The sequence below is a fragment of the Aquipuribacter aurantiacus genome (genome assembly GCF_051216895.1).
GTDB lineage: Bacteria > Actinomycetota > Actinomycetes > Actinomycetales > JBBAYJ01 > Aquipuribacter.
Genome location: NZ_JBPKAO010000012.1, coordinates 56854 through 114524 on the forward strand (window position 1 = coordinate 56854; position 57671 = coordinate 114524).

53 protein-coding genes (2 of these 53 only partly in view) are annotated in these 57671 nt (G+C 75.1%); 24 read left to right on the top strand and 29 right to left on the bottom strand.

Going from position 1 to position 57671, the window contains the following annotated elements; all coding sequences use genetic code 11:
• On the top strand, nt 1–42 hold the end of the coding sequence (locus tag ACR80Q_RS15030; protein ID WP_435378452.1) for a carbonic anhydrase. 618 nt of this gene lie to the left of the window's left edge; 42 of the gene's 660 nt are visible here — the last part of the coding sequence; the start codon falls outside the window, past its left edge; the stop codon is at nt 40–42.
• Between the two features lie 2 nt (nt 43–44).
• Here the strand turns inward: ACR80Q_RS15030 and ACR80Q_RS15035 are convergent, their stop codons facing one another.
• Complete coding sequence (locus tag ACR80Q_RS15035) at nt 45–608, bottom strand: methyltransferase family protein (protein ID WP_435378453.1); 564 nt, start codon at nt 606–608, stop codon at nt 45–47.
• A gap of 71 nt (nt 609–679) precedes the next feature.
• Here ACR80Q_RS15035 and ACR80Q_RS15040 point away from each other — a divergent pair, with 71 nt between their 5' ends.
• A complete protein-coding gene (locus ACR80Q_RS15040; protein ID WP_435378454.1) occupies nt 680–2107 on the top strand; it encodes a class II fumarate hydratase in 1428 nt (475 codons plus the stop codon).
• Nucleotides 2108–2170: 63 nt separating this feature from the next.
• On the opposite strand, the gene ACR80Q_RS15045 is transcribed toward ACR80Q_RS15040, so the two are convergent.
• Nucleotides 2171–3052 (bottom strand): aggregation-promoting factor C-terminal-like domain-containing protein, encoded by an 882-nt coding sequence (locus tag ACR80Q_RS15045; RefSeq protein ID WP_435378455.1) that lies wholly within the window; start codon nt 3050–3052, stop codon nt 2171–2173.
• 443 nt (nt 3053–3495) lie between these two features.
• Here ACR80Q_RS15045 and ACR80Q_RS15050 point away from each other — a divergent pair, with 443 nt between their 5' ends.
• The 4 genes from ACR80Q_RS15050 (at nt 3496) to ACR80Q_RS15065 (ending at nt 8104) form a co-directional block, all read left to right on the top strand.
• Nucleotides 3496–4524 (top strand): ABC transporter ATP-binding protein, encoded by a 1029-nt coding sequence (locus ACR80Q_RS15050; RefSeq protein WP_435378456.1) that lies wholly within the window; start codon nt 3496–3498, stop codon nt 4522–4524.
• Nucleotides 4525–4617: 93 nt separating this feature from the next.
• Nucleotides 4618–5694: an extracellular solute-binding protein gene (locus tag ACR80Q_RS15055; RefSeq protein WP_435378457.1), complete on the top strand. Its 1077-nt coding sequence runs from the start codon at nt 4618–4620 to the stop codon at nt 5692–5694.
• Between the two features lie 100 nt (nt 5695–5794).
• The gene (locus ACR80Q_RS15060; protein ID WP_435378458.1) at nt 5795–7333 is read left to right on the top strand and encodes an ABC transporter permease; all 1539 of its coding nucleotides are present in this window, start codon (nt 5795–5797) and stop codon (nt 7331–7333) included.
• An 18-nt stretch (nt 7334–7351) separates the two neighbouring features.
• Nucleotides 7352–8104, top strand: coding sequence for a class I SAM-dependent DNA methyltransferase (locus ACR80Q_RS15065; RefSeq protein WP_435378459.1), 753 nt, complete (start codon nt 7352–7354; stop codon nt 8102–8104).
• Between the two features lie 7 nt (nt 8105–8111).
• Here ACR80Q_RS15065 and ACR80Q_RS15070 read toward each other — a convergent pair whose 3' ends face one another.
• From ACR80Q_RS15070 to ACR80Q_RS15125, 12 genes are all read right to left on the bottom strand, one after another.
• Nucleotides 8112–8567, bottom strand: a complete 456-nt coding sequence (locus tag ACR80Q_RS15070) for an NUDIX hydrolase (protein WP_435378460.1) — start codon at nt 8565–8567, stop codon at nt 8112–8114.
• 42 nt (nt 8568–8609) lie between these two features.
• Nucleotides 8610–9425 carry an ATP-grasp domain-containing protein gene (locus ACR80Q_RS15075; RefSeq protein WP_435378461.1) on the bottom strand — a complete coding sequence of 272 codons (816 nt, stop codon included), beginning with the start codon at nt 9423–9425 and terminating at the stop codon, nt 8610–8612.
• Between the two features lie 70 nt (nt 9426–9495).
• Entirely contained in the window at nt 9496–10491 is a 996-nt protein-coding gene (locus tag ACR80Q_RS15080; RefSeq protein WP_435378462.1) for an aminotransferase class I/II-fold pyridoxal phosphate-dependent enzyme, read from the bottom strand.
• Between the two features lie 58 nt (nt 10492–10549).
• Nucleotides 10550–11185 (bottom strand): cob(I)yrinic acid a,c-diamide adenosyltransferase, encoded by a 636-nt coding sequence (gene cobO / locus ACR80Q_RS15085; protein WP_435378463.1) that lies wholly within the window; start codon nt 11183–11185, stop codon nt 10550–10552.
• A complete protein-coding gene (locus ACR80Q_RS15090) occupies nt 11182–12642 on the bottom strand; it encodes a cobyric acid synthase (RefSeq protein WP_435378464.1) in 1461 nt (486 codons plus the stop codon). Before ACR80Q_RS15090 ends, cobO begins: the two co-directional genes overlap by 4 nt.
• Entirely contained in the window at nt 12639–13670 is a 1032-nt protein-coding gene (cbiB, locus tag ACR80Q_RS15095) for an adenosylcobinamide-phosphate synthase CbiB (protein WP_435378465.1), read from the bottom strand. Before cbiB ends, ACR80Q_RS15090 begins: the two co-directional genes overlap by 4 nt.
• Nucleotides 13671–13680: 10 nt before the next feature.
• The gene (locus tag ACR80Q_RS15100) at nt 13681–14520 is read right to left on the bottom strand and encodes an ABC transporter ATP-binding protein (RefSeq protein ID WP_435378466.1); all 840 of its coding nucleotides are present in this window, start codon (nt 14518–14520) and stop codon (nt 13681–13683) included.
• Nucleotides 14517–15593: a FecCD family ABC transporter permease gene (locus ACR80Q_RS15105; protein WP_435378467.1), complete on the bottom strand. Its 1077-nt coding sequence runs from the start codon at nt 15591–15593 to the stop codon at nt 14517–14519. The genes ACR80Q_RS15100 and ACR80Q_RS15105 overlap by 4 nt, the downstream gene beginning before the upstream one ends.
• A 13-nt stretch (nt 15594–15606) precedes the next feature.
• On the bottom strand, nt 15607–16617 hold the full coding sequence (locus ACR80Q_RS15110) for an ABC transporter substrate-binding protein (protein ID WP_435378468.1): 1011 nt from the start codon (nt 16615–16617) through the stop codon (nt 15607–15609).
• Between the two features lie 260 nt (nt 16618–16877).
• Nucleotides 16878–17393, bottom strand: coding sequence for an ATP-binding transcription factor AbmR (abmR, locus tag ACR80Q_RS15115; protein WP_435378469.1), 516 nt, complete (start codon nt 17391–17393; stop codon nt 16878–16880).
• Nucleotides 17394–17477: 84 nt separating this feature from the next.
• Nucleotides 17478–18710, bottom strand: a complete 1233-nt coding sequence (gene phoH2 / locus ACR80Q_RS15120) for an RNA 5'-3' helicase PhoH2 (protein ID WP_435378530.1) — start codon at nt 18708–18710, stop codon at nt 17478–17480.
• Between the two features lie 377 nt (nt 18711–19087).
• Nucleotides 19088–19849 carry an isoprenyl transferase gene (locus tag ACR80Q_RS15125; RefSeq protein ID WP_435378470.1) on the bottom strand — a complete coding sequence of 254 codons (762 nt, stop codon included), beginning with the start codon at nt 19847–19849 and terminating at the stop codon, nt 19088–19090.
• 151 nt (nt 19850–20000) lie between these two features.
• Here ACR80Q_RS15125 and trhA point away from each other — a divergent pair, with 151 nt between their 5' ends.
• Entirely contained in the window at nt 20001–20723 is a 723-nt protein-coding gene (gene trhA, locus ACR80Q_RS15130; protein ID WP_435378471.1) for a PAQR family membrane homeostasis protein TrhA, read from the top strand.
• A gap of 28 nt (nt 20724–20751) precedes the next feature.
• Here the strand turns inward: trhA and ACR80Q_RS15135 are convergent, their stop codons facing one another.
• The gene (locus ACR80Q_RS15135; RefSeq protein WP_435378472.1) at nt 20752–22884 is read right to left on the bottom strand and encodes a thioredoxin domain-containing protein; all 2133 of its coding nucleotides are present in this window, start codon (nt 22882–22884) and stop codon (nt 20752–20754) included.
• 181 nt (nt 22885–23065) lie between these two features.
• Between ACR80Q_RS15135 and ACR80Q_RS15140 the strand changes: the two genes are divergently transcribed.
• Nucleotides 23066–24019 carry a GGDEF domain-containing protein gene (locus tag ACR80Q_RS15140; RefSeq protein ID WP_435378473.1) on the top strand — a complete coding sequence of 318 codons (954 nt, stop codon included), beginning with the start codon at nt 23066–23068 and terminating at the stop codon, nt 24017–24019.
• A gap of 18 nt (nt 24020–24037) precedes the next feature.
• Here the strand turns inward: ACR80Q_RS15140 and ACR80Q_RS15145 are convergent, their stop codons facing one another.
• From ACR80Q_RS15145 to mca, 10 genes are all read right to left on the bottom strand, one after another.
• A complete protein-coding gene (locus ACR80Q_RS15145) occupies nt 24038–26056 on the bottom strand; it encodes an alpha/beta hydrolase (RefSeq protein WP_435378474.1) in 2019 nt (672 codons plus the stop codon).
• A 273-nt stretch (nt 26057–26329) separates the two neighbouring features.
• On the bottom strand, nt 26330–28174 hold the full coding sequence (locus ACR80Q_RS15150) for an alkaline phosphatase D family protein (protein WP_435378475.1): 1845 nt from the start codon (nt 28172–28174) through the stop codon (nt 26330–26332).
• On the bottom strand, nt 28171–28359 hold the full coding sequence (locus ACR80Q_RS15155) for a hypothetical protein (protein WP_435378476.1): 189 nt from the start codon (nt 28357–28359) through the stop codon (nt 28171–28173). The genes ACR80Q_RS15150 and ACR80Q_RS15155 overlap by 4 nt, the downstream gene beginning before the upstream one ends.
• A 19-nt stretch (nt 28360–28378) precedes the next feature.
• Nucleotides 28379–28681: a DUF1330 domain-containing protein gene (locus ACR80Q_RS15160; protein ID WP_435378477.1), complete on the bottom strand. Its 303-nt coding sequence runs from the start codon at nt 28679–28681 to the stop codon at nt 28379–28381.
• Between the two features lie 81 nt (nt 28682–28762).
• On the bottom strand, nt 28763–29458 hold the full coding sequence (locus tag ACR80Q_RS15165) for a hypothetical protein (protein WP_435378478.1): 696 nt from the start codon (nt 29456–29458) through the stop codon (nt 28763–28765).
• Nucleotides 29459–29531: 73 nt separating this feature from the next.
• The gene (locus tag ACR80Q_RS15170; protein WP_435378479.1) at nt 29532–30365 is read right to left on the bottom strand and encodes a PhzF family phenazine biosynthesis protein; all 834 of its coding nucleotides are present in this window, start codon (nt 30363–30365) and stop codon (nt 29532–29534) included.
• A 77-nt stretch (nt 30366–30442) separates the two neighbouring features.
• Nucleotides 30443–33709: an AAA family ATPase gene (locus ACR80Q_RS15175; protein WP_435378480.1), complete on the bottom strand. Its 3267-nt coding sequence runs from the start codon at nt 33707–33709 to the stop codon at nt 30443–30445.
• Entirely contained in the window at nt 33706–35067 is a 1362-nt protein-coding gene (locus tag ACR80Q_RS15180) for an exonuclease SbcCD subunit D (RefSeq protein WP_435378481.1), read from the bottom strand. The genes ACR80Q_RS15175 and ACR80Q_RS15180 overlap by 4 nt, the downstream gene beginning before the upstream one ends.
• Nucleotides 35068–35166: 99 nt before the next feature.
• A complete protein-coding gene (locus ACR80Q_RS15185) occupies nt 35167–35544 on the bottom strand; it encodes a hypothetical protein (RefSeq protein WP_435378482.1) in 378 nt (125 codons plus the stop codon).
• Nucleotides 35541–36452 (bottom strand): mycothiol conjugate amidase Mca, encoded by a 912-nt coding sequence (gene mca, locus ACR80Q_RS15190; RefSeq protein WP_435378483.1) that lies wholly within the window; start codon nt 36450–36452, stop codon nt 35541–35543. Before mca ends, ACR80Q_RS15185 begins: the two co-directional genes overlap by 4 nt.
• A gap of 201 nt (nt 36453–36653) precedes the next feature.
• Here mca and ACR80Q_RS15195 point away from each other — a divergent pair, with 201 nt between their 5' ends.
• The gene (locus tag ACR80Q_RS15195) at nt 36654–37088 is read left to right on the top strand and encodes a DUF4307 domain-containing protein (protein ID WP_435378484.1); all 435 of its coding nucleotides are present in this window, start codon (nt 36654–36656) and stop codon (nt 37086–37088) included.
• Nucleotides 37089–37212: 124 nt separating this feature from the next.
• Complete coding sequence (greA, locus tag ACR80Q_RS15200) at nt 37213–37710, top strand: transcription elongation factor GreA (protein ID WP_435378485.1); 498 nt, start codon at nt 37213–37215, stop codon at nt 37708–37710.
• A 60-nt stretch (nt 37711–37770) separates the two neighbouring features.
• On the opposite strand, the gene ACR80Q_RS15205 is transcribed toward greA, so the two are convergent.
• From ACR80Q_RS15205 to ACR80Q_RS15220, 4 genes are all read right to left on the bottom strand, one after another.
• Nucleotides 37771–38664, bottom strand: a complete 894-nt coding sequence (locus tag ACR80Q_RS15205; RefSeq protein WP_435378486.1) for an ABC transporter permease — start codon at nt 38662–38664, stop codon at nt 37771–37773.
• On the bottom strand, nt 38661–39632 hold the full coding sequence (locus ACR80Q_RS15210; protein WP_435378487.1) for an ATP-binding cassette domain-containing protein: 972 nt from the start codon (nt 39630–39632) through the stop codon (nt 38661–38663). Before ACR80Q_RS15210 ends, ACR80Q_RS15205 begins: the two co-directional genes overlap by 4 nt.
• 83 nt (nt 39633–39715) lie before the next feature.
• Nucleotides 39716–40936, bottom strand: a complete 1221-nt coding sequence (gene ilvA / locus ACR80Q_RS15215) for a threonine ammonia-lyase (protein WP_435378488.1) — start codon at nt 40934–40936, stop codon at nt 39716–39718.
• Nucleotides 40933–42201, bottom strand: a complete 1269-nt coding sequence (locus ACR80Q_RS15220) for an AI-2E family transporter (RefSeq protein WP_435378489.1) — start codon at nt 42199–42201, stop codon at nt 40933–40935. Before ACR80Q_RS15220 ends, ilvA begins: the two co-directional genes overlap by 4 nt.
• A gap of 56 nt (nt 42202–42257) precedes the next feature.
• Between ACR80Q_RS15220 and ACR80Q_RS15225 the strand changes: the two genes are divergently transcribed.
• From ACR80Q_RS15225 to ACR80Q_RS15290, 14 genes are all read left to right on the top strand, one after another.
• On the top strand, nt 42258–43721 hold the full coding sequence (locus ACR80Q_RS15225) for a magnesium chelatase ATPase subunit I (protein WP_435378490.1): 1464 nt from the start codon (nt 42258–42260) through the stop codon (nt 43719–43721).
• 2 nt (nt 43722–43723) lie between these two features.
• Entirely contained in the window at nt 43724–45757 is a 2034-nt protein-coding gene (locus tag ACR80Q_RS15230) for a vWA domain-containing protein (protein WP_435378491.1), read from the top strand.
• Nucleotides 45758–45907: 150 nt separating this feature from the next.
• The gene (locus tag ACR80Q_RS15235) at nt 45908–46501 is read left to right on the top strand and encodes an acyltransferase (RefSeq protein ID WP_435378492.1); all 594 of its coding nucleotides are present in this window, start codon (nt 45908–45910) and stop codon (nt 46499–46501) included.
• Nucleotides 46498–47589, top strand: coding sequence for a DegT/DnrJ/EryC1/StrS family aminotransferase (locus tag ACR80Q_RS15240; protein ID WP_435378493.1), 1092 nt, complete (start codon nt 46498–46500; stop codon nt 47587–47589). Before ACR80Q_RS15235 ends, ACR80Q_RS15240 begins: the two co-directional genes overlap by 4 nt.
• The gene (locus tag ACR80Q_RS15245) at nt 47589–48578 is read left to right on the top strand and encodes a Gfo/Idh/MocA family oxidoreductase (protein WP_435378494.1); all 990 of its coding nucleotides are present in this window, start codon (nt 47589–47591) and stop codon (nt 48576–48578) included. Before ACR80Q_RS15240 ends, ACR80Q_RS15245 begins: the two co-directional genes overlap by 1 nt.
• 59 nt (nt 48579–48637) lie before the next feature.
• Nucleotides 48638–49903, top strand: a complete 1266-nt coding sequence (locus ACR80Q_RS15250; RefSeq protein WP_435378495.1) for a glycosyltransferase — start codon at nt 48638–48640, stop codon at nt 49901–49903.
• Nucleotides 49900–51168, top strand: a complete 1269-nt coding sequence (locus ACR80Q_RS15255; RefSeq protein WP_435378496.1) for a glycosyltransferase family 4 protein — start codon at nt 49900–49902, stop codon at nt 51166–51168. Before ACR80Q_RS15250 ends, ACR80Q_RS15255 begins: the two co-directional genes overlap by 4 nt.
• Nucleotides 51169–51221: 53 nt before the next feature.
• Entirely contained in the window at nt 51222–52547 is a 1326-nt protein-coding gene (locus tag ACR80Q_RS15260; RefSeq protein WP_435378497.1) for a glycosyltransferase, read from the top strand.
• Between the two features lie 27 nt (nt 52548–52574).
• Nucleotides 52575–53870, top strand: a complete 1296-nt coding sequence (locus tag ACR80Q_RS15265; protein ID WP_435378531.1) for a glycosyltransferase — start codon at nt 52575–52577, stop codon at nt 53868–53870.
• Nucleotides 53867–54481: a hypothetical protein gene (locus ACR80Q_RS15270; protein ID WP_435378498.1), complete on the top strand. Its 615-nt coding sequence runs from the start codon at nt 53867–53869 to the stop codon at nt 54479–54481. Before ACR80Q_RS15265 ends, ACR80Q_RS15270 begins: the two co-directional genes overlap by 4 nt.
• A 101-nt stretch (nt 54482–54582) precedes the next feature.
• Nucleotides 54583–55443 carry an ABC transporter permease gene (locus ACR80Q_RS15275; RefSeq protein WP_435378499.1) on the top strand — a complete coding sequence of 287 codons (861 nt, stop codon included), beginning with the start codon at nt 54583–54585 and terminating at the stop codon, nt 55441–55443.
• Nucleotides 55421–56242 (top strand): ABC transporter ATP-binding protein, encoded by an 822-nt coding sequence (locus tag ACR80Q_RS15280; RefSeq protein WP_435378500.1) that lies wholly within the window; start codon nt 55421–55423, stop codon nt 56240–56242. Before ACR80Q_RS15275 ends, ACR80Q_RS15280 begins: the two co-directional genes overlap by 23 nt.
• Before the next feature lie 59 nt (nt 56243–56301).
• Nucleotides 56302–57417, top strand: a complete 1116-nt coding sequence (locus tag ACR80Q_RS15285) for a glycosyltransferase family protein (RefSeq protein WP_435378501.1) — start codon at nt 56302–56304, stop codon at nt 57415–57417.
• Between the two features lie 42 nt (nt 57418–57459).
• Nucleotides 57460–57671, top strand: partial view of a nucleotide sugar dehydrogenase gene (locus ACR80Q_RS15290; RefSeq protein WP_435378502.1) — the start only. 1075 nt of this gene lie beyond the right edge of the window; 212 of the gene's 1287 nt are visible here — the first part of the coding sequence; the start codon lies at nt 57460–57462; the stop codon falls past the right edge of the window.

The window sequence follows — 57671 nt, forward strand, 5'->3', positions numbered from 1 at the left end:
GACCTCATGGGCGACGGCAGCGCCCCGGCCCGCAGCGACTGACGTCAGGGCGACGGCCGGGCCGGGCGGCCCCGGGCCGGCCGCCGGCGGCGCCCCACCAGCCGAGGGACCTCCTCGGACCACTCCTGCCACTGCTCCCCGAACCGCTCCGCCAGCACCCGGTCCTCCGCTCCGGCCTTGACGTGCAGCACACCGGCCAGCACCACGGCCGCGAGCAGCGTGCTCGCCCGCCCCCGCAGCAGGACCGTCCCGGCCGAGGCGCCCAGCAGCCCCGCGTAGAGCGGGTGCCGGCTGAGGGCGTAGACGCCCTCCGTGCGCAGCGGCGCCCCGGGGCGCGGCGCCACGGCCGGTGTCAGGTCGGGCCCCAGGGCCCGGGCGGACGCCCCGGCGACACCGAGACCGGTCACCACCGAGACGGCACCGGCCACCCGCAGCAGGACGGGTACCTGCACCCCCGGGCCGCCGGGCAGCAAGTGGGACCCCAACGCGACCACCTGGACCGCGACCAACCAGCCGTGACCGCCCCCGCCCGCGCCGGCCGCGTCCACCGCGTCCACCGCGTCCGCCGCGTCCGCCGACCCGCTGCCGTCCTGGCCTGTTCCGCCCACCTCCCCCACCCTGGCACCACGGTCGGGCGAGGGCCACGGCAGCGGTCGGCATCGCGGGCAGAATGGCGGGCATGACTGACTCCGCCGCCGAACCGGCCTACCGCATCGAGCACGACACGATGGGCGAGGTGAGGGTCCCGACCCGCGCTCTCTACCGGGCGCAGACCCAGCGCGCCGTCGAGAACTTCCCCATCAGCGGGGTCGGTCTCGAACGGGCCCACGTCGTCGCCCTGGCCCGCGTCAAGAAGGCCGCCGCCCTGGTGAACGCCGACCTCGGGGTCCTCGAGCAGCCCGTGGCCGACGCCATCGCCGCCGCGGCGGACGAGGTCGTCGCCGGCGCCCCGACGGGCGCGTTCGACGCCGAGTTCCCCGTCGACGTGTTCCAGACCGGGTCCGGCACCAGCAGCAACATGAACATGAACGAGGTGCTGGCCACCCTGGCCACCCGGCACCTGGGGGCCGACGTGCACCCCAACGACCACGTCAACGCGTCGCAGTCCAGCAACGACGTCTTCCCGACGTCGGTCCACGTCGCCGCCACGTCCGCCCTGGCCCAGGACCTGGTGCCGGCGCTGGAGCACCTCGCGCAGGCGCTGGAGGCCAAGGCGACCGAGCTGGCCGACGTGGTCACCTCCGGGCGGACCCACCTGATGGACGCCACCCCGGTGACCCTGGGCCAGGAGTTCGCCGGCTGGGCGGCCCAGGTCCGCCGCGGCGTCGAGCGGGTCCAGGCCGCGCTGCCCCGCGTCGCCGAGGTGCCGCTGGGCGGGACCGCCGTCGGCACGGGCATCAACACGCCGGACGGCTTCGCCGCGGCCGTCGTGGCCCGTCTGGCCCAGGAGACGGGACTGCCCGTCACCGAGGCCCGGGACCACTTCGAGGCCCAGGGGGCCCGAGACGGGCTCGTCGAGGCCTCCGGCGCGGTCCGGACGGTCGCGGTGAGCCTCACCAAGGTCTGCAACGACCTGCGGTGGAAGTCCTCCGGACCGACCACCGGCCTGGCGGAGATCCGACTGCCGGACCTGCAGCCCGGCAGCTCGATCATGCCCGGCAAGGTCAACCCGGTCCTGCCCGAGGCCACCCTGATGGTCTGCTCGCAAGTGGTCGGCAACGACGCCGCGGTCGCCTGGGCGGGCGCCTCGGGCACGTTCGAGCTCAACGTCCAGATCCCCGTCATGGCCCGCAACGTGCTGGAGTCCGCGCGCCTGCTCGCCAACGCCTCGCGCCTGCTGGCCGACCGCTGCGTCGCCGGGATCGAGGCCGACGTCGAGCGGTGCCGTGCGTTCGCGGAGTCCTCCCCGTCGATCGTGACCCCGCTCAACCGGGTCATCGGCTACGAGGCGGCCGCCAAGGTCGCCAAGCACGCCCTCGCGGAGCGGATCACCATCAAGCAGGCCGTGATCGCCCTCGGTCACGTCGACGGCGAGCGCCTCACCGAGGAGCAGCTGGACGCCTACCTGGACGTCACCACGATGACCGGGTCCGCCGGTCGCGGCTGAGCCCCGAGCGCAGGAGGAGCCCCGCACCACCCGGTGCGGGGCTCCTCCTGCGTCGTGCGCCGCTCAGTACCAGTTGTTGGCCCGGCTGTGCTCCCAGGCGGAGCAGGGACTGCCGTAGCGGTCCTCGATGTAGCCGAGGCCCCAGCGGATCTGCGTCTCGGGGTTGGTCTCCCAGTCGCTGCCCGCGCTGGCCATCTTGCTGCCGGGAAGGGACTGCGGGATGCCGTAGGCGCTGGAGCTGGGGTTGGCCGCCGTGTGGTTCCAGTTGGACTCCTTCTCCCAGAGGTTGTCCAGGCAGGACCACTGGTCACCGCCCCAGCCGTACGAGCCGAGCAGGGACTGCGCGATCGCCCGGTTGGAGCCGGGGTCGGCGGAGACCACCTGCCGCTCGGCCTCCTCCTCGGCGGCCTCGCGCTCGGCCTCCTCCTCATCGGCGACCCGAGCGGCCTCCTCCTCGGCAGCGACCCGAGCAGCCTCCTCCTCGGCGGCGACCCGAGCGGCCTCCTCCTCGGCAGCGACCCGAGCGGCCTCCTCCTCGGCAGCGACCCGGGCAGCCTCCTCCTCGGCGGCGACGCGGGCGGCCTCCTCGGCGGCGGCGGTCTCGGCGGCGATGACCGCCTCGAGCTCCCCGACCTCGTCGACCCAGGACTGCGCCTGGGCGGAGGTGGCGGGCAGGCCGGGGGCCAGGGCCCCACGGGCGGAGCGGGACGCCTGCTCGTCGTCGCGACGGACGGCGTCGGTGTCGAGCTGGTCGGTGGTGTCGCCGCCGCCGAGCAGGTCGGACACGGCGAAGCGGTCACCGGGGGCCGCGGCGAGCGCGGGGGAGGTCGCGACGGTGTAGCCACCGACCCCCACGACGAGGGCGGCGGCGGTCAGTCCGGCGGTTGCGGCGGCACGCCTGAAGGGGGCCAGGCGGCGGGGCAGGGGGGAGGTGTGTCGGGGCATGGGCTCTCTGACGTCGGGCCGCGTCTCGTACCTGCGCGGCGAGGGAGGACCACCCTCAGGTCTGCCCGCACCACCCCGGGTGTCACCGGGAGGAGGCGCGAGATGTCGTGCACGAGGACCTGAGCCGGGGCCGACGGATGGCGTCGGTCCCCGAGGGGCGCGAGCCGACCAGGGACCCGTCGTGCGGGCACCGCGACGACCCGGGTGGGCGTGCTGTCCAGCCATGACCATGACGTCCTAGGTAACGATTTGGCAAATTCCCTCGAGGACCTCCTCGTCCTCGCACGGTCCACCCTGGAGCCCCGGGGTCTCGTCTCACCCGAACCGCCGACGCCGCGGCCACCCGGGGTGACCGGGCAGGGCCGTCTGCGGGAGGGAAGGGGAGCAGCGTGCGCGCCACCCCTGAGGTGCGCCTATCCTCGGGGTATTACGGAAGGCGGCCCATGCTCAACTCCCGGTTCCTCGTCGCCGACGGCGTCAGCAAGGCGTTCGACGGCACGACCGCTCTCGACGACGCCGCCATCAGCGTCCCCGAGGGGCGGAGCCTGGCGCTGCTGGGGCCCTCCGGCTGCGGCAAGACGACGCTGCTGCGCGTCGTCGCCGGGCTCGAGACCCCCGACGCCGGGACGGTGTCCGTGGGCCGCGAGGTGCTGACCGGCTTCTGCCACCAGGTCCCGGCCGAGCGCCGCCGCGTCGGCATGGTGTTCCAGGACGCCGCCCTCTTCCCGCACCTCAGCGTCGCCCGCAACGTCGCCTACGGCCTGACGCGCGCGGAGGTGGCGGCCGGACGGGTCCAGGAGACGCTGGACCTGGTGGACCTCGGCCACCTCGCCGAACGCCGCCCGCACGAGCTGTCCGGCGGTCAGGCGCAGCGCGTGGCCCTCGCCCGGGCCCTGGCCCCCCGACCTCGGATCCTGCTCTTCGACGAGCCGTTCACCGGTCTGGACACGGGCCTGCGGGTCCGGGTGCGGACCGAGATCCACGCCCTGCTGCGCGAGATGGGGATGACCTCGGTCTTCGTCACCCACGACCAGGAGGAGGCGTTCGTCCTCGGCGACCGGGTCGCGGTGATGCGCGACGGACGGGTCCGCCAGGAAGGCTCCCCCGCCGAGGTGTACGCCAGCCCGGTCGACCCGTGGGTGGCCAGGTTCGTCGGTGAGGCCAACCTGCTGCCGGGGCACAGCGACGACCGGGTCGCCACCACCGTGGTCGGCCGGGTGCCGGTCGCCGAGGGCAGCCCCCGCGGTGACGTGACGGTGCTGGTCCGCCCCGAGCACCTGGACCTGACGGCCGGCCCGGGTGGCACGGTCACCGACGTCGCCTTCTACGGCCACGACTCCAGCTACACCGTCCGGCTGGGCGAGGCCGTCGTCACGGTCCGCGCCGCCGCGGCACCCCGGTTCGGCATCGGCGACGACGTCGCGGTCCGGTTCGGTGGCCCTCGGACCGCGGCCTACGCGTCGACCGAATAGGTCCGCGATCCGCGCGTAATTGGGTAAGGCTTACCTGAGGTAGTGTCCCGGCATCGGGCCGCACGGCCGTCACGTCGAACACCCGGAGCCATCATGACCAGCACCACCCGGAGCGTCCTGAACCGCCGCACCGCCGTCGTCGCCACCGCCCTGCTCGCCGTCGGTGGCGTCGCGGCCTGCGGGTCCGACGACCCCGCCGGCGACGACGGCTCGGCCTCGCCCGAGGCGGCCTCGACCGACGACGTCCTGACCGTCTACTCCGGCCGCACCGAGAACCTGATCCAGCCGCTGCTGGACTCCTTCGCCGAGGAGACCGGCGCCACGGTCGACGTGCGCTACTTCGACTCCGCCGACCTGGCCCTGCTCATCGAGCAGGAGGGCGAGCGCTCCCCCGCCGACGTGTTCATCTCCCAGAGCCCGGGCGCGCTGGGCTACCTCAACGACCTGGGCGTGCTCACCGAGCTCGAGCCGGAGGTGCTCGACCTGGTCAGCGAGGACTTCCAGGCCACCGACGGACGCTGGGTCGGCATGTCCGGCCGGGTCCGCACCCTGGTCTACAACAGCGACCTGGTCGAGGCCTCCGAGCTGCCGACCAGCGTCTTCGGCCTCACCGACCCGGTGTGGTCCGGGCGGATCGGCGTGCCGCCCACCAACGGCTCGTTCCAGGACTTCGTCACCGCGCTGCGCGAGACCGAGGGCGACGACGCCGCCGCCGAGTGGCTCGCGGGCATCGTCGCCAACGAGCCCGTCGCCTACTCCAACAACACCGCCACCCTGCAGGCCGTCGCGGCCGGCGAGGTCGAGGTCGGCCTCATCAACCACTACTACAACTACCGGGCCCTGGCCGAGGACCCGTCGCTGCCGACGGTGAACCACTTCTTCGCCCCCGGTGACATCGGCAACCTGAACATCGTCACCGGCGTGGCCGTGGTCGAGACCACCGACGACGCCGAGCTGGCCAACGACTTCGTCGAGTTCATGCTCGGCGAGGAGGCGCAGACGTTCTTCAGCGAGGAGACCTTCGAGTACCCGCTGGTCGAGGGCGTCGAGCCGGGCACCGACCTGCCTCCCATCGCCGACCTGGGCATCGCGACGTTCGACGTCAACAGCCTCGGCGGCGGGCTCGAGCGCACGCAGGAGCTCATCGCCGAGTCCGGCCTCGAGGGCTGAGGCAGCCATCACCGTCACGCAGGACCCGCTGAGCGCCGCCGCCCCCACCGGGCGGCGGCGCTCAGCCGCGCGACGACCGTGGCTGCTGCAGGTCGCCGTCGTGCTGACCGGCCTGGTGTTCGCCTCACCCGCGTTCTTCCTGCTGTGGGAGTCGGTCCGCCTCGGCGGGGACCTGGTGGCGGTGGTGGCCACCAGCGACGTCCTCGCCCCGCTGGCCCGCTCGCTGCTGCTGGCCTCGGCCTGCGCCGTGGGCTGCATGGCGCTGGGCACGACGCTGGCGGTCCTCGTCTCGCGGACGGACGTGCTCGGCCGCGACGTGCTGCGGGTCGCCCTGGCGATGCCCATCGTGGTGCCCAGCTTCGTCGGGGCGACGGCGCTCATCGCGGCCACCGGCCGGGGCGGGCTGGTGCCGTTCGTGCCCCGCCCGGAGGGGTTCCTGGGCGCGTTCACGGTCCTGACCGTGCTCAGCTACCCCTACGTCTACCTGCTCGTGCTGGCCCGGCTCCGGCACACCCCGCGCAGCCACGAGGAGGCCGCCCGGCTGCTGGGCGCCGGCACGTGGCGGACCATGACCACCGTGCTGCTGCCGCAGCTGCGTCCGGCGGCCTCGGCCGGCGGCCTGCTGGTGTTCCTGTACGTGCTCAGCGACTTCGGCGCCGTCGCGCTGCTGCGCTACGACACCATCACCCGGGTCATCTACTCGACGCGGTTGCTGGACCGGACCACGTCGGTGACGCTGGGGCTGTTCCTGGCCGTGCTGGCGATCGGGGTCACCCTGCTGGCCCGATCGGCCGCGCCGGAGCCCCCCGGGCCCAAGCCGGCCAAGGCCGCGCAACGGGTCCGCCTGGGCCGGTGGCGCCTGCCCGTCAGCCTGCTGCCGTGGGCGGTCCTGCTCGTCGGGCTCGTCGGTCCCGTCGTGGTGTTCGCGACCTGGGCGCTGCGAGGCTCGACCGCCGTCGGGTTCGGCTACAGCGGCCCCGGGGACTCCCTGGCGTTCCTCGTCGAGCCGACCCTGAGCTCCGCAGGAGCGGCCGTGACCGCGGCCGCGGTGGCGATCGTCCTGGTGCTGCCCCTGGCCGTGGCCTCGGTGCGGCGTCCGGACCGGTTGTCGCGCGGCGTCGTCGCGGTCGTCACCAGCGTGTTCGCCCTGCCGGGGCTGCTCGTGGCCCTCACGCTGGTGTTCGTCGCGCTGTCGGCGCCCGGCCCCCTGGGTGCGCTGTACCAGACGTTCCCGCTGCTGATCCTGGGCTACGTGCTGCACTTCGGCGCCCAGGCGCTGCGCTCGTCGCAGACGGCGCTGGCCGGGGTCCCCGTCCGGCTGGACGAGGCGGCGCGGACGCTCGGGGCCTCGCCGGCCCGCCGCTTCCTCACCGTCGACCTGCCCCTGGTGGCGCCGGGCCTGGCCGCCGGCGCCGGCCTCGTCCTGCTGAGCACGCTGAAGGAGCTGCCGGCGACGGCGCTGCTGGCCCCCCCGGGGTTCCAGACGCTGGCGACCCGGATCTTCAACGCCGCCCAGGACGGGTTCTTCGCCGAGGTGGGGGTGACGTCACTGGTCCTGCTGGTGATGTCGACGGCGCTGACGTGGGTCCTGGTGCTGCGCCCGGAGCTGACCGGCGGACGCGGCCGGGGCTCGTCGTGACGTGCTCGTGAGGTCCGGGTGACCTCCTCCTACGAGCAGCCGCGGCTGGCCGCGCTGTACGACGTGGAGAACCCGGGCCGCTGGGACCAGGACTTCTACCTGGCGCTGGCGCTCGAGCTCGGCGCCGTCGACGTGGTGGACCTGGGCTGCGGCACCGGGGTGCTGGCGGTCGCGCTGGCGGCCCGCGGTCTGCGGGTCACCGGCGTGGACCCCGCCGCCGCCATGCTCGAGCTGGCCCGACGCCGCCCCGGGGCGGAGCGGGTCGCCTGGCGGCAGGGGCACGTGGGCGACCTGCCGGACGCCGCCGCCGACCTGGTGGTGATGAGCGGGCACGTCGCCCAGCTGTTCGAGACCGACGCCGACTGGCAGCAGGCGCTGGTCGACGTCCGACGTGCCCTGCGGGTCGGCGGCCACCTGGCCTTCGAGATGCGCGACCCGGCCGCCCGGGCGTGGCGGGGCTGGACCCCGCAGACGACCCGCGAGGTCCTGGCCCACCCCGACGGCGGCCGGTACGAGGCGTGGGTGGAGGTGGTGCAGGAGACGGTCGACGCCACCGGCACGACCGTGGTGCTGCACGGGCACACCGTGCTGCCCACCGGGGAGCACGTCGTCACGCCCGAGACGCTGCGCTTCCGCGGCCAGGAGCGGCTGACGGCGGACCTGGCCGCGGTGGGTCTGCCCGTGCTGCGCACCTGGGGCGACTGGGACCGTTCCGAGGTGGGGGCGGGCACCCTGGAGCTGATCGTGCTGGCCCGCACCGACGGGGTGTGAAGCCGGCTCAGCCGTCCCGCAGCCAGGGCTGCAGCAACCGCACCACGCCGGGCGGGTACAGCGGCACCGGGCCGTGCAGGACCGTCGCCCCAGGCACCCAGTGCACGGTGCTGGTGGTGCCGGGGATCGTGCCCAGGTCGTCCCGGTCCAGGACGTGGGGGTCGTCGACCCGGCCCACGTGCACCGCGAGCAGCTCGTGGCCCGGGGCGCCCTCGAACGTGAACAGGTTCTCCACCCAGCCCAGCAGCCGCACGTCCAGCAGCTGGGCCGACAGCTCCTCCTGCCACTCGCGGACGACGGCCTGCTCCGCGGTCTCGCCGAAGTCGATGCCACCGCCGATCAGCCGGTGGAACGTCAGCGCGCGGCTCTCGTCCCGCCCCCGCTGCACCAGCACCGCGCCGTCGGCGCGCCGGACCGCGGCCAGGGCCACGGGGCGCAGCCGTCGCTTGCGCGGCTTGCTCACGGGCTGCTCCTCCGAACCACCCGCAGACCGTAGGCCTGACGCTCAGCCGGCGGCCAGGTGGCCCAGCAGGTGGGCGGCGACCTGCTCGGCGGCGCCGACGACCCCGCGGTAGCCCGGCAGCACGTTGACGTCGACCACGACCGGTCCTCGCGGTCCCAGCAGCACGTCGACGCCGTACAGGTGCAGCCCCAGTGCCTCGCCGACCGCGCGGGCCAGGTCCACGAGCTCGGCGTCCGGGTCGAAGGGCCGGCCCGGCGGGCGCCCGCCACCGGCCTGCTCGTGCCGCAGCGGGGCGTGCTTGAGCAGACCGGAGACGCGCCCGCCGGCGACGTAGAGCTTGCGGTCCCGGCCGTCGTGGTCGACGGGCTGCTGGGCCTGCCAGGGCCCCTCGAAGGGCGGCTCGTCGACCGGCCGCGGCAGCAGGACCACGCGCGCCGAGCGTCCGGGGCCGTCCCCGGCGGCCTTGACGACCCGAGGGCCTCGGGCCAGGTCGTCGCGGACCTGCGCCCACGTGGTCCAGGTGCGGCCGGCCGGCACGGGCAGACCCGCCCCGGCCAGCCGCCGGGCGACCGCCGTCCGGTCACCGGCGGCCGCGGCCGCGCCGGCCGGGTTGCAGCACCGGACCCCCTGCCGCTCGAGGTCGACCACGCTCGCCAGGGCATCGGGGCGCAGCCCCCGGTGGACGAGCAGGTCGGGGGCGGCGTCCGGTCGCAGCGCGTCCGGCTCGTCGTGCGGGAGCCGCACCTGGACGATGGCACCGGCGGCGCCGAGCCGGTCGGCGACCTCGGCCACCAGGGTCCCGGGTCGGGGCCGCTTGCCGACCGCGAGGACGACCCGGGGCGCGGAGGACGACGACATGCCCGCAGCCTGGGGCGGTCGCCCCACGAGCGCGATGAGACCGGCATGAGAACGGCCTCATCGCCGTCGGTCACCGTCCGGCGAGCACCGCACCCAGCGCGTCCAGCAACCGGTCGGTGACGGCGGGGTCCGGGTGCACGGCGACCCGGACGAACGAGGCGTCCAGGCCGGGGAAGGTGTCGGCCCGCCGGACGGCGACCCGGTGCTGCAGCAGGTCGGCCCGCAGGTCCCGGCCGGGGCAGCGGAGGAGGACGTAGTTGGTCTCCCCCGCCCACACCTGCAGGTCGAGGGCCCGCAGGGCCCGGACCAGCCGGGCGCGGGCGGTGTCGACCGCCGCGGTGCGCCGGCGCCGCTCCCGCTCCACCTCGTCGCGGTGGTCCGGCCCCAGCAGGCGCGTGATGACGGCGAGCGCGACGGAGCCGACCGGCCACGGCTGCAGCACCGACGCGAGCGCCCGGACCGTGGCGGCGTCGGCCAGGACGTACCCCATCCGCAGGCCGGCGGCGCCCCACACCTTGGTCAGCGAGCGCACCTGCACGAGGCCCGGCAGGTCGTCCCGGACGGCGCTCAGGCCCAGCCCGTCGCCCGCGTGCTCGGCGAACGCCTCGTCCACCACGAGCGGGCGCGAGGGCCGGGCCAGCTGCCGCAGCAGGTCGAGGTCCTCGCTGCGCCCCGTGGGGTTGTCCGGGCGGCCCAGCACCACCAGGTCGGCCTGGTCGGGCACCTGGCGGACGTCGAGGGCGAAGTCGTCCTGCGGTCGACGGACGACGCGGACCACGTCGTGCCCGGCCGAGCGGAGCGCGGCCTCGGGGGCGGTGAACGACGGGTGGACCAGCGCGGCCCGGCTGCGCGGGGCCAGCGCGTGGGCCAGCGCCCAGAACGCCTCGGCGGCCCCGTTGACCAGCAGGACCTCGTCCGGGTCGACGCCGTGCCGCTGCGCCACCACGGCCCTGGCCACCCGCTGGTCCGGGTAGGCGGTGACGTCCACCCCGGCGAGCACCTCGCGCAGCCCCGGCGGCGGGTCGGGGTGCACGTTGACCGCGAGGTCCAGATGACCCGGAGGCACCTGGGTGTCGCCGTGCTCGTGCAGCCCGTCCCGACGCCGGGACCTCGGGGGCGACGGGTCAGAAGTCGATGCCACGCTTGGCGCGCACCCCCGAGGCGTAGGCGTGCTTGACCAGTCGCATCTCGGTCACGGTGTCGGCCAGGTCGACCAGCTCGTCGGTGGCGTCGCGCCCGGTGCAGATGACGTTGGTGCGCGAGGCCCGCCCCCGGATGGCGGCGTACACGCGTTCGCCCTCGACCCAGCCGTAGGTGACCGGGTAGGTGACCTCGTCCAGGACGACCATGTCGTACTCGCCGCCGGCCAGGGCCGCCTCGGCAGCCCGCCACGCCTCGCGTGCGATGTCGGCGGAGCGGTCGAGGTCGTCGCTCTCCCACGTGAAGCCGTCGCCGATGGTCCACCACTCGACCCCGAGGCGGCGGCAGACGGCCTCCTCCCCCACGTGCCACTTGCCGGACTTCATGAACTGCACGACCAGGACGCGCCAGTCCCGGGCCACGGCGCGCAGCACGGTGCCGAAGGCGGAGGTGGACTTGCCCTTGCCGTGGCCGGTGTGGACGAGCACGAGCGAGTCGACCCGGCGCGGCTCCGGCTTGTCGCGGGGCCCGCGACGGGGGACCGCGGTCCCGCCGGTCCCGTCGGTCGCGTCGGTCCTCTCGGTCTCGTCGGTCTCGGTGGTGGTCGGTTCCTCGGTCACAGCAGGCCTCTCGTGAGTCGGCGGAGCAGGTCGGTGTCCAGGTGCGTCTCGACCGCGGCGGACAGGGCGTCGAGCGTCTCCTCGAGGCGGTCGACCGGCCGGCGCCCGACGACCGCCTCGACCACGGCGGGGTCCTCGAGCGCGCCGTGGCCGGCCAGGCCGAGCACCGGACCGTGCGCCCAGCCGTGCTCCTCGCCCAGGACCGGGGCGACGGCCGGGGCCCCCTCGACCGCGCGGGTCGTGCCGTGGCGGATGTCGTAGCCCTTGACCTCCAGGCCGGACAACCGGGCCCACGGGGAGCCGACGGGCACCCGGAAGGTGGCCCGGGTGTGCGCGGTGCGCTTGGTCGCGGCGTAGGTGGTCTGCACGGGCAGCAGGGCCAGACCGGTCGTTCCCTGGCTGCCGCCGCCGACCGGCTCCGGGCCCAGCCGCTGACCCAGCATCTGCAGCCCGCCGCAGATGCCGAGCACGCGGCGGCCGGCGCTGACGCGGGCGGCCAGGGCACGGTCCAGGCCGCGGGCCCGCAGCCAGGCCAGGTCGGCGTGCACGTGCTTGGACCCGGGCAGCACCACCAGGTCCGCGTCGGTCACCGCGGCCGGGGAGTCCGCCCACCGCACCCGGGCCACGCCCGCCAGCAGGGTGAGCTCGTCGAGGTTGCTCGCGCTCGGGTAGCGGAGGACGGCGACGTCGGGCACGTCGCCCGCGCCCAGGTCGCCGTCCAGCAGGGGCGTCAGGTCGCGGGCGCCGTCCTCGTCGGGCAGGCGGTGGGCCAGCATGGGCATGACGCCCGCGTGGGCCATGCCCGTGCGGGCGCTCAGCTCGACCGGCGCCTCGCGCAGCAGGGCGGGGTCCCCGCGGAACTTGTTGAGGACGAACCCGGCGAGGCGGCCCCGGTCGGCCTCGTCCACCAGCAGCCAGGTGCCGAGCAGGTGGGCGAACGCGCCGCCGCGGTCGATGTCGGCGACCAGCAGGGCCGGGGCGTCGGCGTGGCGGGCCACCCGCAGGTTGGCCAGGTCGGTGTCGCGCAGGTTGGTCTCGGCCGGGCTGCCCGCGCCCTCGCAGACGACCAGGTCGTGCTCGGCCAGCAGCGCGTCGAGGCCGGCGCTGATCGGGCCCCACAGCCCGGGCGGGCGGGCCGTCCAGCTGCGGCGGGAGAGCTCCTCGTCGACCCGGCCGAGCACGACGACCTGGCTGCCGTCGCGCTCGGGCTTGATCAGCACGGGGTTCATCCGGACGTCGGCCTCGACCCGGGCGGCGCGGGCCTGCAGCCACTGGGCGACCCCGATCTCCCCCGCGCCGGTCTCGCCGGCCCGCACGACGCGGGCGTTGTTGGACATGTTCTGGCCCTTGAAGGGCGCCACCCGCAGCCCCTGGTCGGCGTACCAGCGGCACAGGGCCGTCGCGAGCAGGCTCTTGCCGGCCCAGCTGGTGCAGCCGAGCACCATGACCGCGCTCATGCGCAGGTCCGGGCGGGCAGGGTCCGGGCGGGCAGGGTCCGGTCGAGCCGGGTCCGGTCGAGCCGGGTCCGGGCGAGCTGCACCAGGCCCGCCGAGGCCCCGAGCAGGACCGCGGCCCGCACCGTCGTCAGCCGGAACAGCCGCAGCGCCGCCGCGGTGTCGTCGGGTCCCGCGGCCCTCGCGTGGGGGTTGAGGGCGTAGACCCCGGGCTTGTGCATCCGCACCCCGAGCCGCAGCGCCAGCGCGCCCATGGGCCAGCCCCCGTTGGGCGAGGGGGTCCGGGCCGCCTCGCGGGGCAGCCGGGCCAGCAGGCGGGGGTCGGGCCCGGCCAGCAGCAACCCGGTCAGCCGGGCGGGCAGCAGGTTCGCGGCGTCGTCGGCGCGCGCGGCCACCCACCCGGCGTGCTGCCACCGGGGGGTGCGGTAGCCCCACATCGCGTCGGCGGTGTTGACGAACCGGTACGCCGCCGCGGCACCCAGGCCACCGACGGCGTGGGCCAGGGCGGGCGCGACGACGGAGTCCGACAGGTTCTCCGACAGCGAGCCCAGCGCGGCGCCGCGCACCTGCTCCGCGTCCAGCGTGGCGGTGTCGCGGCTGACCAGACGGGACACCCGGTCGCGCCCGTGCCCGGTGGAGCGGGCCAGGGCCTGCTCCACCGCGGCGACCTCGTCGTGCAGCAGCCGCGCGGACAGCAGGGTCCACAGCACCGCGGCCTGCACCGCGACGGCGCCCGGCCACGGCAGCCGGCGGGAGCAGCGGTCCAGCAGCGCACCGGTCGCGGCGCAGGCCACGACACCCAGGCCGACGGTCGCGCCGCCGATCAGCGACGCCGGCAGCGGTGGCGCGGCCGGGACGCGCGACGCGGCCCGGTCCAGGTAGGTGCCCATGGCCACCACTGGGTGCCAGCGCGTCGGCGGCTCGCCGAGCACCTGGTCGAGCACGAGGGCGACGACGAGCGCGACCGGGCGGACCGACCAGCCGGTGCCGGTGCCGCCCGCCCCGGTCGACCGCACGCCCCCCGCGCTCATGACGGTCCCGTCACAGCCGTTCCCCGCGGCGCGGCACCGGGTGGGGCACGAACCGGTCGCCGGAGCGCACCGGCACCACGACGGGCCCGTCCGGCCCGTCCAGCACCTGCACCCGCGCGCCGTACACCCGGGCCAGCGTCGCGGGGAGGAGGACGTCGGCGGCCGGGCCGTCGGCCACGACCCGGCCGTCCTCCAGCAGCACCAGCCGGTCGCCGTACTGCCCGGCCGAGGTCAGGTCGTGCATGGCCGCCACGACGGTCAGCCCCTCCTCCCGGCGCAGCTGGTCGACCAGCTGCAGGACCGTCTGCTGGTGACCGATGTCCAGGGCGCTCGTGGGCTCGTCCAGCAGCAGCACCTGCGGCTGCTGGGCCAGCGCCCGGGCCAGCACGACGCGCTGCAGCTCCCCGCCCGACAGCTGGGTCGCCGGCCGCGAGGCGACGTGGTCCAGGCACAGCCGCTCGATGCACTGCTCGACGACGCGGCGGTCCTCGTCGGACTCCGAGCCGAAGCGCGGCAGGTGCGGCGTCCGGCCCAGCGCGACGAGCTCGCGCACGCTCGTCGACTCCGGCACCACCGGACGCTGCGGCATCAGGCCGACGACCCGGGCCAGCACCCGCTCACCGGCGCGGGCGGGGTCGACGCCGGCGACCTGGATCCCCCCGCTGAACGGCAGCAGCCCACCCACGGCGTGCAGCAGCGACGTCTTGCCCGCCCCGTTGGGCCCGACCAGGCAGACCCACTCCCCCCGCTCGACCGTCAGGTCCAGGTCGTGCACCACCGCCACCCCACCGCGCCGGACGCCGACGCCGCGACAGCTGACGGCGGTCCCGCTCCGCGTCACCGGGGTCACGACATCCTCGCGCGCCGGAGCACGAGGACGAAGAACGGCGCCCCGACCAGGGCGGTGACCACGCCGATCGGCAGCTCGGCCGGGCTCATGACGGTGCGGGCCAGGATGTCCGCGGCGACCAGGAACGCCGCCCCCAGCAGCATCGACACCGGCAGCAGCACCCGGTGGGAGCCGCCGAACAGCAGCCGGACGGCGTGCGGGACGACGATGCCGACGAATCCGATCAACCCGCTGACGCTGACCACGGCCGCCGTGCCCAGGGTGGCCGCCAGCACCAGGACCAGCCGGGTGCGGGCCGCGTCCACACCCAGGCTGCGCGCCTCGGTGTCGCCGACGGCCATCACGTCCAGCACCCTCCGGTGCAGCAGGATCACCGCGGCGGAGAGCACGACGTACGGCAGGACGGTCAGCACCTCCGACCAGCCCTGCGTGCTCAGGCGGCCCAGCAGCCAGGAGTAGACCGAGCGCAGCGTCTCGTCGTACTGCTGCTGGACGAAGGTCTGCACGGCGTTGAGGAACGCCGCCACCGCCACCCCGGCCAGGACGATGACGACCGAGGAGCGCGTGCCGTGGCCGACGCTGCTGCCCAGGGCGTAGGTGGCCGCGACCCCGAGCAGCCCGCCGAGGAACGCGACGACCGGCAGCCCCAGGCCGGCGACCACGCCGCCGCTGACGATGGCGATCGTGGCGCCCAGCCCCGCCCCGCTGGACACCCCGAGCAGGTAGGGGTCGGCCAGGGGGTTGCGGAACACCCCCTGGTAGGCGGCTCCGGCCACGGCCAGCATGGCCCCGACCAGCGCGCCCAGGACCACCCTTGGCAGCCGGATCTGCCACAGGATGGCCTCCTGCTGCGACGTGAGACCGGAGGCGACGTCCACCCCGGGCAGCGCCGAGACCAGCGAGGCCAGCACGCCCGACGGCGTCAGACCGGCCGGGCCCACCAGGACCCCGAGCAGCGACGTCGCCGCGAGCACGCCGCCCGCCCCGACGACGAGCAGGGCCCGTCGCCCGGGTCGGGGCAGGCCGAGCCGGACCGAGGCGGCCCGGGCGCCCGCGGCGGCGTCGCTGCTCATGCGGGAGGTTCGCTCAGTCCTGGACCGTGGGCAGCGCTTCGGCGACGGACTCGACGAAGTCGACCACGCGCGGTCCCCAACGGCTGGACTCGTCGGCGTCGACGACGACCACGTCGCCGTCGGCCACCGCGTCGACCTCGGCCCAGCCCGGCCGGGCCGCGATGGTCTCCGGGCTGTCGGAGAAGTCCCCGGAGGTCACGAAGATGACGTCCGGGTCGGCCTCGACGATGAACTCCTGCGACAGCTGGGGGTAGGCCTCGCCCGTCGCGTCGGCGATGTTCTCCAGGCCGAACAGGGAGTAGACCTCGCCGATGAAGGTGTCCCCGCTCGCGGAGAAGAACGACGGGTCCAGCTCGTGGTAGTAGCTGAGCGGCTCCCCCGCGGGCACCGAGGCGACGGCGGCCTCGATGTCGGCGGCCATCTGCTCGGTGAGGGCCTCGGCGTCGGCGCTGCGGCCCGTGGCCAGGCCGACCCGCTGGATCTGGTCGTACGCCTCGTCCAGGGTCAGCGCCGACGGCAGGACGAGCGTCGGGACGCCGGCGGCCTCCAGGCCGCTGGCCAGGTCCCCGGGGTCGCCGGAGGAGATGACCAGGTCGGGGCCGTAGCCGAGGATGGCCTCGAGGTTGGGCTCGAAGCCCGACAGGTCGGTGACCGGCGCCTCCTCGGGGTAGTACGAGAACGCGTCGACGGCCACGACCTGCTCGCCCGCGCCCACCGCGAAGAGCATCTCGGTCGCGGTGGGGCTGATGGACACGATCGCGGCCGGCGCGGCCTCGATGGTGACCTCGGTGGTCTCGGGCTCCTGCCCGGAGGTGACCGTGACGGGGAACGCGGCGGCGTCGTCGCCGGGCTCGGCGCCCGCAGCGGCGTCCGTCGGGGCGACGCTCGTGGCGTCGGGGCTGTCGGTCGGTCCGCTGTCGGCGGTCCCGCTGTCGGTGCCCCCGCCGCAGGCGGCGAGGACGAGGGCCGCAGCGGCGCCGAGGGCGACCGCCGTGGTCCGGGCGCGGGTGGTACGTGCAGTCATGGCAATCCCCTGGGAGGTGTCAGGGGACGAGGGTGCTCCGGGTCGTCTCCCCGACAGGGGCTGCGACACGAACCGTCCTTCGTCCGAGGACCGTGCGTGACCACAGACCAGGCGACCTGGCTGACCCCGCGCGCGCACGCTCGGGGATCACAGTTGCGGGACAGCGCCGGTCTCTCACCGGACTTCGCTGGACCTGTGGTGCCCCGCGGTGCGAGGCGGGAGCAACCTATCGGACGCCCGACGCCCGGGCGACACCCCGCTCAGGGTCGAGGTCCCTCCTCGCGGACCCGCTCCACCGCGGTCATCGCCTCCCGCAGCTCGGCCAGCCAGTCCCCGGAGTGCTGCCCGACGAGGCGGACGCACCAGGCCAGGGCGTGGGCCCGCGACCGCGCGACGCCGGCCTCGACGAGGGTCTCCAGCACCACGCGCTCGGGCTGGCGCAGCCGGGTCATCACCGGGACCGACAGGGTGGTGAACAGCTCGGTCCGCTCACCCGCGCTCACCCCCCACGACACCTTGCGGCCGAAGCGCCGCTCGGCCTCGTCGGCGATCGTCATCCGCTCGGCCCGGCTCTCGGAGCGGAACCGGCCGATCCGGCCGTCGAGCTCGTCCGGGTCGGCCGGCTCGGCGCCGCTCCCGTCGGCCGCCGCACCGTGGCCCGGCCCGCCCGGCAGGGGCAGGACCACGGTCACCTCCTCCCGGTCCACCGTCACGTCGGCCTGCTCGGCCGACCACGCCTCGGGGAGGCGGCCCCTGAGCCAGCTCCCCACCTTCACCGCTGTCACGTCTGTCTGCATGTACTCATGATTACTCGATTACGGGTCGGCGGCCAGCGCGTTCGCCGGAGGCCGGCCCGGCGCTCACTCGGGACGCTCGAGCAGGTCCGTGACCAGCGCGGCGATCGGGCTGCGCTCGGAACGGGTCAGGGTGACGTGGGCGAACAGCGGGTGCCCCTTGAGCCGCTCGATGACGCTGGCCACGCCGTCGTGACGACCGACCCGCAGGTTGTCGCGCTGGGCCACGTCGTGGGTGAGGACGACCTTGGAGTTCTGACCGATCCGGCTGAGCATGGTGAGCAGGACGTTGCGCTCCAGGCTCTGCGCCTCGTCCACGATGACGAACGCGTCGTGCAGCGAGCGGCCCCGGATGTGGGTGAGCGGCAGCACCTCGAGCATGCCCCGGTCCAGGATCTCCTCGACGACCTCGCTGGACACCAGGGCACCCAGGGTGTCGAACACGGCCTGGCCCCAGGGGCCCATCTTCTCCGCCTCGGTTCCGGGCAGGTAGCCGAGGTCCTGCCCGCCCACGGCGTACAGCGGTCGGAACACCATGACCTTGCGGTGCTCCCGGCGCTCCATCACGGCCTCGAGCCCGGCGCACAGCGCGAGCGCGGACTTGCCCGTGCCGGCGCGCCCGCCCATCGACATGATGCCGACCGAGTCGTCGAGCAGCAGGTCGATGGCGATCCGCTGCTCGGCGCTGCGACCGTGCAGGCCGAACACGTCCGTGTCACCGCGCACGAGCCTGATCTGCTTGTCGGGCGTCACCCGGCCCAGCGCGCTGCCCCGGTCCGACGTCAGCACCAGACCGGTGTGGCACAGCAGGTCGCGGGCGGCGTCGTGGTCCAGGTGCCGCTCGTCGTACAGCACCGCCATGTCCTCGGCCGAGATGTCCAGCTCGGCCAGGCCGGTCCAGCCGGACTCGACCGCGAGACCGGCGCTGTACTCCTCGGCGACCAGGCCCACCGCCGACGCCTTGACCCGCATCGGGACGTCCTTGCTCACCAGCACGACGCGGTCGCCGTCCGCGGCCAGGTTGGTGGCCACCGCCAGGATCCGGGTGTCGTTGTCGGTGCCGCGCAGACCCGCGGGCAGGCTGGTCACGTCGGTGTGGTTGAGCTCCACGCGCAGCGTGCCGCCCAGCTCGCCCACCGGCAGCGGCACGTCGAGCCGGCCGTGCTCCAGGCGCAGGTCGTCCAGGTAGCGCAGCGCCTGCCGGGCGAAGTAGCCGATCTCCGGGTGGTTCCGCTTGCCCTCGAGCTCGCCGACGACGACCACCGGCAGGACGACCTCGTGCTCGCCGAAGCGGAACATGGCGTCCGGGTCGGACAGCAGGACGGAGGTGTCCAGGACGTAGGTGGTGCGGTCGCTGGTGGTCCGGTCAGGCTGCTTGCTCACGATGGTCTCCCGCCCGGGCGCGCACGACGCCCTGGTCTGGTCGTGTCCGGTGGAGCTCCGGTCCGGCCCCGGCGAGGGGACCGGGACCGGCCTCCCCCGGAGCAGCGATCGCTCCATGGCTGGGCCTCCCGGGTCGACGGTGCCGACGTCTCCGACGGTAGGTCGGGGCCGGGCGGGCGCGGGGTCGACACGCCAGGTCTCTCACCCGGGTGCGCGTGAACGTCTCATGACGTGCGGGTGTCCGCCACGAGGCGTGAGCGGCGGGGGCCGTCCCGTGATCGCCGGGAGCCGGCTCAGCCGCCGAAGCGGCGGTGGCGCATGGAGTAGGCGCGCAGGGCGCGCAGGAAGTCGACCTTGCGGAACTCGGGCCAGTAGGCCTCGCAGAAGTAGTACTCGCTGTGCGCGCTCTGCCACATCAGGAAGCCCGACAGCCGCTGCTCGCCCGAGGTGCGGATGACGAAGTCGGGGTCGGGCTGCCCCTTGGTGTAGAGGTGCTCGGAGATGTGCTCGACGTCGAGGGTGTCGGCCAGCTCGGCCAGCGACGTGCCGCGCTCGGCGTGCTCGGCCAGCAGGGAGCGGACGGCGTCGGTGATCTCCTGCCGACCGCCGTAGCCGATGGCCAGGTTGACGGTGATGCCGTCGATCGCCGCGGTGGCCTCCCCCACCTCCTTGAGCCGGTTGGCCGTCGACGCGGGGAGCAGGTCGAGGCGACCGACCGGGTTGACCCGCCAGCGACCGGTCTCGGCCAGGCGTTCCACCAGGTCGGGGATGATCTCGAGCAGCTGGTCCAGCTCTGCGCTGGCGCGCGTGAGGTTGTCGGTGGACAGCAGCCACACCGTGACGACCTCGACGCCCACCTCGTCGCACCAGCCCAGGAACTCCACCACCTTGTCGGCGCCGGCGCGGTGGCCGTCGTGGGTGGTGGTGCCGTACGCCTTGGCCCAGCGGCGGTTGCCGTCGATGATGACCCCGACGTGCCGGGGCAGCGCGGAGGGGGCGAGCCGGGAGCGCAGCACGCGCTGGTAGGCCCGGTACGCGAGCACCCTGGCTCCCACGGCGCCCTCCTCGTCCCGAACGGTGTGCAGGCCCACCCAACGCTACTGCCCCGCAGTAGCCGGACGATGCCTGCCGGTCACCGCCATCTGTTCACGCGGACTTCACCTTACCCACCAGTAACTTACGCAACCGTAGGTTATGCTCTCTCCTGTGAGCCACGACTCGACGCCCCACGCCGAGCCCGGCGTCCTGCCCCGCGTCCTGCCCGACGTCCTGCCCGACAAGGACGAGGTCGCCGCCGTGGTCAAGCCGCTGCTGCGCGGCTGGCTGCACCTGGGCATGTTCCCGGTCGCCCTGCTGGGCGGCCTCGTCCTGGTGCTGCTGGCCGACTCCCCCACCGAGCGCGTCGTCACGGTGGTGTTCACCATCTGCACGTCGGCGCTGTTCGGGGTGAGCGCGACCTACCACCGCGGCCGGTGGTCCGAGCGCAACCGGATCCTCATGAAGCGGCTGGACCACTCCAGCATCTTCCTGCTCATCGCCGGGTCGTACACCCCCTACGCCGTGCTGCTGCTGCCCACCGGCCAGGCCCGCCTGCTCATGGGTCTGGTCTGGGGCGGGGCCGTGCTGGGGATCCTGTTCCGGGTGTTCTGGGTCGGCGCGCCGCGCTGGCTCTACACGCCCATCTACATCGTGCTCGGCTGGACCGCCGTGTGGTTCCTGCCCGGGCTCCACGCCTCCGGTGGCCTGCTCGTGGTCGTCCTGCTCGCCGCCGGCGGGCTGCTGTACTCCGGCGGCGCCGTCGTCTACGCCCTCAAGCGCCCCGACCCCTGGCCGCACCACTTCGGCTTCCACGAGATCTTCCACGCCTGCACCGTGCTCGCCTTCGCGTGCCACTACGCGGGCGTCGCCCTCGTGGTCGCCCGCACCTGAGCCGCCCCTGAGCCGCCCCCGGGCCGCGTCAGCGGGTCAGGGCGCGGGCCAGGACCTCCCGGTCGGTCGTCGGGGCGTCGCAGACGAAGCCCCGGCAGACGTAGGCGGTCGCCCCGCCCGGCGCGGGGCGGTCCCGCAGCAGGGCGGGCTCGGTGGCGCCGGGCTCCCCGCGGGACACCACCAGGCCCGGCGCGGGCGAGCGCAGCGCGACCTGGTGCAGGTCATCCCGGGCCGGGTCGCCGTCGGTGCCCACCACGGCCACCTCGCGGGGGCCGTCCGCGGCGGCGGTGGCCACCGCGAGCCACCAGCCGGCGAACCGCGGCGCCTGGGCCATCAACGGCGCAGCGCCCACCAGGGCCCGTCCGGCCGCGTCGCGCAGGTCACCGCGGCCGGTGAGCGCGGCCGCGTGCAGGCACGCCCCCGTCGCGGCGGACGGCCCCGACGGGTGGGCGTTGTCGGCCGGGTCGACCAGGCCGCCCGCCCCACCCAGGGCGGCCGCCAGGGCGGTGTCGACCTCGTCGGACGCGGTGTCCTGCCAGCGGCCTGCGGGGTCCACGAAGCGGCCCGTCATGGTGTCGCACAGCTGTTCGGCGGCGGTGGACCAGCGCGGGTCGCCGTCCACGCCGTGCAGCACGAGCAGTCCCGTGGCCACGTCCCCGTGGTCCTCCAGGACGCCGGCGTGGACGCCGACCTCACCGTCGCGCGACACCCGCCGCAGCCGCAGGCCGCCGTCGGCGTCGCGCCAGGCGTGCCGCTGCAGCAGGACGTCGGCGACCCGCTGGGCGGCCGTCACGAGGTCGGGGCGCCCCAGCAGGGCACCGGCCTCGGCCAGGGCCGCGACCGCCAGACCGTTCCAGGCCGCCACCACCTTGTCGTCACGGGCGGGCTGCGGCCGGGCCGAGCGGACCTGGCGGAGCGTGGCCCGGACCCGGGACCAGCGGTCGGCCTCCCCACCGTCGGACCAGACGTCGCGGGTCAGCCGGGCCGTGGACGTCCCGTGCTCGAACGTGCCCCGGTCGGTGACCCCGAGCAGGTCCGCGGCCCAGGCACCGTCGTCCTCGCCGAGCGCGTCCCGCAGGGCCTCGGCGGTCCAGACGTAGGTGAGGCCCTCGACGCCGTGCGTCGTGGTGGGCAGCCCGGTGGTGGGCAGACCCACCGGCCAGTCCTGCTCCGCGGGGGCCGGGGTGTCGGCGTCCAGCGCGCTGGCCAGGCCACCCGCGTCGGTGCCGAGCGCGCCCAGCATCCAGTCGCAGGTCTCCAGGGCGACCCGTGCGCCCGTCCCGGCGTCGGCGGGGTCGTCGGTGGTGACGGCCCAACGGGCGTACACCCGGGCCAGCTGGGCGTTGTCGTAGAGCATCTTCTCGAAGTGGGGCACCACCCAGCCGGCGTCCACCGAGTAGCGGGCGAAACCGCCCTCCACCTGGTCGTACATGCCCGAGTGCGCCATGGCGCGCAGCGTCCGGGCGGCCAGGCCGTGGGCGTCCGGGGACCCCTCGCGCAGCAGGAAGGCCAGCACCGCGGACGGCGGGAACTTGGGCGAGCCCCCCAGCCCGCCGTGGACGGTGTCCTCCTCCGACAGCAGTCCGGCGACGGCGTCGCCCAGCAGGGACGGCGGCAGCAGGTCGGTCCCGGCGGTCGGGACGTCGACGAGCGGTGCCGTCGTGCCGCCGCCCCCGACGGCCTCGGACAGCCGCTGCGCGGTGTCCTCGACCTGCGGTCGTCGCTCCCGCCAGGCCTCGTCGACGGCGAGCAGCAGCTGGGTGAACGACGGCATCCCGCCGCGGGGGGTGGGCGGGAAGTAGGTCCCGGCGTGGAACGGACGCCCGTCCGGGGTGGTGAACACCGTCATCGGCCAACCGCCCTGCCGGGTGAGCGCGGTCGTGGCGCGCATGTAGACCGCGTCGACGTCGGGCCGCTCCTCGCGGTCGACCTTGATCGCGACGAAGCGCTCGTTGACCACGACGGCCGTCGCCTCGTCCTCGAAGGACTCCCCCGCCATGACGTGGCACCAGTGGCAGGCGGCGTAGCCGACGCTCAGCAGGACCGGCACGTCGCGGCGGCGGGCCTCGTCGAACGCCTCGGTCCCCCACTCCCACCAGTCCACCGGGTTGTCGGCGTGCTGGAGCAGGTACGGGCTGCGTGAGGACTTCAGACGGTTCATCGGGGGGGCCACCTCTCGAGGTCGCGGACGTGCGGCGGTCGGCCTGGCCGGCCGGTGCTCCCGGGCCGCGACCCAGTCTTGCCGTACCCGCAGAGCCCGCCGGCAGGCACCCGGTGGTCACATCGGGTGGTGCCGGGTCGGGCCGGCTCCAGTCGGCCCCGTACGGGCCGATGACCTCGTCGTGGTCCACCCTCCCGTCGACCTGCTGCAGGTGCAGCCACGGCCCCGCCCCCTGCCGGCCGGGGTCGACCTGGGGGCTGCCGTCGTGGCCGCCACCACGGCCCTGGTCTGCGTGGTCGGCACCGACGGCCGCATCCTCATGGTCAACCCGGCCCTGGAGCAGGTCACCGGCTGGCATCGGGACGAGGTCGTCGGGCGCCACTTCTGGGACGTGCTCGTCGCACCCGAGGACGCCGTGATGGCGCAGGACTGCGTCGCCCGGGCCGTCCTGCAGGGCGAGGCCCCGCCGCAGGAGGGTGACTGGCTGGACCGCCGGGGCGGTCGCCGCCGGATCGCCATGACCAACGGGGTGCTGCTGGACGACGCCGGTCTCGCGTACGCCGTGGTGTTCCTCGGCGTCGACGTCACCGCCCAGCGGCGGGCCGAGGAGCAGCTGCGGACGCGGGCGACCCGCGACGCCCTGACCGGCCTGCCCAACCGCGACACCGTGCTGCGGGCCGTCCAGGACGAGCTGGCCGACCCCCGCAGCCCCGGCTGCGGCGTGCTGTTCGGCGACCTCGACGGGTTCAAGGCGGCCAACGACACCCACGGGCACGAGGTCGGGGACCTGCTGCTGCGTGCGGTCGCCGACCGGCTGCTCGAGGTCACGGCCGCCACCGACGTCGTCGCCCGGTACGGCGGTGACGAGTTCGTCGTCCTGTGCCGCGGCGCGGACGCGCACCGCACCCACGAGGTCCGCTCGGCCGTCGAGGCCTCGGTCGACGTCCCGTTCGTCACCCCGCAGGGTCTGGTGCACCTGGGTATGAGCGTCGGCGTCGCCCTGGGGACCCACGGCGACCCGGCCGACCAGCTGATCGCCTCCGCCGACCGTCACATGTACGGGCTCAAGACCCGCCGCCGGGCCGGGCGGGAGCGCCGCGACACCCCCCGTCGGCCCGACCCGGCGACGGCCTGAGACCCCGGTCTCACCGGCTCACCGTCGGCCCACCCCCGTCGTCGGCTGCACGACCACGGTGACGCTGCCGGTCGAGGTGTTGCCGAGGCCGTCGGTGGCCTCGTGGACGAACGTGTAGCGGGCGCCGGGCACGGCCCGCACGGAGAACGTGCCGTCGCCGCGGCGGACGACGACGGCACGGCTGGGGCCCTCCGCCCTCGCCTCTACGAAGGTGACCGCGGCCACCCCCGAGGGGTCGGTCGCGGTGGCCTCGACGACGACGGTGCTCATCCCCCCGTTGGACGACCACACCTGCTCGGGGCTGGCCGAGACGTCGAGGGAGGGGCCCACCCAGTCCTCCTGCAGACCGGCGGCCCGGAAGGCGTCGGAGTGCGACCCGAAGGACCGGCCCACCTGGGGCAGCCAGCAGGCGTCGTTGTGACGACCCTGCGGGTAGACCTGCGAGGTGTGCTCGACCCCCTTGCCGGTGAGGATCGTCGACAGCTGGCGGACCCCGTTGTCGAAGCCGTACTCGTCGAACTCGCAGGCGTCGAAGTAGAGGCTGAACCGGCCGAGCTCCTCGGCGCTCATCGTGCGGGCCCGCGCGATGGGCGTCGGACCGGACGGCGTGTAGCCGAGGGACCCGATGTGCGAGGCCAGCGAGGAGAACGTGCCGGGGTTGTCCAGCCCGATCGAGAACGCACCGAACCCGCCCATGGAGATCCCGGTCAGCGCCCGGAACTCGCGCTGGGCCAGGGTCCGGTACTCCGCGTCGACCATCGGCACCATCTCCTGCAGGAACATGCTCCGCCACGGGACGGGCTGGTCCAGGTACCAGAGCGACTCGCCGTCGGGCATGACCACGATCGACTCGGCCAGGCCGTCGGCCCACAGCTCGTCCAGGACCGCGTCCATCTCGCGCGGCTCCCACTCACGGCTGCCGCCGTTGATCCCGTGCAGCAGGTACACCACGGGGAACCGGCGATCCGGCTCGGTCAGGTACGACGGCGGCAGGTACGTGACGAGCTCGCGGGGCGCGCCCTCGAGCTCGGAGTCGACGGTCTCGCGGAAGAACCGCGACTCGTTGCCCGTCTCGGTGAACGTGGTGGGCGAGAACCGCAGGAACTCCTGCTCGGTGGGCTGGAACTCGAAGGGGACGCCGTCCTTGGTCCCCGTCACCCGGCGGTTGGTGTCGACGACGAGGGCCCCGTCCTCGGCCACGACGACCTCCACCTCGGAGTCGGTCAGCCGCAGCGTCCCCGAGTCGGCCAGCCACTCGCGGAGCTCGCGCTCGCGACGCTCCGGGGTGCGACCGTCGTGGAAGTACGACGGGTCCAGGGTGGCCAGGTAGGCGTCGACGTCGCCCGCCGCCAGGGCGGCTGCCTGCACGGCAAGGACCTCCGCGACCGCGGCGGACTGCTCCGCCGGGGCGGGGGCGCCGGTGATGCCGTAGACGTTCGCGCGGACGGCGTCCTTGGAGTAGATGCCGACCGGGCCCGAGTACCAGCCGCCGCCCCCGCTCATGTCGTAGACCCGGACGGCGAGCACGTTCTCGCCGCCGAACACCGGGACGTCGCCGGGCACCGAGTACAGGCGTCGCTCGAACCACTGGCTGTTCGCGTTCGGGGGCATCACCCCGGAGCCGCCGATCCTGCGTCCGTTGAGGTAGGCCTCGTCGACGTCGTCGATGAAGCCGAGCGAGGCGACGAGGTTGGCTCCCTCCGCGTCGGCGGGCAGGTCGAACGTCAGCCGGAACCAGCCGAAACCGTCGTAGCTCGCGAACGGGGCCCCGTCGTTGGGCACGCTGGTCGTGGCCCAGCCCGAGTCGTCGAAACCGGGCTCGGCCCAGGCTGCGTCGTCACCCAGGGTGAACCGCCAGTCGTCCCGCTCGAGGTCGACGGCCACCGTCGGGGGCGCGGCGGTCTGCGCCGCGACGCCGGCGGGCGGCGGGGTGGCCCCGGCGGCGCTCGGCAGGGCGGCGGCCGTCGACGCGGCGACCAGGACGGCGGTGACCATCGCGGCGCGGCGCCACGGGCGCGGGGGGTTGGGTCGGGACACGGGCACTCCTACGTCGACGGTGACGGGGCGCGAGGGCGATGTTCACCCCCGGTGGTTTTCGTGTCCGTTCCTGGCGTTCCCTGTTCAATCCTGTTCGGTCCGGACGGGGACAATGTAGACGCCGAACGACCGTTCGGGAAGAGGCCACCGCGGTCCGAGCCCGTCGGGCGCTCAGACGTCGGCGACGGCCAGCTCGTCGAGCCAGCGCCCGAGCGCCGCACCCGACAGCGCGCGGTCCTCGGTGGGCCCCTCGTCGGGGTCGGGGTCGGGGCCTCACCCCCGGGGGGTGCGCTGCGCCCGAGGCCGGCCCGAGGCCACGTGCGGGCTGTCCGAGCGAGGCCCCAGCACGGGCACCGGTCCGCTGACCCGACGGGTCCCCTTGACCGACACCCAGGACGACTCGTGCCCGACGGTGGCGTCGGGGTCCAGCCGGGGGTCCACGCCCAGGCCCTTGTCCCCACCGCTGCGGATGAACCAGAAGTCGGTCTGGACGCGCTCGGGGGTGACGTCGAGGACGGCGAACCCGTGGCCGATGCCCTCCAGGTAGCCGATCCACGGGTTGGCGGCCTGGAACGCGCGCGTGACGAAGGCCGCCGTGGCCGCGTTGCCACCCAGGACCTCCTTGAACCCGTCGCTGGTGACCGACGGGCAGACGAACTCCACCCCGGCCGAGGTGCTGCGGTCGGCGCCGTAGGCGACGGGGTCGACGGGGAGGTCGTTGGCCCACGAGGAGTGGATGTCCCCGGTGAGGACCACGGGGTCGGTGGCACCCGAGTCCGCCATCGCCCGCAGGACCGCCACCTGGTCCGCCTGGTACCCGTCCCACTGGTCGGTGTTGAAGACCGCCCCCGGGACACCGCCGGGCAGGGCGAGGACGCGGGCGAAGACGGTCTGGTTGCCGATCAGGTGCCAGCGGGTCCGTCCGGAGGTGAGGCCGTCGGTCAGCCACGCCAGCTGCTCGGGCTCGACCAGGCGGCGCTGCGGCGAGGCGAGGGCGGGGTTCGGGGCCCCGGCGACCACGGCCGGGACCTGCCGGCTCCGGTTCTGCCGGGTGTCGACCACCGACAGCTCGGCCAGGTCGCCGAAGCGGAACCGGCGGAAGAACTGGGTGCCGACGTGCGGGGCGGGCTGGTAGGTCGCGGGGTCCCGCACCGGCATCCACTCCAGGTAGGCGCGGAACGCGTCGGCCCGCCGGACCAGGAAGTCCCCCTCGGCCCGCACCCCGGCGGGCTCACCGGGACCGGTGTAGTCGGTGTCCGGGTCGTCCTGCTCGTCGTGGTTCTCCGCCCCGGTGTCGTAGGCGTCGTTGGTGATCTCGTGGTCGTCGAAGATCGTCACCCAGGGGTGCCGGGCGTGGGCGGCCTGCAGGTCCGGGTCGCTCTTGTACAGCGCGTGACGCAGCCGGTAGTCCTGCAGGCTGACCGTCTCGGTCACCGGGTCGTGCTCGCGCAGGCCGACCAGGGCGTCGGGGCCGTAGCGGTCCGCGGCGTTGCCGTACTCGTAGACGTAGTCGCCCAGGTGCAGGACCAGGTCCAGGTCGTCGCGGGCGGCCAGGCCCCGGTAGGCGGTGAAGTAGCCACCGGTGAAGTTGCTGCAGGACACGAACGCCAGCCGCAGCGCGTGGGTGAGCCCGGGCTCGTCGGGCGAGGTCTGCGTCCGACCGACGCGCGACGTCTCCTCCAGCGCGCGGAAGCGGTAGAAGTACCGGGTGTAGGGCGTCAGGTCGGTGACGACGACCTTCACGGTGTGGTCGCGCGCGGGGTCGGTGCGGACCCGGCCCCGGTGCAGCACGGTGGTGAACGCCTCGTCGGCCGCGACCTCCCAGGTGACGGCGGTGGGTCGGCCGAGACCGCTGCCGGGGACCGCGGCGGCCTCCGGGGTGACCCTGGTCCAGATCAGCACCTCGGTCGCGGTCGGGTCACCGCTCGCGACACCGAACCCGAACACCCCGCCGGCGGCCACCTCGGCCACGGCGGCCGCCGCGGCGGGGGCGGCCATCGCGGGGGCGAGGGCGGCCGTCGCGGCCAGCGCCCCTCCCCCGCGCAGCAGCGCGCGACGGCTCGGGTTCGTGGGGCTGCTCGGGTGGGTCCGGTCGGGCTTCGACGCCTCGGTGGTCATGGCCGGACGCTAGGGACGCCCGGCGTCGGGCAGACCACCTGCCGGTGAACACCCGGTGGCCGGTCGGCGTCGAGCCGGTGGGCGCCGAGCGGGCGGGCGTGGAGCCGGTGGGCGCCGAGCCGGTGGGCGTCCAGCGCGCGGGTGTCCAGCGGGCGGGCGTCGAGCGGGCGGGCGCCGTCGCCCACCCCGGGTCGTCCCGCTCGCTCAGCCGCTGGGGTCCACGGCGGCCACGACCCGGATGTCGCGCACCGCACCGTCACCCAGGACTGCGAGCGCCTCCTGGTAGCCGTCGCTGGCGTAGGCGGCCACGGCGGCCTCCACGCTGTCGAAGGCGATCAGCGCCGTCCGCTCGGTGACGCCGGCCTCGAACGCGGCCGCAGCGGTCCCGCGGGCCACGAACGTCCCGCCCGCCGCGGCGATGGCCGGCCCGGCGAGGCGGACGTACGCCGCGAGCTTGTCGTGGTCGCGGACCTCGCGGACGGTGTTGACCCAGTAAGCACCCGGCATGAGGCCATCCTGGCCCACGCCGGGAGGACCGCCGGGACCAGACCGGCAACCGACCGCGATCAGACCGCGATCACACCGCCGTCAGGGCAGGGTCAGGGTCGCCCAGGCCTCGTCGAGACTGGCCTCGGCCGCAGCCTCGTCGGGGTCGGTGGCCACGAAGCCCAGGAGCACGTCGTCGACGACGACGAGCCGCCCGGCGAGCCAGGTCTCGGTCGCCGCGTCCAGGCCGGAGATCTGTGTGCCTGCGTAGTCACCCACGGCGAAGGGCTCCTCGGCGGCCGTCCCCTCGGCGAACGTGGCCGCGCCGAGGGCACCCTCGGCGGCCTGCGCGAGCAGCTGCTCGGGCGCCACCGACCCCGCGACGTCCTCCGGGAACGACTGGTACAGCGCGAGCAGGCTGCCGTCGGGCACCGCGTAGAGCGAGATCTCCAGGCCCTCGATCCCGGTGTCCGGGACGTCCTGCTCGGCGGCGTCGGCCGGGAGGGCGAAGGTGGCCGCCCCGCCCGGGTCCAGCACGGTCCACCCCTCGGGGACCGTCCCGGTGGGCACCGCCGGGGGCGGCCCGGCGGGGGCGCTGGGGGCCGCGTCGACGGACGGGCCGGCTTCGTCGCCCGAAGCAGCCGGTTCGGACGGCGCGCCGGACGCGCTCGGGTCGGGGACCGCGGTCGTCTCGTCGTCGGAGGCCCCGTCCCCGCCGCAGGCGCTGAGGGCCAGCACCCCGGCCAGCGCCAGTGGTGCGAGTGCGCGCGCGGACGTCGACGATCCCCCCGTGGTCATGGGCGCGACCCTAACCGAACCGGGGCAAGGCGGGCGGGAACGGGCCGGGCGGGCCGACTCGTCGGCTCGCCGGTCAGACCCGCAGGTCGACGTCCATGGTGGTCACGGCCCGGCCTGACACCCGGACCAGGGGTTCGTCCCCGGTGACGTCCAGGTGCACGTCCAGGACCCCGCCGCGTCGGGACAGCTGGGCGGCCCGGAACCGGTCCGTGCCCAGCCGGTGGCACCAGTAGTGGGCCAGCGTGGAGTGCGCCGACCCGGTCACCGGGTCCTCGTCGATGCCGAGGGCGGGGGCGAAGTACCGGCTGAGGACCTCGACGCCCTTGGCCAGGGCCGGCTCGTCCGCGGCCGCGGTGGCGATCACCCCGCCGAGCGGGAGCGCGGCGAGCTTGCGCAGGTTGAGCTGCATGTCACGCAGGTCCGTCGGGTCGACCAGCACCAGGGCGTTGCGCTGCAGGGCCTCCGACTGACCGGTGAAGCCGAGCAGCTCGTAGCTCATGAAGCCCATGGCCTGGTCGAAGCCGTCCGGCGCGCGGGTGTCCACCACCGGGACCAGGGGCAGGCTGATGGTCACCGACCCGGGGACGCCCTCGGCCCGTAGCCAGCCCGACATGGTGCGGAACGACATCGGACCGGTCTGCAGGCCCTGCTCGAGGAGCCAGTGGGCCGTGGCCAGGGTGGCGTGCCCGCAGAGCTCGACCTCGACCTCGGGGGTGAACCACCGCAGCCGGTACTGCGAGTGACCCAGGGGCGACACGAACGCCGTCTCCGACAGGTTGAACTCCCCCGCCACCGACTGCATCCACTCCGGTGACGGTGCCGGCTCGTCCTGGGGCAGCAGCACGACCGCCGCCGGGTTGCCGGCGAACGCCCGGTCGGTGAACGCGTCGACGACTGCAGCCCGCATGCGCGCATCGTGACAGCAGGAGCACCCCGTTGTCAGGGAGGCCGGACCGGCCCGTCGTGACACCCACGTGGGCCGGCTCAGCCGCTGCGGACGCTGACCGTGCTGCCGTTGCGGCCGTGCTCCACGTGGACCTGCCGCGGCAGCCGCTGCTGCAGCTCGCCCACGTGGCTGACCACGCCGACCATGCGGCCGTGCTCCTGCAGCTGGTCCAGGACGTCCATGGCCCGGTCGAGGCTGTCGGCGTCGAGCGTGCCGAAGCCCTCGTCGACGAACAGCGCGTCGATCCGGGACCCGCCGGCCTCGGCGGTCACGACGTCGGCCAGGCCCAGGGCGAGGGCGAGGCTGGCCAGGAACGTCTCGCCGCCGGACAGCGTCCCGGCCGGGCGCTGACGTCCGGTCCAGGCGTCCAGGACGGCCAGGCCGAGCCCCGCGCGACGACGGCGGTCCTCCCCCTCCTCGACGTGGGCCAGGGCGTAGCGGCCGTCGCTCATGCCGTCCAGGCGCAGGTTGGCGGCCTCGACGACCTGCTGCAGGTGCGCCGCCAGCACGTACGTGGACAGGGCGATGCCCTTGTCGTTGGTGCCGTTGCAGAGCTCGGCCAGCGCACGGGTGGTCTCGGCGCGTGTGCGCAGCGGACCGGCCCGTCGCTCGGCGTCGACCAGCTGAGGGGCGCTGCGGGCGAGGCCGTCACGGACCGACCGGGCCGCAGCCAGGGACGCCTCGGCGTCGCGGCGGGCCAGCTCGGCCGCCGCCAGCTGCCCGGCGAGGTCGGCCTCGTGCCGCTGCGCCTCCGCGAGGTGCTCGGCCGCCCGGGCGAGCAGGTCCTCGGGGTGGGCAGGCTGCTCGCCGGCCGCGGCCGGCTCCTCGGGGAGGGGGAGACCCAGCACCCCGGACAGCTCCCCGGACAGCTCCCCGATCCGCAGGGTGACGGCGTGCAGGTCTCGGCCGTGGGCGGTCACCGCGCCCCGGACCTCCTCGCGCCAGGCCCGTGGGCGGGCCGCGGCCGCGGCGGCCGCCACGTCGTCCCAGCCGGCCTCCGCCGCCGCGGCGCGGGCGGCGTCACGGGTCCGACCGAGCTCCTGCAGCGCCACCGCGCACGCGTCCACGGCGTCACCCGCGGCGCGCAGCAGCGACAACCGGGCGAGGCCGGCCGCCGCCTGCCGGGTCCAGACGCCGGCGGGCGGCTCGTCGGCGGGGTCTGCGCCGAGCGCGTCGCGCAGCCCTGCCCGCAGGTGCTCCGACTGCTCCCGCAGCGCCAGGAGGGCGGCCGCCACGAGGTCGCGCGCGGACTCCGCGGCACCCAGCGCCGCGCCGAGCCGGGACTGCTCCTGCCCCAGGGCGTCGAGCCGTGCGGCGGTGACCTGCGCCGAGGTCGCGGCGTCCTCGGCGGCCCGGTGCCTCGACCGGGCCTGAACGAGGACCTCGGTCACGGCGTCGCGCACGTCGTCCAGGGCGGCGGGACCGATCAGCAGCCGCAGCGGCGGGACCTCGACCTGGGGGGTCGCCTCGGTGCTCAGCTGGGCGTGGCACTCCTCGCGGCGGGCGACGGCGGTGGCCACGTCCGCGGCGGTGCGGGCGGCCGCGGCGGCGGCGCGGGCGGCCGCAGGGCGGGCCCGCTCCTCGGCGAGGACGTCGACGGCGGGGTCACCGTCGCCGGCCGGCGCCGGGTGGACGGTCGACCCGCAGACGCCGCAGGGCTCCCCGTCGACGAGGGCGGCCGCCAGCTCGACCGCCATGCCGTCCAGGCGGGCACGGCGCAGCCGGTCCAGGGTGTGCTCGGCGGCCCGCTGCCCCTCGCGTGCCGAGAGGTCGGCGCGCTCGGCGTCGGCGACGGCGGCGGTGAGCGCCGTGAGCCGCCCCGTCAGGGCCGCGGCGCGCTCCCACCGCTCGACCTCGCGCCGCGCCCCGTCGGTGGTGGAGGCGCGGTGCTGGAGGTCGTCGAGCTCGGCCTGCACGGCCAGCAACCGGTCGGGGAGCTCCCGCGCCCTCGCCCGGACCGCGTCGACGGCCGCGTCGGCGTCGGCGCGTTCGCCCTCGCGGGCGGCGAGGTCCGACTGCAGGCCCTGCCACCGCTCGACGTCGCGGCCGAGGGCCACCAGCGCGGCGTTGGTCGTCACGGCGTCGTCGACGTGGCGCTGCAACCCGACGCCCAGCGCCACCACGGCGTCGACGTCCACCCCGGCCAGGTCGGTCACGTCGGGCGGCCCGGCCTCGCCGGCCAGGTCGGCCAGGTCGGCCAGGTCGGCCAGGTCGGCCAGGTCGGCCAGGTCGGCCAGGTCAGGGTCGTCCACCTCGACGTCGTCGGGCAGGCCGGAGAGCGCGTCGCGGGCGGCCTCCACCGCCTCGTCGGCCCGGACGAGCGCGCTGCGGTGCGCCTCGTGCAGGGCCACCACCTCGGCGGCCCGGTCGGCCTCGTCGAGCTCACGGGCCTGCTCGGCGACCGCCGGTGCGTCCCGCAGCAGCTCCTGCCGGGTTCGGGCGGCGCTCACCAGCTGCGACAGCAGACGGCTCCGGGTGTGCAGGCTCGCGTGCCGGGCCCGGGTCGTGGTGAGCGCGTCGTCGGCCGCGGTCGCGGCGGCGGCGGCGGTGACGACACCCTCCTCGGCCCGTCCCAGCAGCCCCAGGGCCCACGGCGTGAGGTCGGTGCCGGGGCGCTCGTCGACACCGGCGTGCGCGGCCACGGCGGCGGCCGCGGCCCCCACGGCGACGTCGGCGTCCGCCAGCGCGGTCCGGGCCCGGTCACGACGCTCCTTGAGCAGCTGCTCCACCGCCGTGAACCGGCTGGTGTCGAACAGCGCACGCAGGACGTCCGCCCGGTCCTCGTCCTTGGCCCGCAGGAACCTCGCGAAGTCGCCCTGGGGCAGCAGCACGACCTGGACGAACTGCTCGTGCGACATCCCGACCAGGTCGGCGAGCTCGCTGTTGGCCTCCTGGACGCCCGTCCAGCGGACGTCGCAGTCGTCGGCGTCCAGGGCGGCGAGGTCGCGGGCGACCCGCACGCTCACCCCGGCCTTGTCGGTCGTCCACCCGGTCCCGCGCGAGCGGGGCCGGCGCTGGTCGGGCGAGCGGACGACGTGCACGGCCCGGCCCCCGACCGTCGCCCACAGCTCGACGCTGGTGCGGGTGGCGTCGTCGGCGTGGTCGCTGCGCAGCTGCTTGAGCCCCCGCGCCCCCGGGACCCGGCCGAACAGCGCGTAGCCGACCGCGTCCAGCAACGACGTCTTGCCCGCGCCGGTGGCTCCGCGCAGCAGGAACGGCCCCGCCCCGCTGACCTCGTCGAGGTCCAGGTCGACCGTGCCGGGGAACGGGCCGAAGGCCGTCACGCGGAGCCGGTGCGGTCTCATGCCGCGCCCTCGTGACGGGTGCCCGTGGCCCCCTCGCCCGACCCGTCCGCCAGCACGGCCTCCAGCTCGAGGTCCAGCAGCTCCGTCTGCTCCGCGTCGACCCCGGCGAGCTCGTGCACCAGCTGCTCGGTCCGCTCGGCCGACACGGCCCGGAAGGCCGCAGCCAGGGCGTCGCGCTCGGTCGTCGTGGCCGGCGTGCCCCGGACGTGGTGCACGAAACCCACCGCGACGTCGGTGTCGGTCACGGCCCCGACCGGGAGCCGGGCGTGGGGGACCGCGGGCTCGCGCCCCTGGGGGACCCACTCCAGCAAGACGGCGTGCGGGAACCGGGTCTGCAGCCGTCGCATGGCGTCGGCCGGGCGCTCCGCGTCGGTCAGGACCGCCTTGACGTGGTCGGCCTCGGCCGTGGCCCACGCGGGGTCGACCAGCAGGTCCGCGAGGGTGCCGCTGAGCTGCGTCAGCCGACGGTGCACCGGCGCCGGCACCCGCTCGACGCCCACGCCCCCCGCCCCGTCGAGGTCGACCAGCCAGCTGCCCTTGGCGTGGTCGCGCTCGGAGAACGAGAAGGCGACGGGCGAGCCGCTGTAGCGCAACGCCGGGGCGAGCACCTGCGAGCCGTGCAGGTGGCCCAGCGCCCCGTAGCCGAAGGGTGCGAAGGCGTCCGTGGCGACCCGGTCGACCGTGCCGACCCGGGGCCCCGCACCGGTCCCGCCCGCCACCGCCCGGCCCGGCGGGCAGCACCCGATCTCGCGCTCGCTGTCGGAGCGGTGCTCCGGCAGGACCCCGGCCACCCAGGTGTGGGCCATGACGACGGTCCGGGCGCGTCCGGCGTGGCGGGCCTCGGCCGCGGCCAGCGCCGCGGCGCGCGCGACCACGCCCTGCTGGCTGCGCTCGACCTGCTCCACGGCCGGCAGCCCGGGCCGGGAGGCGCGGGCCAGCAGACCGGCGGTGGTCGTGGGCTCGAGGAACGGCAGCGGGTAGAACGCGACCGGGCCGTGCTCGTCGTGCAGGACGACGGGCTCGCCGACACGCGCCGGGTCGCAGCGGACGTGGACCCCCGCCCGCCCGAGCAGACCGCCGTGGGCGCCGAGCCGGGCCGGGGAGTCGTGGTTGCCGCTGGACACGACCACCTGCGCCCCGGCCTCCCGGACCTGCTCCAGCGCCCGGTCCCAGGTGGCGAGCGCCTCGACCGGGGGGATGGCGCGGTCGAAGACGTCACCGGCGACGAGCAGGACGTCGACCTGCTCGTCGCGGACCACCTCGACCACGTGGTCCACCCACGCCTCGTGGGCGTCGGTGAGGTCGGCCCCGTGCAGACGGCGACCCAGGTGCCAGTCGGAGGTGTGGAGCAGGCGCATGCCACGACGCTATGTCGGGGCCCGGACACAACCCGGGAGGCGCGGCGGCCCCGCGCCGGTCGGCTCTCGCCGGGACCGGCCCCGCGCACGGGGGTGCGGTCAGTGGCGCCTGACCGGACCGTCGTCCGGGTCGTGAGGACCACCCAGGCCCGCTCCCCCGACCTCGGGGGACCCCGGGGCGGGCGGGGGGTCCCCGGCGCCCGGACCCCCGGCCTCCTCGGCCAGCTCGTCGCGGAGCCGGGCGTCGGCCAGGTCGGAGCGCACCCGGACCCTGCGGACCCTCCGGTTCATGTCCCGGACCAGCAGGACCAGCGTCACCGCCACGAAGAACGTGACGAGGAAGCCGATCGTCCCCGGCGTGACGAGCTCGTCCGGGGGGGTGTCGGGGACGATCTCGGCGGGCTCGGGGGTGGCCGTCATGGCCAGGGACGTCCCCAGGTGGGCCGCCACTGCCTGCGCGACGTCGAGCGGGGTCACCGGGACGCCCCCGCACCCAGGTGCTCCCGGACGCCGGCGAACAGGTCGTCCTCGACGGTGTCGTCGCCCGAACCGACCACAGGACCCCCGACGTGGCTGCGCGCCAGCTCGAACTCCTCCGTCGGCCAGACCTGGCGGCGGGTCTCCGCCGGCACCGAGAACCACATGCCGTCCGGGTCGACCTGGGTCGCGTGGGCGCGCAGCGCGGCGTCCGCGGCGTCCAGGTAACCCGCGACGGGCACCCTGGTCGTGATGGGGCGCTCCTCGCGGTCGTCCCAGCGCTCCATCCACTCCGCGAACGGCGACTCGGCGCCCGCGTCCAGGAGGGCCTGGTGGTAGGTGAGGATCTTGGGCTTGGAGAAGGTCTGGTTGTAGTAGAGCTTGAGCGGCTGCCACGGCACCTCGCCGTGGCCCGCGTAGCGCCCGGGGTCGCCGGCGGCCTCGAAGGCCTCCATCGACACGTTGTGGCACATGATGTGGTCGGGGTGGGGGTAGCCGCCGTTCTCGTCGTACGTGGTCATCACGTGCGGCTTGAACTCGCGGACCAGCCGGACCAGCGGCGCGGCCGCGATCTCCAGCGGCTCCCGCGCGAAGCAGCCGTCGGGCAGCGGGGGCAGCGGGTCGCCCTCGGGCAGCCCCGAGTCGACGAACCCGAGCCAGCGGTGCTCCACACCGAGGATGCGGACGGCCTCGGCCATCTCCTTGCGGCGGAACCCGACGATGTCGCGCACGACCTCCGGGTCGTCCTGCAACCTGGGGTTGAGCACGTCGCCGCGCTCCCCCCCGGTGCAGCTCACGACCAGGACGCGGGCGCCCTCGGCCACGTAGCGGGCCATGGTGGCGGCCCCCTTGCTCGACTCGTCGTCGGGGTGCGCGTGCACCGCCATCAGGCGCAGCTGCTCGCCCACGTGTGTCCTCCTGCATCATTGGTACGTCGACCTGCGGGCCCACGGACCCGCGGGACAGTGTCCCCGACACCGGCGACACCCGTGGACCCGGACCACCCGGCAGACCGGGACGGGCCCCGGGCCCGGCATGGACCAGCACCACGCAGCACCCAGCGGCACGCACCACGGAGCACCAGCCGGCAGCAGAACAGAGGGAGCCCGATGAGCACGAGCGCAGGAGGGGGCGGCACGACGGCGCGGGCGCAGCAGGCGGGCGACGACGTCTCGGCGCGCTACGCACGTCCGCAGCGGCCCTGGCTCACCCGGACGCTGGCCGTGCTGGGGGTGGTGGCCGCGGTGGGCGCCTTCGCGCTGGTCGTGACCTCGCTGCTGGACGACGGCGTCCGCTTCCGCGACGTCTCGTTCGCGGTGGTCGACGAGGACCTGGTGCAGGTGCGGTTCGAGGTGTACGCCGACGAGGGCGACCTGGTGCGGTGTCAGGTGCGGGCCGCCGACGCCCGCTACGGCGACGTCGGGCAGGTCGACGTCGACCTGGGCCCGCTGCCGCCCGGCGGCGGTGAGGGCGCGACGGTGGACGTCCGGACGGTGGCGCCGGCCGCGAGCGCTTCCGTACGTGCCTGCGTGCGGCTGGAGTAGCGGGTATCCTCGGCCTCTTGCCCCTTGCAGGTGCCGGAGCCTGACGGCCCGCGGGGGCGGGGCAGGACGCCGGCGCAGCACCGTTGCCGCGGCCGCCCACCGCTGCGAGACGAGGAGACACCGCATGTCCGACACCAGCACCAACGTGACCTGGCTGACCCAGGAGGCCTACGACCGGCTCAAGGCCGAGCTCGACCACCTGACCGGCGAGGGCCGCCTGGAGCTGGCGCGCAAGATCGAGGCCGCGCGCGAGGAGGGCGACCTCAAGGAGAACGGCGGCTACCACGCGGCCAAGGACGAGCAGGGCAAGCAGGAGGCCCGGATCCGCCAGCTCGAGCAGATGCTCGAGGAGGCGCAGATCGGGGCCGCCGGTGACGTCGTCGTCGACGGCAAGGTCCACTCCGGGATGGTCGTGACCGCCGAGGTCGGCGGCGCGGAGGAGCGGTTCCTGCTGGGCAGCCGCGAGATGGCGGCCACGACCGACCTGGACGTCTTCAGCGAGAAGTCGCCGCTGGGCGGCGCCGTGCTGGGCAAGAAGGTCGGCACCAAGACCAAGTTCACCGCGCCCAACGGCCGCGAGATCCCCGTCAAGATCCTCAAGGCGGAGCCCTTCACGGGCTGAGCGGACCTGCCCGTCCGACGACGGCCCCCCACCTGCTGGTGGGGGGCCGTCGTCGTCGGCTCAGCGGGCGGCGGCGCGCTGGTACTGCCGGACGGTGAGCGGGACGAACACCACGAGGATGGCGATGCCCCACAGGACCGTGTAGAGCACCGGGTTCTCCAGCGCCCAGCCCTCGGGCGGCGGTGTGCCCTCCGGGATGTTGCCGAACAGCTCGCGGGAGGCCTGCGTCACGGTGGACACCGGGTTCCAGCTGGCGAACACCCGCAGCGGGGCGGGGAAGCTCTCCAGCGGCACGAACGTGTTCGCGATGAACGTCAGCGGGAAGATGACGATGAACGTGACGTTGTTGAACACCTCGGGCGTGCGGACCAGCAGGCCGAAGAACGCCATGATCCAGCTGATGCAGTAGGCGAAGAACAGCAGCAGCACGTAGCCCAGCAGCGCCTCGACCACCGAGGTGTCGATCCGCCAGCCGATGATCAGGCTGGTCAGGGACATGATGATGATCGTCAGGACGTTGTTGACGACGTCGGCGGTGGTGCGCCCGACCAGTACCGCGGACGGCGCCATGGGCAGGGAGCGGAACCGGTCGATGATGCCGGTCTTCACGTCCTGGGCCATCCCGGCGCCAGTGATGGTGGCGCCGAAGATGACCGTCTGGGCGAAGATGCCCGCGATCAGGTACTCGCGGTAGGCGGCCGGGTCGACCCGGCCGTCGCCGACCGTGATCGCACCCCCGAACACGTAGGCGAACAGCAGGATGAACATGATCGGGCTGACGATGGAGCCGACCAGCAGGTCGGGGACCCGCTTGATCTTGATGAGGTTGCGCCGGGCGACGGTCCAGCCGTCGTTCAGCGCCGTGAACGGGCCGGTCGTGACGACGGGCCGCTCGCGGGGGCCGCGCGGGCGGGGCGGGGTGGTGCCTGCGGTGGTGGTCCCGGTGGTGCTCATGCGGCTGCTCCTGCGGTCTGGTCGTCCTCGGCGCCGTGGCCGGTGAGGGTGAGGAAGACGTCGTCGAGGGTGGGGCGCCGGATGCCGGCGTCGAGGACCTGCACCCCGGCCGCGTCCAGGGCCCGGACCGCGTCGACGAGCATGCTGACGCCGCCGCTGACCGGGGCGGTCAGGGTGCGGGTGTGCTCCTCGACGCCCACCTCGTTGCCGGTCAGGCCGGCGAGGGCCTGCCGGGCCGGGGCCAGCTGCGAGGTCTCGGCCACCGTGACCTCGATCCGTTCGCCGCCCACCTGCTCCTTGAGCTCGTCCGCCGTGCCCTGGGCGATGACCCGGCCGTGGTCGATCACCGCGATCCGGTCGGCGAGCCGGTCGGCCTCCTCCAGGTACTGGGTGGTGAGCAGCAGCGTGGTGCCGCCCGCGACCAGCTCGGCGATGACGTCCCACATCCCGAGGCGGCTGCGGGGGTCCAGGCCCGTGGTCGGCTCGTCCAGGAACAGCACCTCGGGCTCGGCCACCAGGGCCCCGGCCAGGTCGAGCCGACGGCGCATGCCGCCGGAGTAGGTCCCGACCGGTCGCTTGGCCGCGTCCGTCAGGTCGAAGCGCTCGAGCAGCTCCCACGCCCGGGTCCGGGAGCGGGCCCGGCCCAGGTGGTAGAGCCGACCGACCATGTCGAGGTTCTCGTACCCGGTCAGGTTCTCGTCCACGGCGGCGTACTGACCGGACACCCCGATCCGGGACCGGAGCTCCTTGGCGTCGCGGACGACGTCGAGCCCGGCGACCGTCGCGTGGCCCTCGGTGGGCTGCAGCAGGGTGGTGAGCACCCGGACGGCGGTGGTCTTGCCGGCCCCGTTGGGTCCCAGCAGGCCCAGGACGGTGCCCTGGGCGACGCGCAGGTCCAGGCCGTCGAGCGCCCGGACCTTCTTCCCGTAGGTCTTGACTAGCCCTTCGGCCACGATGATGTCCGTCACGTGCTCGATGGTGACCGAGGGCACCGACAACGGGCGAACCATTTCGCGTTCGGCCGAGACGCCCCCCGGTGACGGCAGGGCCCTCAGTCCACCCGCACCCCGTAGCCCGCCTCGCGCAGCGCCGCCAGGACCGCGTCGCGGTGCTCCCCGCCGCGGGTCTCCAGCTGCAGCTCGACCTCGACCTCGTCCACGTCCAGGCGGGCCTCGGTGCGGCGGTGCTCCACCTCGACGAGGTTGGCGTCGGTGCGCCCGATGGCCTCCAGCAGGTGCCCGAGCTCGCCGGGGCGGTCGGCGATCTGCACCCGCAGCAGCAGGTAACGCCCGGCGGCGACCAGGCCGTGACGCAGCACGCGGTGCAGGACCAGCGGGTCCACGTTGCCGCCGGACAGCACCACGACCACGGGCGGCTCGAACGCCCCGGGGTCGGCCATCACGGCCGCGACCGCCGCGGCGCCGGCCGGCTCCACGACGAGCTTGGCCCGTTCCAGCATGAGCACGAGCGCCCGGGACAGGTCGGCCTCGGTGACGGTGACGACCCGGTCGACGTGCTCGGCCACGATGCCGAACGGGACCTCGCCCGGGCAGCCGACCGCGATGCCGTCGGCCATGGTCGACATCCGGCTCAGCGCCACGGGGTGCCCGGCGGCCAGCGAGGCGGGGTAGGCGGCGGCCTGGGCGGCCTGCGCCCCCACGACCGTGACCTCCCGGCCGCCGCGGCGGGCCCGGGCCGCGGCCAGCGCCACGCCGGCCAGCAGCCCTCCCCCGCCGGTGCAGACGACGACGGTCCGGGCGTGCGGCACCTGCTCGAGGACCTCCGCACCCAGCGAGGCCGCCCCGGCGACGACGTCGACGTGGTCGAACGGGTGGACCAGCACCGCCCCGGTGCGATCGGCGAGCTCCCGGGCCGCGACCAGCGCCTCGTCGACGCTGCGCCCGACGTGCTGGACCCTCGCGCCGTAGGCCTTGGTCGCCGCAACCTTGGGCAGCGCCGCCCCGACGGGCATGAAGACGGTCGCCTCCGCCCCCAGCAGCGACGCCGCGAGCGCCACGCCCTGCGCGTGGTTGCCCGCGCTGGCCGCCACCACGCCACGGGCCCGTTCGGCGTCGCTGAGCCGGGCGATCCGGGTGTAGGCGCCACGGATCTTGAACGACCCGGCGCGCTGGAGGTTCTCGCACTTGAGCCACACCTCGCCGCCGAGCAGGTTCGACAGCGCCCGGTTGCGCACCACGGGGGTCTGGCGGACGGTGCCGCTGAGCGCCGCCCGCGCCGCGTCGAGGTCGTCGTCGTCCAACGGGGTGCTCACTCGTACTGCTCCACCGGTGCGCTCGGGCGGACGTCCTCGCCCGGCGCCCGACCGGGGACCCGCGGCTCGCCCGGGTCGTCGGGCGGCACGCTGTCGTCCGGGTCGTCGTAGGGCACGTGGTGCGGCGCGGCCAGCGAGCGGACGAACGTGACGACCATGGCCAGCAGCGGCACCGCGAGGATGCCGCCGACGATCCCCGCCAGCACGATGCCCGTGGTGATGGCCGCCACCACCGCCAGCGGGTACAGCTCGACCGCCCGGCCCAGCAGCAGCGGCTGCAGCACGTAGGACTCGAGCTGCTGCACGGCGAACACCACGGCCAGCAGGATCAGCGCGGTCACCAGGCCCTCGCTGACCAGGGCGACCAGCACCGCGAGCGCCCCGGTGACGATGGCCCCGACCAGCGGCACGAACGCCCCGATGAAGGTGATGACCGCGATGGGCAGCGCGAAGGGCACGCCCAGCACCGCCGCCCCGATCCCGATGCCCAGTGCGTCGACCAGCGCCACCACCGGCAGCGCCCGGACGTAGCCGGACAGCGTGCCCCAGGACCGGCGACCGGCGACGTCGGCGCGGGGACGCCCGTCCCGGGGGAGCAGGCCCACCAGGAAGGTCCAGATCCGCTCGCCGTCGGCCAGGTAGAAGAACACCGCGAACACGGTCAGCAGGGCCCCGGTGAGGACCGAGGTGGCCGTCCCGGTGGCCACCACGGCGCCGGTGGCCAGGCTCTCCGACTGCTCCACGAACCCGGCGGCGGCCCCGGTGATGGCGTCGCGGACGTCGTTCAGGCTGACCCCCAGCAGGTCCGCGACGAAGGCGAGGATCTGGTCGAGACCCTCGGAGGCGGACGTGCCGAAGTCGCCGATCTGGCTGGCGATCTGCTGGGACACCACCGTGATGGCCGCCACGACCAGGGTCACGAAGACGACCACCGAGACGCCGGCGGCCGGGTAGCGCGGGACGCGCGCCCGCAGCAGACCGCGGTACAGCGGGGACAGCAGGGCCGCGACCAGGACCGCCAGCAGCAGCGGGACGGCGACCAGCTGCACCCGGCCCAGGACCAGGAACGCGAACAGGTAGACCGCCGCGCTCACCACCAGCAGCCGCCAGGCCCACGCCGTGGCGATCTCCAGCGCGCGCGGGACCTGCACCGGCGGCGGCGGGACCCTCCGGTCGCGCCGCGCGTCCGGGTGCCGGACGGGCGGCCCGGCGGGGCCCACCGGGTGCTCGGCGACGGGCTCGGCGGCGTCGGGCGGCGGCGGCATGGGCACATCCTTCACCCGACGGGCGTCCGGCGCGGACACGTGCCTACCCTGGCCGCATGTCGGCCTCGGTCACGCCGGAAGTCCCCACCCACCTCCCCACCACCCGCGGTGGGCTCCTCGCCTCGGGCTGGACCTCGCGCGACGTCCGGGCCGAGCTGCGGGAGAACCTGCTCCGGCAGCTGCGCGAAGGAGCACCCCGCTTCGACGGCGTGGTCGGCTTCGAGGACACCGTGCTGCCCGAGGTCGAGCGGGCGCTGCTGGCCGGGCACGACATGGTCCTGCTGGGCGAGCGCGGTCAGGGCAAGACCCGGCTGCTGCGCTCGCTGGTGCAGCTGCTGGACGAGTGGAGCCCGCACGCGGCCGGTTCGGAGCTGTTCGAGGACCCGCTGGCCCCGTTCCTGCCCGTCACCCGGGCCCGCGCCGCGGCCCTCGGTGACGACCTGCCGGTCGCCTGGCGGCACCGCAGCGAGCGCTACAACGAGAAGCTCGCCACCCCGGACACGAGCATCGGCGACCTGATCGGCGACGTGGACCCGGTGCGGGTGGCCGAGGGCCGCTCCCTCGGCGACCCCGAGACCATCCACTTCGGCCTGCTGCCGCGCACCAACCGCGGCATCTTCGCCGTGAACGAGCTGCCCGACCTGGCCGAACGGATCCAGGTGGGCCTGCTCAACGTGCTCGAGGAGCGCGACCTGCAGATCCGCGGCTACGCGCTGCGCCTGCCGCTGGACGTGCTGCTGGTGGCCAGCGCCAACCCCGAGGACTACACCAACCGGGGCCGCATCATCACCCCGCTCAAGGACCGGTTCGGCGCCGAGGTCCGCACGCACTACCCGGTCGACCTGGCCGCGGAGGTCGACCTGGTGACCCAGGAGGCCGCCGTCGGCCGCGACGGGGTGGCCCGGGTGCCGTCGCACCTGGTCGAGGTGCTGGCCCGCTGGACCCGCGCGGTCCGGGAGTCCCCGTCGGTGGACGCCCGCTCCGGGGTGTCGGCCCGGTTCGCCGTCGCCGCCACCGAGACCCTGGCCGCCGCGGCCGACCGCCGCGCTGCGCTGCTGGGCGAGGACGGTCCCGCGGTGGCGCGGGTCACCGACCTGGAGTCCGGCGTCGGCACCCTGCGCGGCAAGGTCGAGTTCGAGTCCGGCGAGGAGGGCCGCGAGTACGAGGTGCTGGCCCACCTGCTGCGCGTCGCGACCGCCGAGACCTGGCGCGACCGCCTCGGCGGGGCGGACCTGTCCGGGTTCCTGGACCGGGTGGCCGAGGGCGGGCACGTCGACGTCGGCGACGACGTCACCGTGCAGGACCTGCTGAGCAGCATCGGCACCGTCGAGGGCCTCGGTGCGGTGTGCTCCCGCCTGGGCCTGGAGGACGCCCCGCTGCCCGCGGAGGTGGCCGCCGTCGTCGAGTTCGTCCTGGAGGGCCTGCACCTGACCCGCCGCCTGGCCAAGGACGCCGTCGAGCCGGGCCGGACGCGGTTCAGCGCCCGCGCCCGTCCCCGCGCGGTCGGCGAGGACGGGTAGCCGTGGTCGACCCCAGGCCCGGGCGGGGCTACCGCTACGGCGTCTGGCGCGGGGGCGCGGACCCGCTCGCCCCGCCGTTCGACGTGCGGGCCGCGGTCGACGAGATCGGCGAGCGGGTGCTCGAGGGCGAGAGCCCGGCCGAGGCGGTGCGTCGGCTCCTGCGCGACGGCACGGCCGGACGTCCGGGCCTGGACGAGCTGCGGGCCCGGGCCGCCCGGCGTCGTCGCGAGGTGGCCCGCCGCGGTGACGCCGACGGCGCCCTCACCCGCGCCCGGGCCCGGCTGGACCAGGCCCTGGCGCTGGAGCGCGACGCCCTGGCGCAGCGGCAGGACGACGACGCCCGCTTCGACGAGACGAGGCTGGCGTCGCTCCCGAGCTCCACCAGCCGCGCGGTGGCCGAGCTCGCGGACTACTCGTGGACCTCGGCCGAGGCCGCGCAGGCGTTCCAGCAGGTCCTGGACGGGCTCCGGGACGACGTCCTCGACCACCAGTTCGACGGCATCTCCGACGCGCTGCGCCGGATGGCCCAGGACGGGACCGGCCCGGAGGCCGCCGCCGCGCTGCGGCAGATGATGGCCGACCTGGAGGAGCTGCTCGACGCGCACGCCCGCGGCGAGGACACCACCGAGCAGTTCGAGCGGTTCATGGCCGACCACGGCGACCTGGTGCCCGGTGAGCCCGCCGACACCGACGAGCTCATCGACGCCCTGGCCCGACGGCAGGCCGAGGCGCAACGGCTGATGCAGTCGATGAGCCCCGACCAGCGGGCGGAGCTGCAGGCGCTGATGCAGGCCGCGATGGGACGCGACCCCGGTCTGGGCGAGGCGATGGGGCGGCTCGGGGACCGGCTGCAGCAGCTGCGGCCCGGCGCGATGCGCCCGGGACCCGGTCGCGGCGGGCTCACCGGCAGCGAGCCGCTGGGCTTCGGCGAGGCGGCGGGAGCCCTGGGCGAGCTGGCCGACCTGGACGACCTGCTGGACTCCCTGGGCCAGGAGCACCCGGGCGCCACCCTGGACGACGTGGACGTCGAGCAGGTGGAGCGGGCGCTCGGCCGTTCGGCCGGGGAGGACGTGGCCGCGCTGCGCGAGCTGGAGCGGCAGCTGCGCGAGCAGGGCTGGGTGACCGGCCCGGCCGAGGACGCCCGGCTCAGCCCCAAGGCGATGCGCCGGCTGGGGCAGAGCGCGCTGCGGGCGATCGCGCAGCGGCTGTCCGGGCGGGGCCGCGGTGAGCACGACGACCCGCGCGCCGGCACGTCCGGCGAGCCCACGGGGGCCTGGCGGGAGTGGCGCTTCGGCGACGAGCAGGCCCTGGACGTGGTCCGCACCGTCACCAACGCCGTGCTCCGCACCGCGTCCGAGCCGGCCGCCGACCGGCAGCCCGGCGGCGACGGGTCGGTCCGGCTGGCGGTCGAGGACATGGCGGTCGTCGAGACCGAGAACCGCAGCCGGGCCGCGGTCGCGCTGTGCGTCGACCTGTCGTTCTCCATGGTCAGCGAGGGCCGGTGGGCCCCGATGAAACGGACCGCGCTGGCGCTGGGGCACCTGGTGAGCACCCGGTTCGCGCACGACTCGCTGCAGGTGATCGGCTTCGACCGGCACGCCCGGACGATGACGACGACCGAGCTGGCGCACGTGGAGCCGGCCTACGTGCAGGGCACCAACCTGGCCCACGCGCTGGCCCTGGCCCGGGAGCACGTGGGCCGGCACCCCGACGCGACCCCCGTCGTGCTGGTCGTGACCGACGGCGAGCCGACCGCCCACCTGGAGACCTGGACCCGCCCCGACGGCTCGCAGGAGGTGGAGGCGGTGTTCGACTGGCCGCCCGCGCCGGAGACCATCCGCGCCACGGTCCGCGAGGTCGACGCGCTGACCCGGATGAGGGTGCGGATCGACGTGGTCATGCTCGGCGAGGACCCCGGTCTGGTCCGGTTCGTCGACGCCATCGCCCGCCGCAACGGCGGGCGGGTGCTGTCGGCCGACCCCGACCGCCTGGGCGGCGCGGTCGTGGCGGACTACCTGCGGGCCCGGCGGGGCTGAAGCCCCGGGGGGTGGCACCCTCCGGGCCGAGGGAGGCGCTCCCCGCGCTGGTAGCGTGGCGACGGCGTGACCGGGTACGAACCGTCTGCAACCGCACGCCACGACAGCATCCACGGACAGACGACTTCGTCGCACGGAAGGCGGGCACGAGTGGCACAGGTGGCCGACAGCGCGGACGTCGCGCAGAGCGCGACCCTCGGCGAGGGCACCAAGGTGTGGCACCTCGCGCAGGTCCGTGAGGGGGCGACGCTGGGCCGGGACGTCGTCGTCGGGCGCGGCGCCTACGTGGGGACCGGGGTGCAGGTGGGCGACGGCTGCAAGATCCAGAACTACGCCCTGGTGTACGAGCCCGCGAGCCTGGCCGCCGGGGTCTTCATCGGCCCCGCCGTGGTCCTCACCAACGACACCTACCCCCGGGCGGTGAACCCCGACGGCTCGCCCAAGAGCGCGCACGACTGGGAGCCGGTCGGCGTCACCCTGCTGGAGGGGGCCTCCGTGGGGGCCCGTGCGGTCTGCGTCGCCCCCGTGACGATCGGCCGCTGGGCCACCGTGGGCGCGGGCGCCACCGTCGTGCGCGACGTCCCGGACCACGCACTGGTCGTCGGCTCGCCCGCCAGGCGCATCGCCTGGGTCGGCAAGGCCGGCGTGCCCCTGACGCCGGGGGACTCCCCCGGCACCTGGGTGTGCCCGTCATCGGGCGACACCTACCGAGAGAACGACGAGACCCTCGAGGAGATCTCATGAACGGCACCATGATCCCCGCGGCGCGGCCGATCATCGGCGACGACGAGCGCAACGCGGTCGACCGGGTCCTGCGCAGCGGCATGCTCGCCCAGGGCCCCGAGGTGGCGGCGTTCGAGCAGGAGTTCAGCGAGCAGCTGGTCGACGGCACGACGTGCGTCGCGGTCAGCGCCGGGACCACCGGGCTGCACCTGGGGCTGCTGGCCGCCGGGGTCGGCCCCGGTGACGAGGTCATCGTCCCCTCGTTCACGTTCGCCGCGACCGCCAACTCCGTCGCCCTCACCGGCGCCACCCCCGTCTTCGCGGACATCGAGCTGGACCAGTTCTGCCTGGACCCGGCCGCGGTCGAGGCCGCCATCACCCCGCGCACCAAGGGCGTGCTGGTCGTGCACCTGTACGGGCACCCGGCCGACCTGACCGCGCTGGAGGACATCTGCGCCCGGCACGGCATCGAGCTGTACGAGGACGCCGCCCAGGCGCACGGCGCCATGTGGCAGGGCCGGCACGTCGGCTCGTTCGGCCGCTTCGCCATGTTCAGCCTCTACCCCACCAAGAACATGACCTCCGGCGAGGGCGGCATGGTCTCGTGCGCCACCGACGAGATCGCCCGCCAGATGCGCCTGCTGCGCAACCAGGGCCAGGAGCGTCGCTACGAGAACGAGGTCGTCGGCTTCAACGCCCGCATGACCGACGTCCACGCCGCGATCGGCCGGGTGCAGCTGTCCAAGGTCGGCGGCTGGACCAAGCAGCGCCAGGAGAACGCCGCGTTCCTCGACGAGAACCTGTCCGGGGTCGTGGTGCCCCCGGTCGCCCCCGGCGCCGAGCACGTCTACCACCAGTACACGATCCGGGTCCCCGAGGACCGTGACGGCATGGCCAAGGCCCTCGCCGAGGAGCACGGCGTCGGCACGGGCGTCTACTACCCGATCCCCAACCACCGGCTGCCGTCGTTCCAGCTGACGTTGGACCTGCCCCGCACGGAGCAGGCCGCCCTGGAGGCGCTGTCGCTGCCGGTGCACCCGTCGCTGTCGCAGGACGACCTGCACCGCATCGTCACCGCGGTCAACACCGTCGCGGCGGCGGGGTCCTGATGGCGAACCTCCGCGCCGGCCTCATCGGCCTGGGGATGATGGGCCGCAACCACGCCCGGGTGCTGCGCACGATGGACGGCGTCGACCTGGTCGCCGTCGCCGACCCGGGCGGCGACCCCCACGGCGCCGCCGGCAGCCTGGAGCTGCTGCCGGACGTCCAGGCCCTCATCGCCGCCGGGATCGACATGGCCGTGGTGGCCGTGCCGACCGTGTTCCACGAGGAGGTCACCACGGCGCTGGCCGAGGCGGGCGTCCACGTCATGGTCGAGAAGCCCCTGGCCCCGGACGAGGCGAGCGCCACCCGCATCGCCGAGGCGTTCTCCTCGCGCGGGCTGGTCGGCTGCGTCGGCCACATCGAGCGCTTCAACCCTGCGCTGCAGGAGCTCAAGCGCCGCCTCGCCGCCGGCGACCTGGGCGAGCTGTACCAGGTCGTCACCCGCCGCCAGGGCCCGTTCCCGGCGCGCATCAACGACGTCGGCGTGGTCAAGGACCTGGCGACGCACGACATCGACCTCACCGCCTGGGTGACCGGCCGGTCGTACACCAGCGTGTCCGCGCGCACCGCCCACCGCAGCGGTCGCGACTTCGAGGACATGGTGGCCGCGGTCGGCATGCTCGAGGGCGACGTCGTGACCAACCACCTGGTCAACTGGCTCACCCCGTTCAAGGAGCGCGTCACCGTCGTGACGGGCGAGAAGGGCGCGTTCGTCGCCGACACCCTGGTGTCCGACCTGACGTTCTACGCCAACGGCACCGTCCCCACCGAGTGGGACTCGGTGGCGTCGTTCCGCGGCGTCAGCGAGGGCGACGTGGTGCGTCCGGCCATCGCCAAGCGGGAGCCCCTGCTGCGCGAGAACGAGGCGTTCCGCGACGCCGTGCTGGGCAAGGACTCCGACGTCGTGACCATGGAGCAGGGCCTGCGCACCGTCGTGGTCGCCGAGGCCTGCATCACGGCGGCCCGCGAGGGCCGGGTCGTCGACCTGACCTGAGCCGTCCGGGGGGACGGGTCCACTACCCTCGCGGGCGTGCCGTCCCCCCAGCCGACCGGATGACCGTCGAGCGCCCGACCGTCCTCGTGCTCGTGCAGTCACCCGTGGTCGGTGACGCGCGGGTCGTCCGGGAGGCCCGGAGCCTGGCGGCGGCGGGCTACCGCGTCGTCGTGGTCGGCCGGGGCGTCCCGGACGGCGCCGAGGACGTCCTGCCCGGCGTCGAGGTCCACGACGCCGGCCGGTCGCGGGGGCTGTCGCCGGGCGAGCCGAGCACCCGCCCGGCCCGCCCGGTCCGCCCGGCGGGCCAGGTCCGCCCGGCGAGCCAGGCCGCACGCCGGGGCCTGTTCCCGGCCGCGCGCTGGCTGCTGCTGCCCGAGCACCGGGCCCTCGTCGAGGCGAGGTGGCGCCGGTCGGCGGCCCGGCTGGTGGCCGACCTCTGGCGCGGTGCTCGCACCGGCCCGGTGGCCGTCCACGCCCACGACCGCAACACCCTGGCCCTGGCCACGACGCTGGCGCGACGGTGGCACGCGTCCCTGGTCTACGACGCCCACGAGCTGTGGTCCGACCGCACCCCGGCCGGTCGACCGGCGCCGGTGCGCGAGCGCGTCGCGACCAGGCGGGAGATGCGGCGGGCCCGACGGGCCGACGCCGTCCTGACCGTCAGCGACGGCATCGCCGACGTGCTGCGCGGCCGTGGTGTCCGCGACGTCGTCGTGGTGCGCAACACGTTCCCGCTCGGTGCGGACGGCGCGGCGGCCGCCCCGGCCCCGGCGCCGGACCACCCGCGGCTGGTCTACGCGGGCCGGATCGGGCGGGGACGGGACCTGGAGACCCTGGTCGCGGCCGCCGGGCAGGGCTGCGACGTGCTCCTGGTGGGGCCGGTCGAGCCCGGCCACCCGGACGCCACCGGCCCCGGGGTGCTGCAGCTGCCCGCCCGCCCGGTCGAGGAGCTGGACGCGCTGTACCGGGAGAACGGCATCGCGGCGATCACGCTGGACGCCAGCTGCCGCAACCACGAGCTGGCCCTGCCCAACAAGCTGTTCCACGCCGTCCGGGCCGGGGTCCCGGTGGTGGCCGCCGACCTGCCCGAGATCCGTCGCGTCGTCACCGAGCACGGGCTGGGGGCGCTCTACCGCCCCGGTGACGCCACCTCCCTGGCCACGGCGGCGCGGACCGTCCTGGCCGGGCACGACCGCTTCCGCGCCGCCGTCGCCACGGCCCGCGGGGCGCTGTCCTGGGAGCACGACGAGTCGACCCTGCTGCAGGTCTACCGGTCGTTGCGCCCGCCCGCGTCCCGGCCCGACGCGCCGGCCCCGGCGCCGTGAGGCCCGGTCGGCTGGCCGTCGTCGTCGGCAACGGGGTCGAGGGCGACTCCCGGGTGGTGCGCAGCGCGCTGGCCGGGCTCGACGCCGGCTGGCAGGTGCTGGTCCTCGGCCGCAGCAGCACCGGGCAGGTGGAGCACCTGGAGCTGTCCGGGGTGCCCGTCACCCGGGTACCGGTCACGACGGGTGCCAGCCGCAGCCTCGAGGGACGTCGCCGGCTGCGCGGGCGCGACCGGGCCCTGCCCGGTCGTCGGCCCCGGCTGGCGCACGGGGCCTGGCGGCTGCTGGACCCCTGGGTGCAGGACCTGGAGCTGGCCCTGGCGCCGGAGCTGGAGGGGTTCCGGCCCGACGTCGTCCACGCCCACGACCGTCACACCCTGCCCCTGGTCGGGCGCAGCAGCGCGGTGCTCGCGGCCGCCGGTCACCGCAACGCCTGGGTCCTGGACGCGCACGAGGACGTCTCGGCCACGGCGGCCCGCGGGGCCGGCGGGCTGCGGGGACGGGCCCGGACCGCCATGGTCGTCGGCGAGCAGGCCGAGATGGTCGCCCTCGCCGACGCCGTCGTCACGGTGTCGGAGCCGCTGGCGCAGAAGCTGCAGGAGGACCACCGCCTGCCGCAGCGGCCCACGGTGGTGCTCAACTCCCCGCTGCCGCCCCCGCCGGGCCCGGACCCCCACCCGGGCGGGGTCCGGGCGGCGGCCGGCGTGGCCGCGGACGTCCCGCTGCTGGTCTACGTGGGCGGCTGCGCCCCCCAGCGCGGGGTGGCCACCCTGGTCGACGCCGTCGCCGCCTCCCCGCCGTGGCACCTGGCCCTGGTGGCGTCCGAGGACGACCGCGACGCCACCGCCCTGCTCGCCCGGGCCGCCGCCGCCGGCGCCGGGGCGCGGGTGCACCGCGTGGCCTACGTCGAGCCCGAACGGGTCGCCGCGTTCCTGCGCAGCGCCGACCTGGGCGTCGTGCCCCTGCTGCACCGGCCCAACCACGAGATCTCGCTGGTCACCAAGTACCTGGAGTACCTGCACGCGGGCCTCCCGGTGGTGGTGAGCGACGTCCGCGAGATGGCCCGCTTCACCACCGACCACGGCCTGGGCACGGTGTTCCCGGCCGGTGACGCCGCGGGGCTGGCCGCGGCGGTCACCGACGCGCTGGCGCGGGGCCCGGCGCTGCGGGCGGCGGTCGCGGCCAGCCCCGCGGTCGCGGCCACCGCCTGGCCCGCCCAGGCGCGCACGCTCGCCTCGGTCTACGCCCGGGTCCGTCCCGACGCCTGAGTCAGGCCGCGGCCGACCGGGCGCCCACCGGCCCGGCGGTACAGTCGCGCCCGATGTCCACCACACCCTCCGGGCGCAGGCCACGCGTCCTGTACCTGGCGTTCTACTTCCCGCCCACCCGCGCGAGCGGGGTTTTCCGCGCCCGCGCCACGGCCAACCACCTGGCCGAGCAGGGCTGGGACGTCACCGTCCACACGGCGCCGCGGAAGTTCTTCACCGAGTACATCGACTCCTGCGACGACACCCTCGAGGCGACGGTGCACCCCGACGTCCGCGTCGTCCGCCCGGGGATGAGCTTCTACCGGTGGACCACCGACATCCGCGCCTACGGCCGGTTCCGGGGAACCTTCCCCGCGCTGGCCACGGCCCTGCACCGGTTCCAGACCGAGCGCTTGTTCCCCGAGCACTACGCCTCCTGGATCCCCCGCGTCGTGGCCCGCGCCCTGCTCGAGCACCGTCGTCGTCGCTACGACGTCGTGGTCGCGACGGGCAACCCGTTCGCGTCGTTCGCGGCCGCCTGGGTGCTGCACAAGGTGCTGCGGATCCCCTACGTCGTCGACTACCGGGACGCGTGGACGTTCAACCAGTTCACCGAGGAGCTCAAGTACCCGCCGGGCCACGACGCCTGGACCTGGGAGGAGCGGGTGCTGCGCGAGGCGTCCGAGGTCGTGTTCGTCAACGACGGGATGCGGCAGTGGTACGCCGAGCGCTACCCGTTCGCGGCGGACGCCATGACCGTGGTGCCCAACGGCTGGGAGCCGGAGTTCCTCGACGGGCTCGCCCCCGCGACCGCCCCGCCCGAGCGCCCGCTGCGCTTCGGGTACGTGGGCACCGTGACCGACGCCATGCCGATCGAGGAGCTGTTCGCGGGCTGGCGGATCGCCCGCGAGCACCCCGCCCTGGCCGGGGCGACGCTCCACGTCCACGGCCACCTCGGCTTCTTCCCCGGCCACGTCCCGGTCCTGCTGGACCGGATGCCCACCGAGGAGGGCATCGGCGTCTCCTACGACGGCCCGGCCGACAAGGCCGACGTGGCCGCGGTGTACGACTCGCTGGACGTGCTCCTGTTCTGGGTGCCGGGCGCCCGCTACGTGACCTCGGGGAAGGTGTTCGAGTACATGGCCACCGGCAAGCCGATCGTGTCGGTCCACGACCCGCAGATCGCGGCCGTGGACGTCCTCCAGGGGCACCCGCGCTGGGTCCCCACGCCGTCGCTGTCCGCGCAGGACGTGGCCGCCTCGCTCGTCGCCGGGGCCGAGATGGCCCGCAGCACGACCCAGCCGGACCTCGACCGTGCCCGCGAGCACGCGGCCCGGTACACCCGCTCGGCGGTCTTCACCCCGTTCGAGGAGCGGCTGAGGGAGCTGACCCGTGCCTGACCTCACCGTCACCACCCCCTGGTACCCCTGCGTCAACAACCCGTTCGCCGGGTCGTTCGTGCAGAGCGCCGTCGAGGCCGTCGCCCCGCGGCTCGACCACGTCACGGTCGTCCACTCCGAGGACTACCCCACCCCGGCGGACCGGGTGGGCTCCGGCCTCGTCCGCACGCTGTTCCACCGCCTCGTCGACGGCCCCGGGGCCCGCGTCCCGATCGCCCCCGTCCGGGTGCACGAGGCCGACCTGGTGCGCGTGCCGGCCCCCGTGGTGCCCTCCCGCGACTACGCCCAGCACGCCCGCACCCACGAGGCCTCGGTCCGGGCCGCGCTGCCGGGCGGGCGGATCGACTCCGACCGAGGCCTCGGTCCGGGCCGCGCTGCCGGGCGGGCGGATCGACTCCGACCGAGGCCTCGGTCCGGGCCGCGCTGCCGGGCGGGCGGATCGACTCCGACGTCGTCCACGGCCACGTCGGCACCTACGGCGGCTGGGTCGCCGTGCAGCTGGCCCGCCCCGGCGCGCGCGTCTTCGTCACCGAGCACGCCACGTTCCTGGACCGCATCCTCGCCCAGCCCGCCGCCCGGGCGATGTACGGGCAGGTGATCGACCGCTGCACGACGTTCTTCTGCGTCAGCGAGGTGCTGCGCGGCAAGGTGGTCACGGCGTTCCCCCAGCACGAGGCCAAGGTCGTCGTGGTGCCCAACGCGGTGGCGGTCGAACGCATCCCGATGCGCCCGCGACCGGTGTCCGAGCTGCGCCGGTGGCTGTACCTGGGGCGGCTGCTGGAGCACAAGGGCGTCCGCCGCCTGCTGGAGTCCTTCGCCGTGTGCGCCCTGGACGACCCCGACCTGGAGCTGACCATGGTCGGCGGTGGCCGGCTGCTGCCGGAGCTGCGGGACCGCGCCGCCGCGCTCGGGCTCGCCGACCGGGTCCACCTGCCCGGTCCCGTCCCCCACGAGCAGGTCGTCGACCTGCTCCACGACTCCGACCTGCTGGTGCACCTGAGCACGTACGAGACCTTCGGCATGACGGTCGTGGAGGCCGTGGCGTCGGGGCTGCCCGTCCTCGTCACCCGCAGCGGCGGCCCCGAGGAGACGCTGGCCGGCGTCGAGCACCTGGCCGGCGCCACCGTGGCCGTCGAGGGCGGCACGGTCGAGGTGGTCCGGGCCTACCGCGAGCTGGTCCGACGGCTGCCGGCGCTCGACCTGCCCGCCGCCCGCGAGGTGATGGCCGCCCGGTACGGCCAGCAGGCGGTCGCCACGCAGCTGATGGCCCACTACACCGGCACACCCGGTGCCACCGCGACCCGGGAGGTCCCCCAGCCATGAAGGTCCTGTTCCTGGCCCTGACCCACATCCGCGCCGCGGCCATCAAGCGGCACAGCCACTTCCTGCTCGAGCACGGCGTCGACGTGGTGCTCATCACCGGTGCCCGTGAGCCCTGGGACGCCGAGGGCCTGGACGAGCGGGTCCAGGTGCACACCCTGGAGCAGGGCGAGGCCCGCAACCCCGTGCTCCGCGTGGAGCGGCTCGTCATCCACGCCCCGCGCTTCCTGCTGGGGCTGCTGCAGCGGCTGCTGGGCCGCCGCTCCGGGCCGGTGGACGCGGTGCGGGCCCGCTACGACCGGCTGGCGCAGGCCTTCCACCGACGCGTGTTCATGCGGGGCTACCGGGTGCTGCGGCCCTGGCTGCTGTGGCGCGTGGCCCGCCGGGACGTCCTGCCCCGCCTGGACGTGGCGTCCTTCGACGAGGTCGTCGTGGGCGACTCCCACGCCATCCCCCTGGGGTGGCACCTGGCCCGGCTGCACCCGGACCTCAAGGTGGGGTTCTCCTTGGACCGCGCGGCCTACGGCGACGCCACCGACCCCGGCGACCCCGAGGTGGACACGGCGGCCGACGGCTCGCCGGGCGACGTGCGGGTCAACGCCAGCGACCTGTGAGCCTGACCGTCACGGGTACGCTGCGAGCGGTCGGGCCGTCTGTCTGAGCACTCGGACCCGGAGCAACCACCCCTGAGGCAGACGACGAGAGGCGCCACCGGATGAGCACAGCCGTGAGAGGCCCCGACAACGAGGTGCAGGTCTACAAGCCGCACCGCGCCGGGCTTCCCCCGCTGCGCCCGTACTTCCGGGACCTGTGGGGCCGGCGGCAGTTCGCGAGCGAGCTGAGCCGGGCCACCATGCGGGCCGCCAACAGCACGACGTTCTTCGGGCGGCTGTGGCTGGTCCTCAACCCGCTGCTGCTGGCGGCGGTCTACTACGTCCTCATCGTCATCATCAGCGGCAGCGGCGGGGTCGACCGCCTGCTCAACCTCATCGCGGGGCTGTTCCTCTTCTACTTCGTGTCCAGCGCGATGACGACCGGCGCGTCGTCGGTGACCAGCAGCGGCAAGCTGGTCTCCACCACGGCGTTCCCGCGCCTGCTGATGCCGCTGTCGGCCGTGCGGACCGCGTTCTACCGGTTCCTGCCCGCCCTGGTCGTCTACTTCCCGATCCACATCGCCGCCGGCGGCCCCTGGTCCTTCAGGATGCTCCTGTCGGTCGTGTTCCTGGCCTACGCCGTGGTGTTCGCCGCCGGTCTGGCCTCGCTGTTCGCGGTCCTGCAGGTCTACTTCCGCGACACCAGCAGCTTCCTGCCCTACTTCGCGCGGCTGTGGCTCTACCTGTCACCGGTGCTGTGGCTGGAGAGCGACGTGGCCGAGCGGTTCGGCGAGACCGCTGCCCGCTTCGCCCAGGTCAACCCGCTCTACAGCATCATCGGCGGCTGGACGGACCTGGTCGTGCGCTCCGAGATGCCCCCGCCCGCGTTCTGGCTCTTCGGCCTGCTGTGGGCGCTCGTCGCGGCCCTGCTCGGCTCCACCATGTTCATGTCCCGGGAGCGTGATTTCTCTGTCCGTCTCTGACGCCACCTCGCCCGCCGTCACCGGGGCCACGGAGCCGTTCGCCGTCCGCGTCAAGGACGTGTCCGTCACCTACCGGACCACGTTCGAGGCCCGGCCCACGCTGCGCGACACCCTCGGCAACTTCGGCCGCCGGACCCGTCGGGTCCACGAGATCAACGCTCTGCGCAACATCTCCTTCGACGTGCCCAACGGCACCGCGATGGGGATCGTCGGGTCCAACGGCGCCGGCAAGTCCACCCTGGTGCGGACGCTGGCGGGGGTCCTCACCCCCACGACGGGGCAGATCGAGGTCCGGGGCCGGATCAGCGCCCTGCTCGCGCTGGGCGTGGGGTTCAACGCCAACCTGTCCGGTCGGGAGAACGTCATGCTGGGCGGTCTGGCCGCCGGGCTGTCGCGCAAGCAGGTCAACGAGCGCGCCGAGATGATCACGGAGTTCGCCGAGCTCGACGAGTTCATCGACCTGCCGATGAGGGTCTACTCCTCCGGCATGTACAGCCGCCTCGCGTTCGCGGTCTCGGTGCACATGGACCCGGACATCCTGCTGATCGACGAGGCGCTGTCCACCGGTGACGCGCACTTCAAGGCCAAGGCCGCCGCGAAGATGACGGAGCTGATGGCCTCGGCCCGCGCCATCTTCCTGGTCAGCCACTCCATGGCCAGCGTCCGCGAGCTCTGCAACCGGGCGATCTGGATCAACAAGGGGACCCTGATGATGGAGGGCACCCCCGACGAGGTGATCACCGCCTACACCCGTTTCGTCAAGGTGGGGCCGGACGCGTTCACCATGGACGACCTCTGAGGCTGGGCCGGCGCGCCGGCCGCGGTCGGCCCGGGCCGGATCGCCCGCAGCTGTCCGTGGTGACCAGCGGGCACGACGTGGCCGACGCCCGGCTGCACCGGGTCGTGGCCGCGGCCGTCGAGGTCGGGCTCCGGGTCGAGGTCCTGGGCCTGGGTGACGTCGCCGACGCCCCCGCCGGCACCACGGCCCGGACCTGGCGGCGTCGCGGCCCCGTCGGCCGGGCCCTGCTCGCAGCCTGGCTGCCGTGGACGGCCGACGGTGACGTCCTGCTCTGCCCCGACCCCGACAGCCTGCTGGGCGGCCGGCTCGCCACCCTGCTGCGTCGGCGCCGGCTGGTGGCGGACGTGCACGAGGACTACGCGGCGCTGCTGCGGGACCGGGCCTGGGCCCGGGGCCCGGCGCTGCTGGTGGCCCGGCTGCTCGTGCGGGTGGCCGGGGCCGTGGCCGCGCGCGCCGACCTGACCGTGGTCGCCGACGACCACGTCCCGCCGGCCGCGCCGGCGTGCCGGCGACGTCTGGTGGTCCGCAACATGCCCGACGCGGACCTGATGCGCCGGGCCCGGACCGCCGCGACCGCGGAGGAGGCGGGCCGGACCGCGGAGGAGAGGGTGCTCGCGGTCTACGTGGGCGACGTCCGCCGCTCCCGGGGCCTGCTCACCATGGTCGAGGCCGTCGCGGCCGCCCCGGGCTGGGAGCTCGACCTGGTCGGACCGGTGTCGGCACCGGACCGGGCCTGGGTGCAGGAGCGGCTGCGGTCCCCCGACGTGGCCGGCCGGGTCCGGCTGCACGGCCGGCTCACCCCGGAGCGGGCCTGGCAGGTCGCCGCCCGGGCCCAGGTGGGGGTGGCCCTGCTGGAGCAGACCCCGGCCTTCACCGACGCCGTGCCCACGAAGGTCTACGAGTACGCCGCGGCGGGCCTGGCGGTCCTGGCCTCCCCCCTGCCCCGGGTCGCGGCGCTGCTGGACAGCAGCGGCGGCGGCGAGCTGGCCACCACCGCCGAGGAGGCCGCCGCGGTGCTGCGGGGCTGGTCGACCGAGCCGTCCCGGCTGCTCGCGCGCCGCCGGGCCGCGACGTCCTGGGGCGACACCATCCTGGGCGAGGCGTCCCCGTACCGGGTCCTCGCCGAGGCGCTGGACGCGCTCGCGCGTACCGGGCGCCGCCACCCGAACCGATAGTCTGCGACCAGTCCCCGCACCGCGAGACCAGGAGAGTTCCACGTGAAGATCGTCGTCATCGCGCTCGGCAAGATCGGCCTCCCGCTGGCCGTCCAGTTCGCCAGCCGCGGGCACGAGGTCATCGGCGTCGACGTCAACTCCGCCACCGTCGCGACGGTCAACGGGGGCCAGGAGCCGTTCCCCGGCGAGGCCGAGCTCGACGTCCGGCTGTCCGCCGTCGTGTCCGAGGGCCGGCTCCGCGCGACCACCGACTA

Coding starts and splice junctions, on each gene's coding strand:
- ACR80Q_RS15170 (WP_435378479.1), bottom strand. CDS start 30,365: ATGCGGGCTGCAGTCGTCGACGCGTTCACCGACCGGGCGTTCGCCGGC.
- phoH2 (WP_435378530.1), bottom strand. CDS start 18,710: ATGTTCCGCTTCGGCGAGCACGAGGTCGTCCTGCCGGTGGTCGTCGTC.
- ACR80Q_RS15045 (WP_435378455.1), bottom strand. CDS start 3,052: ATGCCCCGACACACCTCCCCCCTGCCCCGCCGCCTGGCCCCCTTCAGG.
- ACR80Q_RS15110 (WP_435378468.1), bottom strand. CDS start 16,617: ATGACTGCACGTACCACCCGCGCCCGGACCACGGCGGTCGCCCTCGGC.
- ACR80Q_RS15175 (WP_435378480.1), bottom strand. CDS start 33,709: ATGAGACCGCACCGGCTCCGCGTGACGGCCTTCGGCCCGTTCCCCGGC.
- ACR80Q_RS15040 (WP_435378454.1), top strand. CDS start 680: ATGACTGACTCCGCCGCCGAACCGGCCTACCGCATCGAGCACGACACG.
- ACR80Q_RS15160 (WP_435378477.1), bottom strand. CDS start 28,681: ATGCCGGGTGCTTACTGGGTCAACACCGTCCGCGAGGTCCGCGACCAC.
- ACR80Q_RS15180 (WP_435378481.1), bottom strand. CDS start 35,067: ATGCGCCTGCTCCACACCTCCGACTGGCACCTGGGTCGCCGTCTGCAC.
- ACR80Q_RS15195 (WP_435378484.1), top strand. CDS start 36,654: ATGAGCACGAGCGCAGGAGGGGGCGGCACGACGGCGCGGGCGCAGCAG.
- ACR80Q_RS15275 (WP_435378499.1), top strand. CDS start 54,583: ATGAGCACAGCCGTGAGAGGCCCCGACAACGAGGTGCAGGTCTACAAG.
- ACR80Q_RS15135 (WP_435378472.1), bottom strand. CDS start 22,884: ATGAACCGTCTGAAGTCCTCACGCAGCCCGTACCTGCTCCAGCACGCC.
- ACR80Q_RS15245 (WP_435378494.1), top strand. CDS start 47,589: ATGGCGAACCTCCGCGCCGGCCTCATCGGCCTGGGGATGATGGGCCGC.
- ACR80Q_RS15050 (WP_435378456.1), top strand. CDS start 3,496: ATGCTCAACTCCCGGTTCCTCGTCGCCGACGGCGTCAGCAAGGCGTTC.
- ACR80Q_RS15090 (WP_435378464.1), bottom strand. CDS start 12,642: ATGAGCGCGGTCATGGTGCTCGGCTGCACCAGCTGGGCCGGCAAGAGC.
- greA (WP_435378485.1), top strand. CDS start 37,213: ATGTCCGACACCAGCACCAACGTGACCTGGCTGACCCAGGAGGCCTAC.
- ACR80Q_RS15205 (WP_435378486.1), bottom strand. CDS start 38,664: ATGAGCACCACCGGGACCACCACCGCAGGCACCACCCCGCCCCGCCCG.
- ACR80Q_RS15225 (WP_435378490.1), top strand. CDS start 42,258: ATGTCGGCCTCGGTCACGCCGGAAGTCCCCACCCACCTCCCCACCACC.
- ACR80Q_RS15165 (WP_435378478.1), bottom strand. CDS start 29,458: ATGACCACGGGGGGATCGTCGACGTCCGCGCGCGCACTCGCACCACTG.
- ACR80Q_RS15075 (WP_435378461.1), bottom strand. CDS start 9,425: ATGTCGTCGTCCTCCGCGCCCCGGGTCGTCCTCGCGGTCGGCAAGCGG.
- ACR80Q_RS15240 (WP_435378493.1), top strand. CDS start 46,498: ATGAACGGCACCATGATCCCCGCGGCGCGGCCGATCATCGGCGACGAC.
- ACR80Q_RS15220 (WP_435378489.1), bottom strand. CDS start 42,201: ATGCCGCCGCCGCCCGACGCCGCCGAGCCCGTCGCCGAGCACCCGGTG.
- ACR80Q_RS15270 (WP_435378498.1), top strand. CDS start 53,867: ATGAAGGTCCTGTTCCTGGCCCTGACCCACATCCGCGCCGCGGCCATC.
- ACR80Q_RS15150 (WP_435378475.1), bottom strand. CDS start 28,174: ATGACCACCGAGGCGTCGAAGCCCGACCGGACCCACCCGAGCAGCCCC.
- ACR80Q_RS15105 (WP_435378467.1), bottom strand. CDS start 15,593: ATGAGCAGCGACGCCGCCGCGGGCGCCCGGGCCGCCTCGGTCCGGCTC.
- ACR80Q_RS15250 (WP_435378495.1), top strand. CDS start 48,638: ATGACCGTCGAGCGCCCGACCGTCCTCGTGCTCGTGCAGTCACCCGTG.
- cbiB (WP_435378465.1), bottom strand. CDS start 13,670: ATGAGCGCGGGGGGCGTGCGGTCGACCGGGGCGGGCGGCACCGGCACC.
- ACR80Q_RS15260 (WP_435378497.1), top strand. CDS start 51,222: ATGTCCACCACACCCTCCGGGCGCAGGCCACGCGTCCTGTACCTGGCG.
- ACR80Q_RS15055 (WP_435378457.1), top strand. CDS start 4,618: ATGACCAGCACCACCCGGAGCGTCCTGAACCGCCGCACCGCCGTCGTC.